Source organism: Caballeronia sp. PC1 (assembly GCF_021353155.1).
Lineage (GTDB): Bacteria > Pseudomonadota > Gammaproteobacteria > Burkholderiales > Burkholderiaceae > Caballeronia > Caballeronia cordobensis.
This window is the reverse complement of the sequence record NZ_JAJUBH010000003.1, coordinates 1143109-1200779: the sequence shown is the minus strand read 5'-3', so window position 1 is coordinate 1200779 and position 57671 is coordinate 1143109. Positions and strand designations below refer to the sequence as shown.

The window sequence follows — 57671 nt, the reverse complement described above, 5'->3', positions numbered from 1 at the left end:
GGCCTTCGTTGATGCGGAAGCTGCCGTCCAGACGCGGATCGTTGATATAGCCCTTCCAGCCGACCGTCGTGCGCGGCTTCTCGAAGTACACGCGCATCACGATGAAAAGATCGTCGCGCAGCCGGTCTGCGACGGCTTTCAGGCGTTGCGCGTATTCCATCGCCTGATCGTGATCGTGAATGGAACACGGACCGACCACGACGACGAGCCTGTCGTCGCGGCCGTGAAGAATATTCGCGATGTGCGCGCGGCTTTCTTCGACGAGCGTCTGCACGCCAGGCGTGACCGGCAGTTCGTCCAGCAAGAGCGCGGGCGAAATCAGCGGGCGCACCGCGCCGATGCGCGTGTCGTCGATGCGGGTCGTGTCTTGCGTGGAGTCGGCCACGCCTGCCTCCTGATCGCGGGAGGGATTGTCGATGCGGGTCAAGATAGGCTCCGTGATGCGTGATTGATGCAAAATACAGGGACTTTATGCGCGTTTTCCGCGCGTCAAGGGCGCTTCGGCGCAAACATCGATTATCGCATTTGCGGCCTCGCACGCGCTCGATCGTGCGTATGATTATGCCCATACGACACACTCGAATGGAGCCTGCCATGCGCATCGAAACGTCATTTCTATTCGACCTCGACGGCACGCTCGTCGATAGCGTCTACCAGCACGTGCTGGCGTGGAAGGAAGCGCTCGACGCCGAAGGCATCGAGCTTTCCGTGTGGCGCATCCATCGCAAGATCGGCATGAGCGGCGGGCTCTTCACGAATCAGTTGCTGCGCGAGACGCACGGTGAAATCAGCGCGGATCGCGTCGAGCATCTGCGTCAGTTGCATGCGGAGGCGTACAAGCGTTTGCGTGCGCAAGTGTGTCCGCTGCCGGGGGCGCGCGAGTTGCTCGAAGCGCTCACAAACGCCGGCACGCGCTGGGCCATCGCGACGAGCGGTCGCATGGAAACCGCGCAGGTGAATCTCGAAGCGCTGGGCGTCGATCCGGCGAAGCAGGTGGTCGTCACGCGCGACATGGTGAAGTACGCGAAGCCCGATCCCGATCTGTTCCTCGCCGCGGCCGCGCGCCTGAACGTGCCGATCGAACATACGGTCGTCGTCGGCGACAGCATCTGGGACATGCTGGCCGCGCGCCGCTGCCGCTCGCTCGGCGTCGGCCTGCTCTCAGGCGGATACGGCAGCGACGAACTCGAACGCTCCGGCGCGCTGCGCGTCTATGAAGATCCCGCCGATCTGCTGCTGCATCTCGATGAAGTCGCCGCGCGGCCATGAGATCATCGCAAGCATGACGACATCTTCCATCGACGTGCGCCCGTGGGGCGACGTGTATCTCTACACGCTGCGCAATGCATCGGGCATGCGCGTGGCGATCAGCGATCTCGGCGCGACGCTCGTGTCATGGCTCGCGCCGGATCGCGAAGGCCGTTTCGCCGATATCCTGCTCGGCCACGACACGCCCGAGCAATATCGCAACGGCAGGGCGTTCCTGGGCGCGATCATCGGGCGCTGGGCCAACCGCATCCGCGATGGGCGCTTCGTGCTCGATGGCGTCGCTCATCAGGTCGAGCGCAACGAAGGCGCGAATCATCTGCATGGCGGTACGGAAGGCTTTCATCGGCAGATGTGGCATGCGGAAATGCATGACGGCGCGCTCGTCATGACGCTGCATTCGCCCGCGGGCACGGCGGGGTTTCCCGGCAATCTGAGCGTGACCGTGCGCTATGCGCTCGCCGATGACGGTACGCTATCCATCGATTACACCGCGCGCACCGATGCGGCGACGCCCGTCAGTCTGACCAACCATGCGTACTTCAATCTGGGTGAAGACACGAGCATACGCGAGCATGAAATTTCGATCGCAGCCGATACGTACTTCGCGATCGATGCATTATCGATTCCTGTCGCGCGCGAAGACGTGACGAACACAGTGTTCGATTTACGCGAGCCCGCATCGATCGGAGCGAGGCTCGAAACGTCGAACGCGCAGTTCGCCATCGCGGGCGGCTTCGATCATTGCTATGCATTGGGCGACGATGCGAGCGAGCCGCGCCACGTAGCCGTGCTGTTCGATCCATCGAGCGGACGCGAGCTGAGCGTCTCGACCGACGCGCGCGGCCTGCAGTTCTACTCGGGAAATTATCTGGAAGGCGTGCCCGCGCGCAATGGAGCGCGCTATCGCAAGCAGGCGGGGCTGTGTCTCGAAGCGGGCGGATTTCCGAACGAGATCAACATGGACGGCGAGCGCGCCGTCCTGCGTCCTGGCGATGTGTATCGTCAGCGCACGCGCTATACGCTGCGCGTGCGCTGACGCGCGATCAGAAGAGGTTGCGCAAGCCGATCGATACGCCGGTCTGATTCGAGCGGCCCGGCAATTCGACATCGCCCGCGCCCGTAACCTTGTTGAAGTCCACGGTGCCGTAGACTTCGGTGCGCTTCGAGAGCGCGTACTCCGCAAGCGCGACGCCCGTGTAGCGATTGCCGCTGCCCGTCGCGCCGCCGCCAATGGCCGCGTTCTTCATGTGATCGTAATAGAACGCGCCCGTGAGCAGGAGCGCGGGCGTGACCTGATACGTGATGCCCGCGAACGGACCGTCGTCGCGGCGGCCCGAGCCCTTCTGGATGTCCGTGCCCGCAACGAGGCCGCGCTGCTGCAGGATGCTGTCGACGAAGCCGGTGTCGTCCGTCGAATGCAGATAGCCCGCATACAGCTTCGCCGGTCCGATCGTATAAACGAGGTTGGCGTTCCAGATCTTCTGCTTGTTCGACGAGTTGTCGCTGTTCTGCTGATAGCCGCCGCCGATCGACAGCGGGCCCATCGCATACGACGCCGTGAAGCCGTACATGTTGCCCGCGCCCAGATGGCCCGGCACTTGTCCCGAGAAACCGCCCGCGCCCGTCGCCGTGTAGTTCGTGCCGAACGAGTACATCGCGCCGATGGTGAGGCCCGCGAACGTGCCGTTGTACTTCACGGCGTTATCCGCATACAGGCCCGCGCCGAGCGCGACCGGCAGCCATGCATTCTCGAAGTAATTGCCGACGGTGAGCGGGTCATACGTATCGCCCAGCATGTCGAAGAGCGGCGTCTTCTGGCGGCCGAGCGTCAGCGTGCCATAGTGGCTCGCGAGGCCCACGTAGGCTGCGCGATTGAAGGCGCGCGAAGGATCGGCGAACTGGCCGTTCTCCAGCTCCACGCCGCTTTCCAGGCGGAAAATCGCCTGCAGCCCGCCGCCGAGATCTTCCGCGCCCTTCAGGCCGAAACGGCTATTGGTGATCGCGCCGTTCGTCATGAACAGCTTGCCGTCGTTATTGGCGTTGGCGTTCGTCAGATAGCGCACGCTCACGTCGGCGACGCCGTAGAGCGTGACCGAGCTTTGCGCGAATGCGGACTGGCAGGCGAGCGCGATGACCGATGCGCCGATGCCAACAACGGCGCGCGATGCGATTGTCTTCATGATGTGTAGGACGCGTTCAATTATGAGCGATTATTTTTATGAGCTTCGATGCGTCGCCTTACGGTTCATCGTTCGTGAGCGAAGAACGCATTCGGCTTACGCATGAATGCACGCGGTTTTAACACATCCAATATCGGAATGCGCGATTCGGTGCAACACCGTGTGGTGTTTTACGCAACAGCGGTGGATGTTCAGCGGCGGCGCACGCGATTCAGCCGATTAAACGCGCGCCTGCACGGGTTCCGACGGCACCGCTTCGAGAAACCCGCGGCCCATCTCCTTCTCGAAGCGCGCCGGACTGCCTTCCCACACGATGCGCGCATGCTCCAGCACATACACGCGGTCCGCATGCGGCAGTGCAAAAGTCACGTTCTGCTCGCCCAGCAGCACGGTGATCGGCGTGGTCTTCTGCATCAGCTCCATCGCCTTCGAGAGTTGTTCGAGAATGACCGGTGCGAGGCCGAGCGTGGGTTCGTCGAGGATGAGAAGTTTCGGCTGCATCATCAGCGCGCGGGCGATGGCGAGCATCTGTTGCTCGCCGCCGGATAGCGTGCGCGCGGTCTGCGCCTGGCGTGATTCGAGAATCGGAAAGAGTTCGAAGAGCCACGCGAGCTGATCGGCGCGCATGGTGTCGGAGAGATGATAGCCGCCGAGATCGAGATTCTCGCGCACGGTCATGTCGCTGAAAAGCTCGCGCGTTTCGGGACATTGCACAATGCCCGCGCGCGCGATCGCCGCGCCCGTCATGCCCTTCAGGTCCCGCGCGCCGTAGCGGATGGCGCCTTCATACGGCACGAGACCCGAGATCGCATTGAAGAGCGTGGTCTTGCCCGCGCCGTTCAGTCCGACGACCGACACGAATTCGCCCTCGCGCACATGCATGTTCACGCCTTCGAGCGCGCGCGCCTTGCCGTAGAGCACCCCGACGTTCTCGACCTGAAGTATCGACGGCCTGTTGTTGATCGCGACTTCCGCGCCGCGCTCGCGCGCCTCGATCTTGCCGCCGAGATACACGCGCCGCACGGTCTCGTTCTTCATCACCTCGTCGGCGGTGCCTTCGGCGACATACTCGCCGAGATACATCGCGAGCACGCGGTCAGCGAGCGCCGCAAGACTCTTCACGTTGTGATCGACGAGCAGCACCGCGCGCCCTTCCGCGCGAAAGCCGCGAATCAGTTCGGAGAACGCCTCCGATTCGGCGGCGGTGAGGCCCGCGAAGGGTTCGTCGACGAGCACGACACGCGGATCGCGCGCAATCGCTTTGGCCATCTCCATGCGGCGCAAGTCGGCGAAAGGCAGCGTCGCCGGATGACGATGCATCACGCGGGCGAGGCCCACGCGCTCGGCGATTTCGCGCGCGCGGCGATTCACGTGCGGATCGGCGGCGAGCTTCACGAGCGAATCCGGCAGCAGCGCGAGCTTGATGTGTTCGAGCACCGTCTGCCGATGCAGCGGCCGCGAATGCTGAAACACGATACCCACGCCCGCGCGCGCGATGCGATGCGGCAGCCAGCCCGCCATCTCGACGCCATCCACCTTGATCGACCCGGCGTTCGGACGCTCGATGCCCATGATGAGCTTCATCACCGTCGATTTGCCCGAGCCGTTCGGGCCGATCAGGCCGAGTATTTCTCCGGGCCGGATATCGAAGCCGATATCCTTCACCGCGACAAGACCGCCGAAGCGCTTCGTCAGCCCGCGCACGGAGAGCAACGGAGATGCGTTCATTCGCGTTCCCTCACGCGCAGGATGTTGCCGAGCAATCCATCGGGAAAGAACAGGATGACCGCGAGCGCGACGGCCGCGACCACGAACGTATTGATCTGCCCGAGCGGACGCAGGAATTCGCCCGCGACGATGAGAAAGATGGAACCGAGCACCGCGCCGAGTATCGTGCGCCTGCCGCCGAGCACCGCCGCGATGATGATCTGCACGCCGATGCCGATATCGACCACCGTGCTCACCGACGCCGTGCCCTGATAGAACACGAGCATCGCGCCCGCGACGCCCGAGAACACCGCGCTGATGCAGAACGCCGCGAGCTTGTGCTTCACGACGTTGAAGCCGAGTGCCTGCGCGCCGACGGTGTCCTGGCCGCTCGCCTGCAGGATGAGGCCGATCGCCGAGCGCGACAGCCCGAAGAGAATGATCGCGCAGACGATCAGGAAGGCGAGCGCGATCCAGTAGTTGTGGTCCGCATCGACGGACAGGACATCGGGCACCATCATGCCGATCTCGCCGCCCGTGATGCCCGCGAAAATCACGATCGCGTTCTGCAGCAGCAGCACGGCAACGAGCGTGACGAGGCCGAAATACGGCCCGCGCAGGCGCAACGCGGGCACCGCGAGCAGCAGGCCGCCGACGAGCGCGACGAGGCCGCCCGCCATCACGCATATCGGTATCGGGGCGGCGGCGTGCGCATTGAGGATCGCCGCGGAATATGCGCCGAGTCCGATCAGGAACGTCGGGCCGAAGTTGACTTCGCCCGCGAAGCCGAAGAGCAAATCCCAGGACATCGCGAAGACGCCGAAGTAATAGGCGACCGTGAGCACGCCGAGAATGTAGCCGGTGAGCCACCACGGCAGCGTCGCGGCGACCACCGCGAGCAGCACCGCGATCCAGATCGCACGCGAGCGAACGATGTCTTTCATGATCAGCGCCGTCCGAGAAAGCCTTGCGGCCGCACGTACACGACGAGCACGAGCAGCAGCAGCGCGGGCAGCGGCCGCAGCGTCGGCGAGATGAGATACGCGGTGACGGTCTCCAGATAACCGACCACATACGCGGCCATCAGCGAACCCGACACGCTGCCGAGACCGCCCAGCACGACGATGGAAAACGCACTCGCCGTAAGCTGTCCCGTGTTGTTCGTGCTCACGCCGAGAAACGATGCGAGCAGCACGCCCGCGATGCCCGCAAGCACGCCGTAGATCGTCCACGCAAGCAGATAGATGCGCGAGAGTTCGAAGCCGAGCAGCGTGAGGCCGCGCGGATTCATCGACGCCGCGAGCAGCGCCTTGCCCGCCTTCGTGCGATTCACGAAGAGCCACAACAAGCCGATGACCACCCAGCACACCACGGCGATCATGATCTCGTTGTACGGCACGCGCACGCCCGCGATGCTCGCGACGCCGGGAATCAGCGGGCGCATCGTGATCGGGTTATCGGAGAACAGATACGCCATGCCCTGCTGGATCATGATGCCCCACAGCAGCGTGCCCGTGAGTACGAAGATTTCCTTCTCTTCGCGCGGAATCGCGGTGGAACGCTGAATCGGCCGCACCACCATGAAATACGTGATGAAGGCGGCCCCCATGCCGCAGAGCACACCGAGCGGTGTGCCGAGATACGTGCCCAGTTCCGCTTCGCCGGCCAGCGCCCAGCCGAGCAGCGCGGCGATCAGCATCACGCCGCCGTGCGCGAGATTGAGCACGCCGGATACGCCGAATATCAGCGTGAAGCCGATCGCGCCGAGTCCGTAGAGCGAACTGATCGCGAAACCGTCGATGAGTATCTGCAATGGCAACATAGGCGGCCCTCGAATGGTCAGCCTGAAACGCACTCACGCGATACGCTTAGTTCGCAGCCGCTTGCACCTTCACGAAAGCGGGGAACTTGACCTTCGCGTTCGCCACCGACTTCGGCCAGATCGCCACCTGCTTGCCGTTCTGCCATTGCAGATTGATGCCGGTGATATACCCTTCGCCGTACTTCAACGCGTGCGTGAACTGATCGCTCTTGCCATAGAACTGCCAGCGTCCGATCGTGCCGACGTAATCGGTCTTTTCGAGCGCATCGACCATCTTGTCGGGATCGGTCGAGCCCAGGTTGCGATGAATCGCATCCGCGATGATGTACACGAGGTCATAGCTCGTAAAGCCGTCGTAAGCGGGCGATACGCCGTTGAAGTGCTTCTGATACGACTCGACGAAAGGCACGGTCTTCGGCGTCATCGCGACGCCGGGCGCCGCGGCCGATGCGGTAATCACGCCTTCGGTCGCGCCGTTCGTGTCCTTCCAGAAGCTCGTCGTCGTGGCTTGCGAACTCTGGCCCGTCATGGGAATCGGCACTTGCTGATCGTGCCATTGCACGGTGGGCTGAACACCGACATGACTGATGCCCGTCGTGATCGTGTCCGGATGCTTCGCTTCGATCTGATTGAAGATCGGCGTGAAGTCGGAGGTGTCCGGATTGAAGCGGATATGATCCAGCACCTTCAAGCCCGCTTTCGGCAGGCATTCGAGGAAGCGTTCGTCGAGCGGCTTCGTCCACGCGGCGTCTTCGCTCATTACCACGGTCGTCTTCATCTTGAACTCGCCGACGAGCACGTCATGCGAGAAATCGCAGATGGATTGCGCGATGAACGCCGATGTCATCCAGCCGTGGAACGTGTACTTGTAGTGATCGTAGTCGTCGTGCACGCGCTTCGAAATTTCGTTGCTGGCCGCTCCCGGCGTGATGAACGGCATCTTCAGTCGCGCGGACCACGGCTCCATGGCAAGCGCGACTTCACTGATATAGCTGCCGATGATTGCGACCACTTTGTCCTGACTCGCCGCGCGCTGAAACGCGCGCACGCCGTCCGACGCCGAGGAATGGTCGTCATACGCGATGATCTGGATGGGCCTGCCGTCGACGCCGCCCTTCGCGTTGATCTCTTCCGCCGCAAGCTGCGCGGCCTTGCTGATGGAAGCGCCCGCGACCGCCGACTCTTCGCTGATGACGCCGATCTTGATCGGCTCTCCTGCCGCGTTTGCCGTGGCCGAGAGGCCAAGTCCAGCCATCGCCATGCCCGTTGCGATGACGGTGCTCACTCCCCGCCACGACTTGCGTTTTGACATCATCAGTCTCCCTTTTTTAATCGATCGTGGAGTGACGCAGCCAAGCACATGCAGCAATTAAGGATTTGCCGACAAACAGTAGCACTCGCTTTTAGCGCACTGAATCGGTAATAACGCGATAAAGACGATCATGCGAAAACATCATGAATTTGGCACTATTCTTTCAAACGGCTTGCGCAATGAATTCACGTAGCCATCGATGCGCGGGGTCGCGATGCACGCGTTCATGCCAGTACATCGACATCTCGTAGCCGGGCACATCGATGGGCGGCGCGACGCCGCGTAGCTCGGGCCAGTGCTTCACGAGCCGCAAGGGCTGCATCGAAACGAGATCGGTCGTGGCGAGCACGGAGCGCACGAAGAGGAAATGCGGCACCGAAAGCGCGACGCGCCGCTTCATGCCGAGCGCGGCGAGCGTCTCATCGGTGGGTCCGAAAAAGCCGCCGCCATCAGGCGAGACGATCACATGCTCCAGCGCGCAGAACTGCGCGAGCGTTGGCCGCCGCTTCAGGCGCGGATGGTCCTTGCGCCCCACGAGCACATAGCTTTCCGTGAAGAGCGGCTGCTGATGAAAGTTATCGGCATCCGGCGACGTGATGTGAAACGCCAAATCGATCTCGCCCTGCTCCGCCTGCTTCGCGAGACGCGGCGGATTGATCTCCAGCACTGCGATGCGCGTATGCGGCGCGGCGGCCCGCAGGCCGCCCAGCGCGGGCAGGAGCACGGTGGATTCGCTGTAGTCCGTGGCGGCGATGCGCCATGTGTCGTCGGCGGTGGCGGGGTCGAATGCCGGCTCGGACGACACCGCGCGTTCGAGCGACGCCAGCGCATCGCGCAGCGGCTCGCGCAGGCTCTCGGCGCGCGCCGTGGGCCGCATGCCGCGCGGTCCCGGCAACAGCAATGGATCGCCGAAGATATCGCGCAGTTTCGCGAGATGCACGCTTACCGAAGGCTGCGAAAAATGAAGCCGCTCGGCAGCGCGCGTGACATTCTGCTCGGCGAGCAATACGTCGAGCGTCACGAGCAGATTGAGATCGAGCCGCCTCAAGCTATTAGTCATGATAATTCCTATAATTTCAGATATTCATTTCCAATATACCCGATGACTCTCTATGCTGGCCTCCATTCCCGAAACGAAGTGGAGAAGCCTCATGAAAGTACTGATCGTCTATGCGCATCCCGAACGCCGCTCGCTGAACGGCGCACTCAACGATTTCACCGTAGAACGCCTGCGCGCGAACGGCCATGACGTGCAAGTCTCCGACCTGTACGCCATGAACTGGAAAGCCCAGATCGATGCGAGCGACGTCCGCGACCGCAGCACCGACGCGCCCTTTCACGCGGCGCTCGACTCGAAGCACGCGTTCGAGAACGGCCTGCAAAGCCGCGATATCGAAATCGAACAGGACAAGCTGCGCTGGGCGGACGCCTTGATCCTGCAATTTCCGATGTGGTGGTTCTCGATGCCCGCGATCATGAAAGGCTGGGTGGAACGCGTGTACGCCTATGGCTTCGGCTATGGCGTGGGCGAGCATTCGGACGCGCACTGGGGCGACCGTTATGGCGAAGGCGTCATGGCGGGCAAGCGCGCGATGATCGTCGTGACCACGGGCGGCTGGGAATCGCATTACGGTTCGCGCGGCATCAACGGGCCGATCGAAGACGTGCTGTTCCCGATCCAGCACGGCGTGCTCTTTTATCCGGGCTTCGACGTGCTGCCGCCCTTCGTCGTCTATCAGACGAACCACGTGGACGACGCGCGGCTCGACACGATCCGCGGCGCGCTCGGCGAGCGTCTCGACCGCCTCTGGGACGACGCGCCGATCGCATTTCGCAAGCAGAATCACGGCGATTACGCGATTCCGCAGCTTACGTTGCGCGATGAACTCGCGTCCGGTCAGACGGGTTTCGGGGCGCACATCGGCTGAAGCGAAACACAAAACGCGGCTAAGATGGACGCCTCGACAAAAACGAAGGGCGACATCGAATGCTGACGATCTGGGGCAGAGCCAACTCGGTCAATGTGCAGAAAGTGCTGTGGTGTTGCGAGGAGCTCGGCCTCGCGTACGACCGCATCGACGCGGGCCTGCAATTCGGGCGCAACACCGAACCCGACTACCTCGCGATGAACCCGACGGGCCGCGTGCCGACGCTGGTCGACGGCGATTTCGTGCTGTGGGAATCGAACGCCATCATCCGTTATCTCGCGATGCAGTACGGGCCGACCAGCAAGCTCTACCCGGCCGAGCCGAAAGTTCGCGCGAGCGCGGACCGCTGGCTCGACTGGTCGCTCTCCACGCTGCAACCCGCCGAGCGTCCCGTCTTCTGGGGTTATATCCGCACGAATCCGGCCGATCGCGACATGGCCCAGCTCGCCGCCGCGGCGAGCGAAGTGGACAAGCTCTGGCGCGTCGTCGATACCCATTTGAAAGGCCGCGACTATCTCGAAGGCGATAGCTTCACGCTCGCCGATCTCGTCATCGCCGCCTATGCGCGCCGCTGGTTCGGCATCGCGGAACTGGCGCGGCCCGCCCTGCCCGAGCTCGAACGCTGGTATATCGGCATCACGCAGCGCGCGGGTTTTCAGCGCTACGTGTCGCCCGCATTGACCTGAACGGGACTGACGCCATGACCATCGAACTGCATACCTGGAATACGCCCAACGGGCGCAAGATCAGCGTCGCGCTGGAAGAGATGCAACTGCCCTACGCCGTGAAGACGGTGAACATCACGAAGGGCGAGCAGCATGCGCCCGGCTTTCTGCGCATCAGCCCGAACAACCGCATTCCGGCGATCGTCGATCCGGACGGCCCCGACGGCCAGCCGATCAGCGTCTTCGAATCCGGCGCGATCCTGCTTTATCTCGGCGAGAAGACCGGCAAGTTTCTTCCCGCGAGCCTGCGCGATCGCGTGCCCGTGCTCGAATGGCTGATGTGGCAGATGGGCGGCTTCGGCCCGATGCCCGGACAGGTGCACCACTTCCGCATGGTCGAGGCGGAATGCGACCGGCGTTATGCGCTCAAGCGCTATTCCGATGAAACGCGCCGCCTGTATGGCGTGCTCGACAAGCGTCTCGCGCAAGTGGAATTCGTCGCGGGCGAATTGTCCGTCGCCGATTTCGCGATCCTCGGCTGGGCGTGGCGGCATGAACGCCATGAGGTCTCGCTCGACGACTATCCCAATGTCAAGCGCTGGTATGAAGCGCTGTTCGCGCGGCCCGGCGTCAGTCGCGGCTTCGACGTGAAGCTGGACGATCTCGCCTGACGCGTCATCGAAATCCCGAATGGCTTCGCGAAGTTCTCGCGAAGCGTGTCTTTGTCTACGGCATCCGGTTGCTCCGATTCCCCCATGGTCACCGCCGTTAGGCGCGCGTAATATAGGCACGAAACCAGAAAAAGGAGACGCCGATGACCGCCGGCATGTACGACGATGGCCTTCCCAAAACGGCCGCCAACTTCGCGGCGCTGACGCCGCTCAATTTCATCGAGCGCGCGGCATCCGTTTATCCGGCGCGGCCCGCCATCGTGCACGGCGAAGTGCGGCGCAACTGGGCCGAAACGTATGCGCGCACGCGGCGGCTTGCATCGGCGCTCGCGGCGCGGGGCATCGGCGTGGGCGACACGGTCGCGGCGATGCTGCCGAACACGCCCGAAATGGTCGAAGCGCACTTCGGCGTGCCGATGACGGGCGCCGTGCTCAACGCGCTCAACACGCGGCTCGACGCCGGCACGCTCGCCTACATGCTGACGCACGGCGAGGCGAAAGCGGTGCTCGTCGATCGCGAGTTCTCGGAGACGATGCGCCGCGCGCTCGCGGACGTTCCGCAGAAAGTGCTCGTCATCGACGTGGATGATCCGCAGTACACCGGCGCGGGCGAGCGCATCGGCGAAATCGACTATGAAGCGCTGCTCGCGAGCGGCGATCCCGCATACGAATGGTCGCCGCCCTCGGACGAATGGAACGCGATCTGCCTGAACTACACGTCGGGCACGACGGGCAATCCGAAGGGCGTCGTGTATCACCATCGCGGCGCGTACACGAATGCCATCAGCAATATCCTCGAATGGGACATGCCGACGCACGCCGTGTATCTATGGACGCTGCCGATGTTCCATTGCAACGGCTGGTGCTTTCCGTGGACGGTGGCGGCGCGCGCGGGCGTGAACGTGTGCCTGCGCAAGATCGATGCGGAAACTGTCTTCGATCTCATACGGGACGAAGGCGTCACGCATTACTGCGGCGCGCCGATCGTGCAGAACCTGCTCATCAACGCACCCGATGAACTGAAAGCCGGCATCACGCAAAAAGTCTATGCGATGGTCGCGGGCGCCCCGCCGCCCGCCACGATGATCGAAGGCATGGAGCGCATGGGCTTTCAGTTGACGCACGTGTACGGCCTGACCGAAGTGTATGGCCCCGCCACCGTCTGCGCGCATCAGGACGAATGGAGCGCGCTCGACGTGCACGAGCGCGCCCGCCTCAACGCGCGGCAAGGCGTGCGCTATCACTTGCAGGATGCCGTGACCGTGCGCGATCCCGCCACGATGGAGCCCGTGCCCTCGGATGGAGAGACCATCGGCGAGATCATGTTCCGCGGCAACATCGCGATGAAAGGTTATCTGAAGAACACGGCCGCCACCGAGGATGCGTTTCGCGGCGGCTGGTTCCATACGGGCGATCTCGCCGTTGCGTATCCGGACGGTTACGTGCGCATCAAGGATCGCAGCAAGGACATCATCATCTCGGGCGGCGAGAACATATCGAGTATCGAAGTGGAGGACGCGCTGTACCGGCATCCCGCCGTGCTCGCGGTGGCCGTCGTCGCGAAGCCCGATGCGCGCTGGGGCGAAACGCCCTGCGCCTTCGTCGAACTGAAGCCCGGCGCGCATGCGACCGCGGAGGAACTGATCGCGCATTGCAAGACGGAACTCGCGGGCTTCAAGGTGCCGCGCGCCATCGAGTTCCGCGAATTGCCGAAGACGTCGACCGGCAAGATCCAGAAGTTCGAGCTGCGCAAGATTGCGGGCTCGGTCGCGGCAATCGACGTTTGAAGGGCGCGTAGCCATGAGCGAACTCGTTCTGATCGAACGCAATGCCTATGACATCGATGGCGCCGTCTTGCTGACGTTGAATCGTCCCGATGCGTTCAATGCGTTATCCGAAGCCATGCTCGATGCTCTCGAGCGCGCGTTCGAGGAGATTGCCGCTTCGGATGCGCGCGTGGTCGTGCTGGCGGGCGCGGGACGCGCGTTCTGTGCAGGCCACGACCTCAAGGAAATGCGCGCCGAACCTGCGCTCGCCTACTATCGCGCGCTGTTCGAACACTGCTCGCGCACGATGCTCGCGATCCAGCGCATGCCGCAGCCTGTGATTGCGCGCGTGCATGGCGTCGCGACGGCGGCGGGCTGTCAGCTCGTCGCCATGTGCGATCTCGCGGTGGCGTCGAGCGATGCGCGCTTCGCCGTATCGGGCGTGAATCTCGGGCTTTTCTGCTCGACGCCGAGCGTCGCGCTGTCGCGCAATGTATCGCGCAAGGCCGCGTTCGAAATGCTCGTGACCGGCGAATTCATCGATGCCGCGACGGCGCATGAACGCGGCCTCGTGAACCGTGTCGCATCGCCGGACGAACTCGACGATGCCGTGCGCACACTGGCCGCGACCATCGCCGCCAAACCGCGCGAGGCGGTCGCGGCGGGCAAGGGCCTGTTCTATCGGCAACTTGAGGGCGGCATCGAGGCGGCATACGCGCTCGCGTCCGAAACGATGGCCTGCAACATGATGGAAGACGCCACGCTCGAAGGCACGCAGGCGTTCGTCGAGAAGCGGCCGCCGCGCTGGAAATAAACCTCAGCTCACGTGCTCGACCGGATGCCTGTCGAGCCACGCGTTCTCTTCGTCGCTATAGAGCCGCGAGCGCGTGAGAAAGCGCAGGCCGGTCGGACGTTCCAGCGAAAACATGCCGCCATTGCCCGGCACGGCATCGATGATCAGTTGCGTGTGCTGCCAGTACGCGTATTGCGATTCGGTCATGTAGAACGGCACACCGCCGATCGCGCCCAGCTTCACGTCCGAACCGCCGACCATGAACTCGTTCACCGGAAAGCACATCGGCGCGCTGCCGTCGCAGCATCCGCCAGACTGATGGAACAGCACGTCGCCGTGCTCGGCCTTGAGCTTTTCGATGAGGTCGATCGCGGCGGGCGTCGCTCTCACGCGCTGCACTTCCTGTTCGCTCATGATGTTCCCGTTGTGGTGACTGGCCGCCGCCGCGCGATGCAGCGGCGGCCGTGGGCTACGAAAGCGTTTTAGAAGAAGCCGAGCGGCTTGTCGCTATAACTGACGAGCATGTTCTTCGTCTGCTGGTAGTGATCGAGCATCATCTTGTGATTCTCGCGGCCGATGCCCGACTGCTTGTAGCCGCCGAACGCCGCGTGCGCCGGATAAGCGTGATAGCAATTAGTCCACACGCGGCCCGCCTGAATCGCGCGGCCGAAGCGGTATGCACGCGTGCCGTCGCGCGTCCACACGCCCGCGCCGAGACCGTAGAGCGTGTCGTTGGCGATTTCGAGCGCTTCTTCCTCGGTCTTGAAGGTCGTCACAGCGAGCACCGGCCCGAAGATTTCCTCCTGGAAAATGCGCATCTTGTTGTGGCCTTTGAAGACGGTCGGCTTGACGTAATAGCCGTTCGCAAGTTCGCCGTCGAAGGCCGCGCGCTCGCCGCCGCTCAAACACTCCGCGCCTTCCTGCTTGCCGAGATCGATATACGACAGGATCTTTTCGAGCTGCTCCCGCGAAGCCTGCGCGCCGATCATCGTCTTCGTATCGAGCGGATGACCCTGTGCGATGGCCGCGACGCGCTTGAGCGCCCGTTCCATGAAGCGCTCGTAGATCGATTCCTGCACCAGCGCGCGCGACGGGCACGTGCACACTTCGCCCTGATTCAACGCGAACATCGTGAAGCCTTCGAGCGCCTTGTCGAAGAAGCTGTCGTCGGCGTTCAGCACGTCCTCGAAAAAGATATTCGGGCTCTTGCCGCCCAGTTCCAGCGTGACCGGAATCAGGTTCTGGCTCGCGTACTGCATGATGAGCCGGCCCGTCGTGGTCTCGCCGGTGAATGCGATCTTCGCGATGCGCTTGTTCGACGCGAGCGGCTTGCCCGCTTCCAGACCGAAGCCGTTCACGACATTGAGCACGCCCGGCGGCAGAATGCCTTCGATCACTTCGAGCAGCACGAGAATCGACGCGGGCGTCTGCTCCGCGGGCTTCAGCACGACGCAGTTGCCCGCCGCGAGCGCGGGCGCGAGCTTCCATACGGCCATCAGAATCGGGAAATTCCACGGAATGATCTGCCCGACGACGCCGAGCGGCTCATGGAAGTGATACGCGACCGTATCGTGATCGATCTCCGAAATGCCGCCTTCCTGCGAACGCGCCGCGCTCGCGAAGTAGCGGAAGTGATCGATGGCGAGCGGAATGTCCGCGGCCATCGTCTCGCGCAGCGGCTTGCCGTTGTCGATGGATTCCGCTACCGCGAGCCGCGCCAGGTTCTGCTCCATGCGATCGGCGAGCTTGAGCAGCAGGTTCGCGCGATCGGTGACGGAGGTCCTGCCCCACGCAGCCTTGGCCGCATGCGCGGCATCCAGCGCGGCTTCGATGTCAGCTTCGCGCGAACGCGGAATCGACGTGAAAGGTTCGCCCGTGATCGGCGAGATGTTGTCGAAATACTCGCCGCCCGCGGGCGGAACCCACTTGCCGCCGATGAAGTTGCCGTACTGCTTTTTATACGGATATTCGGTGCTCAGAAACTGCATCTCTGCGTGATTCATTGTGTGTGCTCCTCGCATGTCGACGTGACTGGGCCGGCACAGCCGATTCCGGCGCCGGTGGCCCTTGTCTGCGAGTTCCATGCCATCGCGCGCACGGCGGGGCTCCGGGCGCGTCGGCCGCATCGGCACGCGGGTGAGCGGCCACGGCTAAGGGTTTTCACGGAGCCGCAAGGCGCTGTTCACATTCAGAACACGTGCGCCGCGCTGTAGCGATGCGATACACGTCCTCAGGTTCCGGGGTGCGTGCCGATTGCCGCGTCGGGCGCGATAAACGCTGCGGGCAAACGCTTATGGCACGAGTGTTCATATTGCAAACCCTTTCACCTTTGACTATGGTCATGCCAGCCGTGGCAAAGCGCCGCACTCATATGTGGTTCCATCGCATGTTTGGGCGGCGCGAAATGGCCTTGCGAGCGCGCGACGCCGACATCGTCGCCGAGCGCATGAACCACGGCGGGCTGCATTCCGGCGAACCCGGGCTGCACCTCAAGTAACGATGTGCGCGCACGTGAGAGACATGACGCGCCACGGAGACCACGATGAACAGCACACTCAATCAAGGGGCCGCGCACGGCCCGACAGGCTTTTTCTCCAAGGAGGCGACCATCGCCCGGCCGGGATTCTCGCGCTGGATGGTGCCGCCCGCCGCGCTGGCTGTTCACCTGTGCATCGGACAGGCGTACGCATTCTCGGTGTTCAATGCGCCGCTGACGAAAGTCATCGGCATCACGAAGTCGGCGCCGGACGACTGGTCGCTGACCACGCTCGGCTGGATCTTCTCGCTCGCGATCGTGTTTCTCGGGCTTTCGGCCGCCTTCGCCGGCAAGTGGCTGGAGAAAGTCGGCCCGCGCCGCACGATGTTCACGGCGGCCTGCTGCTTCGGCGGCGGCTTTCTCGTTTCCGCGCTCGGCGTCTATCTGCACCAGATCTGGCTGCTGTACCTCGGCTATGGCGTGATCGGCGGCATCGGGCTCGGGCTCGGCTATGTCTCGCCGGTATCGACGCTGATCCGCTGGTTCCCGGACCGCCGCGGCATGGCGACCGGCATGGCGATCATGGGCTTCGGCGGCGGCGCGATGATCGCCGCGCCCGGCTCCGTCGCGCTGATGAACCACTTCAAGAGCGCGACGAGCGTCGGCGTGACCGAAACCTTCCTCGTGCTCGGCGTGCTCTATTTCATCTCGATGACGATCGGCGCGCTCGCGATCCGCATTCCCCCGCCGGACTGGAAGCCGGCCGGCTGGACGCCGCCCGCGACCGCGAACAAGATGATCACGAAGAACCACGTGCATATCGATCAGGCGCTGAAGACGCCGCAGTTCTATCTGCTGTGGCTCGTGCTGTTCCTGAACGTGACGGCGGGCATCGGCGTGCTGGGCCAGGCCTCGGTGATGATCCAGGAAAGCTTCAAGACGTCGATCACGGCGGGCGCGGCGGCGGGCTTCGTCGGGCTGCTGTCGCTGTTCAACATGGGCGGACGCTTCGTGTGGGCGTCGGCGTCGGACTGGATCGGCCGTAAGAACACGTATTTCGTGTTCTTCGTGCTGGGCGCGGTGCTGTATTTTCTTGTGCCGCAATTCGCGAGCGCCGGCAACATCGCCCTCTTCGTGCTGGCGTACGGCGTGATTCTGTCGATGTACGGCGGCGGCTTCTCGACCGTGCCCGCGTATCTCGCGGACATGTTCGGCACGGCGTTCGTCGGCGGCATTCACGGCCGGCTCTTGACGGCGTGGGCGGCGGCGGGCGTGGCGGGACCGGTGGTCGTCAACTATGTGCGCGCGTATCAGGTGGCGCACGGCGTCGCGGGCGCGGATGCGTACACGATGACGCTGCACATCATGGCGGCGCTGCTCGTTATCGGCTTTCTGTGCAACCTGCTCATCACGCGGGTGCATGAGAAGCATCACATGAACTTGTCGGCGCAGGCCGCGAACTGAGACAAAGGAGACCGCGATGAATACTCAGTACGAAGGCGCGTCGTCGAATAAGGGATTGCTGCTCGTGTTCTGGGCGTATGTGCTGATTCCGCTCGCTTGGGGCGTCACGAACACGCTCACGCAGGCGATCAAGCTGTTCCAGTAAGCGTCAGGACGTGCCACGCGCGCCGGAGGGCCGATGAGTCGATCGGTTCACGGCGCGCGTTTTTATTGGCGGCTTGTCGAGATGCTATTCGGCGTCGCCGAGATGGGCCGGCAGATCCATCTGCTGATGAAGAATGCGCACGATCTGGATCGTGTCCGAGGCTTCCTTGAAAAACAGGACGTGCATCCCAACCAGCGCCCCGCGATAGCCGGCGCGAATGTGTTCCGCAGAAAGGCTTCGCTGCGTGCCTTTCTCGAGTCCGCCGACCGTATCCTGAATCATGCGGACGTAGCGCTCAGCTTGCGCGGGACCCCACTTGTCGACCGTATAGTCCCAGATGCCATCGAGATCCAGTATGGCCGCCGGTGTGAACAAACACTGCTTCATCGAGCGGACTTGCGCTTGCGAGCGATGAACGCATCGAAATCGAGCGGTTTCGACGGCCCGGAACGCTCGCCCGCTTCGAGGGCGGAGCGCAGCGCACCGAGCTTCGTTTCCTGTTCTTCGAGCAAGCGCAGGCCGGCGCGGACCACGTCACTCGCGGTGCTGTAACGGCCTGTGCGTACTCGATCTTCGACGAAATCGGCGAAGTGATCGCCAAGAGAAACCGACGTGTTCTTGGGCATGAGACGCTCCCGTTTGCCTGAATGTCGATGATACCAAATCTTGGTATCGAACGGATTCGACGGACGGACGAACAGACGTCGGGCCTGTCAACGCCCCCGCTCTTCAACGCGGTTCAGGCTGCGACGCGCGAGCACGCTCATGAAAAGCGTGCCGCACACGAGCGCCGCGAGATACACGCCAGCCATCATCCATTCCATATCAGTCACGGTTGTTCTCCTTCGAATTGAGCCGCGGCCGGGGTGCCGCGGGAGTGATCCACGCGATTCAACTACGTTCTGGCCTGATTTACGGCACGCGCGCGCAAAGGTTTAGCGGCGCGCGGAATGAACGACGTTGGATGCACGTTGAAGGAGGAAGCGAAAACAGCACGCAGAGAAAACGATCGGGCGTTCTCTTTCGCAAACGTATGCCGCAGCGCGCGTGTTGGGCACGCCGCGAAGCGTCGGCGTATCGTTCGACTTGCGCCCTGAGCGCGTCCCCAAACACACAAAAAACGCATCCCGACAATGAATCCGACCCGCCGCAGCTTCATGATTTTCAGCATCGGCATGGGCTCGGCGCTGTGGCTCGCGAGAGCCCGCGCCGACGTCCCGCACCTGAGCGAATCCGATCCGGCCGCGGTCGCGGTCGGCTACAGGGAGGACGCCGCGAAAGTGGACAAGGCGAAGTACCCGAACTACGCCGCCGAACAGACGTGCGCGAACTGCTCGCTGTATCAGGGCAAATCGACGGACGCCTGGGGCGGCTGCACCCTCTTCAACGACAAGCTGGTCGCCGGCAAGGGATGGTGCGCGTCCTACACGAATATGTGATGCGCGCTCAACGCAACGAGTATCCGACGAACCGCCAGACGTTGTCCGCGTCGAGGATGAACGTCACCATCTCGCGCGACGACTGGCGTGCCTGACTGTACTGCGTATCGAACAGCACGTTGATGTACGCGCCGGCGGGCATGTTGCCGGTGCCGTCGTAGCGATAGTGCTTGACGCCCATCGGCATGCGAAGGCCCGGCGTGCCGAGCGGCGCCCGGTCGTGCGCGACCTTCCTGATGAAGTCGTCGCGCGAAATGATCTGTTTCGCGATGGGCGAGGCGTCGTCCCACACCTCGCCCGCCTTGTTCTGATCGATCAGCCCGACGATGGCCGATGCGGCCTGCGCAATGTCCTGGTCTTGCTTGTCGAGCGCGGCCTGTTGTTCCTTCGTGAGCGATCGGGCGGCGGATGGTTGCTGCTGCGGTGCGGGCTGAGTTTGCTGCGCCTGGCACGCGATGCTGGATGAGATCAGCAAGAGTGTGCCGAGCGAGAGGGTAATGCGAGCTTTCATGTGGCGGACAACGGTGAGTTCTACAGCGCAGGATTGTAACGCTGTCTGCGTGCGTGACAGTAAGAAATACTGAGTTTCGGAATGTGTGCTGGACGCCTATGGGCTACGCACCCGCACGCCCCCGCTATCTCGAAATAGCCCACGTCCGCACCGATCAAGCACATTCCTTGCTGCCATGAAAGTAGCCCGACTGCTAGCGCCATTGCCGGGGTGAACATGAGACTCGTCGACTGGAACATCCAATGGGGACGCGGCGTGGACAAGCGCGTCGATCTCGCGCGCATCGTCGCCGAGGCCAAGGCGCTGCACGATTTCGACGTTCTCTGCCTGCAGGAAGTCACACGCGGCTTTCACGAAAGCGAACAGGCGGGCGGGCTCGCGGGACGGCCGTCAGCCGATCAGTTCGCCGAACTCGAAGCGCTCATGCCGGGCGCGACTGTCATGGACGGAATCGGCTCCGATCTGCCGCCCGTCGGCGCCGGTCTCGCGCGCCGCCAGTTCGGCAACGCCATCGTCAGCCGTCTGCCGGTGCGGCACGTGCTGCGCCATTCGCTGCCGTGGCCCGCCGATCCCGCGAAGCCGTCGATGATGCGCGTCGCGCTCGAGGCCGTCATCGATACGGATGTCGGTCCGTTGCGCATCGTCAGCACGCATCTGGAGTTTTATTCGGAGAAGCAACGGGGCGCGCAAGTCGCGCGTCTGCGCGAACTGCATGCGGAAGCCTGCGCGCATGAACGCGCGCCCGCGAAGGCCGAAAGTCAGGCGAGCCCGTTCGCCGATACCGCGCGGCCGCATTCCGCGATCGTCTGCGGCGACTTCAACAGCGCGTTCGACGCATCGGCGTATCGCGCGATGCTCGAACCGATCGCCGATGCGCCATCGTTCGTCGATGCGTGGACCTGCGCGCATCCGGACGATGCGCGCGCGGCCACCGTCGGTCTGTACGATCACGATCAGTGGCCCGACGGCCCGTTCGCCTGCGACTTCATCTTCGTGACGGAAGACTTGCGGCCGCGCATCGTCGGCTGCGAGGTGGATCAGTCGAGCCAGTCATCGGATCATCAGCCGATGTGGCTCGAACTGCGCTAGGCCTGCTCGCGCGACAGGCCGTATAACGCCTGCAACGCGGCCGCGCGCGCCTGACCGGCGATCATGCCGCGCCAGAGATCGTCGTCGATGTAAAACGCCGCGCGTATCTGCCGGCGAATGTCGGCTTTCAACGCCTCCGGCGCGTCCGGATGATGCCGCACCCAGACATCCGCGCGCAGCATGTCGAGCATGTCGGTGAGCGGCACGGTGCCGTATTCGATCGCAATCGACGCATTCGCCGCATGCGGACACGTCTGCCGCAACGTGTCGAGCAAGGGACCGGCGACATCCGCCGCGATCGACGTGCCATCCGACGGGCTCGTCACGTCCGCGCCCCACCAGCGCCGCGCGCGCGTCACGTCGCCGATGCAAATCTTCGCGCCGAAGCCGCTCGGACCGAGTCCCGTATGAAAGTCGATCCACCCGATCGCGTCGCACGGCTCGCCGTATTCCGCGAGCAGCGCGCGCATCGTGCGCGTGCTCCATGCGGGCTCATCGCCGCCATAGAACATGCCGTGCGCATGCGTGTACTGCCCCGTCGTCACCGCTTGCTGATACGCCCATTCGCCACGTCTTTCGATGTAAGCGCGAATCGCCGTGAGGTTCGCTCCGTCGGGCGGCCAGTGCGCGGGAATCAGCAAGTCGTGCAACTCCGCATAGCCCGCGTTCACCGGCAAAGGCCCGCTGAAATCCACGCTGTTGCGATTCAGATCGACATTGCCTTCGGTCGTGCGGCTGAGGTAGGAGAAGCCATAGGGATTGATCGCGTGAACGAGCAACATCGCGACGCCGAGCTTCTGCATCGTTGCGAGCAGCGTGTCGTCGCGCATCAACGCGATCTGCGCGCCCGAGCCGCAAAAGCCTTCCACGCCATGCGTCGCCGACGTGAGCACGAGCAGCCGCTTCGCATCGGCGGGACCGATTCGCACGACATCCGTCGCGAGGGTTTCGCCTTCGAGACCCGCGATGCCTTCGAGCACGCGCGTATCGACGGCGAGCTTGCGCTGCGCGGCCGTATCGAGAAATCGCTGCCGGGCTTCCTTATAAGTCGATGAGAACATATCGGCTCCTCAGGCGCGCGCGAGAAACTTCTCGACGAGCCGCACCCAGTAGGTCGAGCCGAGCGTGAGCACGTCGTCGTTGAAATCGTAGCTGCTGTTGTGCAGCATGCACGGCCCGAGGCCATGACCGTGCTCGCGATGATCGCCCGATCCATTGCCGATGTACGCATAGCATCCCGGCCGCTCGAGCAGCATGAACGAGAAATCTTCCGCGCCCATCGTCGGATCGACGTTCATGTTCACGCGATCCGCGCCGGCGATATCCTGCATCACGCCCAATGCGAAATGCGTTTCCGCTTCGGTGTTCACGGTCGGCGGATAGTTGCGCACGAAACTGACTTCGGCCTTGCATCGATACGCCGCCGCCGTCGCCGCGACGATCTCCTTCATCCGTGTCTCGATCAGATCGAGCACATCGACGGAAAACGTGCGCACGGTGCCGGCGAGCGTCGCGGTGGTCGGGATCGCGTTGACCGCATGCCCCGCCTGCATGCGCGTGATCGACAGCACGGCGGCGTCGATGGGCCGCTTGTTGCGCGTCACGATGCTCTGCAGGCCCGTGCCGATCTGCAACGCCGTGAACACGGGATCGACGCCATCATGAGGTATCGCGGCATGCGCGCCCACGCCTTCGATGCGAATCTCGAACTCGTTGCTCGACGCCTGCGTCGCGCCGACGCGCGCACCGAACTGGCCCGCGGGCATGCCCGGCCAGTTATGCAGCGCGAACACGGCATCGACGGGAAAGCGCTGAAAAAGGCCATCGTCGATCATGGCTTTCGCGCCGCCGCCGCCTTCCTCGGCGGGCTGGAAGATGAAGACGACCGTGCCGTCGAAATCGCGATGCTTCGCGAGATAGCGCGCAGCGCCGAGCAGCATCGCGGTGTGGCCGTCGTGACCGCACGCATGCATCTTGTTCTCATGCCGCGACGCATGCGCGAAGGTGTTCGATTCGGGAATCGGCAATGCGTCCATATCGGCGCGCAGGCCGATTGCGCGCTTGCCCGAGCCTTTTTTCAGCAGGCCGACGACACCGGTCTTGCCCAGTCCGCGCGTCACTTCGATATCCCAGCTTTCCAGCTTTTGCGCGACGAGCTCGGCGGTGCGCGCTTCCTCGTAGCAGAGCTCGGGATGGGCGTGGATATCGCGGCGAATGGCCTGAATCTCGTCGCGCGACTCAGCGATCTCGGGAATGATCGACATGCTGTCCTCGTTGATGAATGATCGAACGAAACATTGTCGATGGCCGCAAAGAACAGCGAAAGCTGATATTTCTTGTCCGTCACTTAAGCAAAGCTTTAGCTTTCCGCGGGCGGCACGACGCCATGCGAACGCATGCGGATACGCTCCTGCACGACGCTCATCACCGCGTGCCGGTCGTGGATCTTGCGCTCCAGCATGCCGACCACGCGGCGCGGCGTGTTCTTCGCGAGCGGCGTCACGCGCAATGCGGGATCGCTCGCCCACGAGCCGTATTCGAGCAGCGGCACGACCGATACGCCCGCGTCCTGCCGCACGAGCTCGACGATCACTTCCAGCGAATTCAGTTCGAGCAACTCGTTCACGGCAAGACGATTGTGCTTCAGCGCGCGTTCGATCAGCGCGCCGGTGCGCTGCGCGCGATCGAAGCGCAGAAACGGACGGCTCGCGAGCATCTCCGCGGCGCCCGACGATCCATTGCGCGGCGAACCGATCACCACGAGCGGCTCGGAATAGAGCGGCGTCCAGTTGAGGCTCGCCGGCGTCTTGCCGGCCATTTCCACGATCACGGCCGCATCGATTTCCCCGGCTTCCACTTGCGGCGCGAGCGCGAGCGCCTTGCCGGTAAAGAGCCGCACATCGAGCCGCGGATACTGGCCTTTCAGTTCGGTGACGACGGATGCCAGCGCGCCCATCGCCGAATCGACCGCGCCGATGGAAACCGAGCCGGCGATTTCATCATTGAGGCCGGTGAGACGCATGCTGTTGTACAGCGCGACGATGCGCTCCGCCTGCGGCAACACCTGCTTGCCGATGCTCGTCAGCCGGTTGGTGCGGCCCACGCGGTCGAAGAGCGGGCGCTTCAGATCGTCTTCGAGCGATTGCATCTGCATGCTCACGGCGGCCTGCGTAAGCGCGACTTTCTCGGCGGCGGCGGCGAAAGAGCCGTAGCGCGCCACCGCGATGAAGGTGCGCAAGAAGCGAATGTTGCTCATGGGGCTAGGGTCAACCCGAATCCTTAGATCAGGTTTCCTTGAGTGTCAGTTCAGAAATTCTATATTTTCTTATTTCACTTCGGCGTAATGTTTGCTGGTTGCAGCGGCTCGCGCGAGCCTCGAAAAAGAGCGGATGTCGTCAACCAGCGAGAAACCTCACGGAGTGCATTCGATGAGCACCGTACTACCTGCAGCCCACGCGGCCCAAGACAACGCCGCATCGAACCTGTCCGGCCGACGAGCCATCGTGGTATCGACCATCGGCAACGCGCTCGAATGGTTCGACTTCATGGTCTACGGCTTTTTCGCCGTCATCATCTCCAAGCTCTACTTTCCCGCCACCAATCCCACGATTTCCCTGCTCGCGACCTGGGCGACCTTCGGCGTCGGCTTTCTCACGCGGCCGCTCGGCGGCATCGTGCTCGGCGCGGTCGCGGATCGCGTCGGCCGCAAATCGGCCCTCACGCTCACGATTTCGCTGATGGCCGTGGGCATCGCGATCATCGCGTTCGCGCCGACGTATGCCGCAATCGGCATCGCCGCGCCCTTGCTGATGTTGCTCGGCCGCCTCATTCAGGGCTTTTCCGCGGGCGGCGAAGTGGGCTGCGCCACGGCGTTTCTCGTCGAATATGCCCCGGCCAACAAGCGCGGCTACTTCGGCAGCTTCCAGATGGTCGCGCAGGCCGCCGCGAGTCTCGCGGGCTCGTTCTTCGGCGCGGTGCTCACGCGCACGCTCAGCCCCGAGCATCTGAATAGCTGGGGCTGGCGCATTCCGTTCGTGATCGGGCTTCTGATCGTGCCGGTCGGCCTGTACCTGCGCTCGAAGCTCGACGAATCGCCCGTGTTCGTCGAGAAGGCGCAGAAGAACGAACTGAGCGCGCGCCCGATCCGCGATACCGCCACGAAGCACGGGATGGCCGTGCTCGCGGGTTTCGGCCTGACGGTGTTCGGCACCATCGGCACATACATCTTCCTGCTGTATCTGCCGACGCACGCGACGCGCGTGCTGCACATGGCGCTCACGGATGGCCTCATCAGCTCGACGATCGGCGCGCTCGTCTATCTCGTCTGCTGCCCGTTCTTCGGCCGCCTGTCCGATCGCGTCGGCCGCAAGAAGCTCATGGCGACGGCGCTCGCGCTCTCTCTCGTTACCGCGTATCCGATCTTCGCGGTGCTCACGGCGCATCCCAGCTTGCCGATGCTGATCGTCTGCCAGGCGCTCTTGATGACCTACCTCGGCATCTTCCAGGGCTGCTATCCGGCATTCATCTCGGAGCTGCTGCCTTCGAGCGTGCGCTCGACGGGCATCTCGGTGAGCTACAACGTCGCGGTGATGATCTTCGGCGGCTTCGCGCCCGCCATCGTGTCATGGCTCACGATGACCACCGGCGACCCGCTTTCGATCTGCTACTACGTGATCTTCGGCAGCGCCGTGGCCTTGCTGACGATCTTGCCGCTGCGGGACCGTTACAGCGAAGCCTTGCGCTGATGCTGCAGCGTGTGCGCAAAGGATGGACAATGGGGCGGCCCGCACGGAAGCCCGGTGCGCTTAAGTCTGATTTAAGAAAGCGCGCTTAGCCTGAAGTCTGACCGACCCACCCTCCTTCCGGCCGCGCAAGCGGCCATTTTTTTTGGACCGACGCGATGCAGCTAAGTCTTCGCCTGATCCTGATCCTCGTGGCGCTCGTCGCCTTCACGACCGTCGGCGTGTTCCTTCTTTCGCTTGTCGCGCGCGCCGTGCTGACACACTGATGTCGTCTCCGCCCGGCACGGGCATGCTTCGTGCGAACGCGGTGTCCTGGTGCCCAAGTGGCCCGCGTGAGCTTTCCTGCCTATACTGGCTGAGTGTCGTCTTTCGCCGCGTCGTCCGCGCCTGAAAGTCCTGCGTCCCGTCGCGCAGACCCTTTTCCGCCGCTCTCCCCCGCGCTTCCCGGCGCGCGACACGCCGCCGCATCTTCGCCTCTCTCACGTTCCGCCGCCTTTGCCGCATCTGTGCAGCAGCTTGCTGCGCAATTCCAGGAGAATGCTCGATGCCACAACGTCCCGTCCCCCAAGCCAAAACAACGCACACCGATACGCCCAACAAGCTCGCGCCCGCGCCGGCCAAGACCGACGGCGCGAACATCGCCTTCACGATGACCGTGAACGGCCAAAGCCATAGCCTTTCGCTCGATCCGCGCACCACGCTGTTAGATGCATTGCGCGAGCATCTTCATTTGACCGGCACGAAAAAGGGCTGCGATCACGGCCAGTGCGGCGCATGCACCGTCCATGTGAACGGGCGCCGCGTGAACTCGTGCCTGTGCTTCGCCGCCGCATGCGATGGCGACACGATCACGACGATCGAAGGCATCGGCGAAATCGAGGCGCTGCATCCGCTGCAGGCCGCGTTCGTCGAATGCGACGGCTATCAATGCGGCTACTGCACGGCCGGCCAGTTGATGTCGGCCGTCGCCTTGCTCGACGAACCCATCGGCCCGAGCGACGCCGACGTACGCGAAGCGATGAGCGGCAACCTGTGCCGCTGCGGCGCGTATCAGAACATCGTCGAGGCGATTCAGTCGGTGCGCGCCAGCAAGCCGTCGGCCAAATAAAGGAGCGCGACATGGACATGTTTCAGCTCTCCCGCGCGCGCGACATGCGCGAGGCGATCAATGCCGGCGCGCTCGCGCATACCGCTCAGCAAGGCGCGGAAGTGCGCTTTCTCGCGGGCGGCACGACCCTGCTCGATCTGATGAAGCTCAACGTCGAGCGTCCGATGCGCGTGGTCGATATCAGCCGCCTGCCGCTCGATGCGATCGAGGCGACGCAGGACGGCGGCGTACGCATCGGCGCGACCTCGCGCAACTCGGATCTCGCGCATCATCCGCTGATTCGCGAGCGTTATGCGGTGCTGTCGCAAGCGGTGCTCGCGGGCGCGTCCGTGCAGTTGCGCAACATGGCGACGACCGGCGGCAACATCTTGCAGCGCACGCGTTGCGTCTATTTCCGCGATACGACATCGCCGTGCAACAAGCGCGAACCGGGCAGCGGCTGCTCCGCCATTCAGGGCGTCAATCGCATGATGGCGATTCTCGGCACGAGCGAATCGTGCATCGCGAGCAATCCATCGGATATGTGCGTCGCGCTGCAGGCGCTCGAAGCGACGGTGCATGTGGAAGGCACCGGCGGCAAGCGCGCAATTCCTATCGATGAGTTTTTCCTGCTGCCGGGCACGACGCCCGATCGCGAGAACGTGCTCGATGCGGGCGATCTCGTCACGCACGTCACGTTGCCGCCGGCGGTCGAGGGCGCGCGCTCGTTCTATCTGAAGCTGCGCGATCGCGCGTCGTATGAGTTCGCGCTGGCGTCGGCGGGCGTGGTGATCAAGGTCGAAGAGGGACGCATCGCGCATGCGCGCGTGGGTCTTGGCGGCGTCGGCACGAAACCGTGGCGAGCGCGCGAGGCGGAGAAGGAACTGCAAGACGCAGCGCCCGATGAAGCGACCTTCAGGCGCGCCGCCGAGGCCGCACTCGCCAATGCGAAGCCGCAAAGCGAGAACGGCTTCAAAGTAGAGCTATCGACGCGCTGCATCGTGCATGCGCTGAAGATGGCGACGCAAACGTCCTGACCACGACCGAGGAACCGAACATGTCCACCGCGCCCGACATCACGCAGTCCTTCATCGGACGGCCCCAGTCGCGCATCGACGGACCGCTGAAGGTCTGCGGCCGCGCGACTTACACATCCGACGTCGACTTGCCCGGCATGCTGACTGCCGTGCCGGTTGGCGCCACCATCGCGAGCGGCAAGATCACGTCGCTCGAATTCGCCGCCGCGCAAGCCATGCCCGGCGTGAAGCTGATTCTGCATCGCGGCAATATCGGCCGCTTCTACCGCATCTCGGGCAATTCCATCGACACGGGTTTCGTCGATGAAAACCGTCCGCCCTTCGAAGACGACGTCATTCGCTATTACGGGCAGTATGTCGCGCTCGTCGTCGCCGATACGTTCGAGCAGGCGAGCGCCGCGGCCGCCGCGATCAAGGTCGGCTACGACAAGACGCCGCACGACGTGAGCGCGACGTTCGATCTCGACAGGAAGCTCGATACGCACAGCGAGCGCGGCGACGCCGACAAGGCGTTCGACGACGCGCCCGTGAAGATCGACGAGACCTATGTGACGCCGGTCGAGACGCATAACCCGATCGAACTGCACGCGACCATCGCGCACTGGAACGGCGAAAGTTATACGTTCTACGAAACGAGCCAAGCCGTCGCGAATCATCAGGGCACGCTCATGCAGATGATGGGCCTGCCGAAAGACAAAGTGCGCGTGATCTCGCGTTATCTCGGCTCGGGCTTCGGCGGCAAGCTATGGATGTGGCCGCATTCGCTGCTCGCCGCCGCTGCCACGCGTCAGCTCGAACGGCCAGTCAAGCTCGTGCTGTCGCGCAAGATGATGTTCCAGAACGTCGGGCACCGGCCGACCACGCAGCAGCGCGTGCGGCTCGCCGCCACGCCGGACGGCAAGCTCGTATCGCTGCGGCACGACTTCGTGAATCACGAGGCCATTGCCGATGTCTACGCGGAAGATTGCGGCGAAGCGACGCCATCCATGTACAGCACGCCCAATCTTCGCGTGACGGGCGGCACGGTCAAGCGCAATGTCGGCTCGCCGACTTCGATGCGCGGTCCCGGCGCCGTGCCCGGCCTGTACGCGCTCGAATCGGCGATGGACGAGCTCGCTATCGCGTTGAAGATCGATCCCGTCGAACTGCGTCTGCGTAACGAGCCGAAAGTCGACGAAAGCAGCGGCCTGCCGTTTTCGTCGCGTCATTTCGTCGAATGCCTGAAGACCGGCGCGGAGAAATTCGGCTGGAGCCAGCGCACGCCGGAAGTCGGCTCGATGAAGCGCGACGGGCTCACGCTCGGCTGGGGCGTCGGCGCGTGCAGCTGGCCGGGCTTGCGCTTCTCGGCGGAGGCGACCGTCGATCTGCGCGCGGACGGCACGGCGCGCGTCGCCTGCGGCACGCAGGACATCGGCACGGGCACGTACACGATCCTCGCGCAGCTCGTCGCGGAGCACACGGGCATTCCGCTCGACAGGATCGAAGTCGGCCTCGGCGACACCGACTTGCCGCTCGGCCCCGTATCGGGCGGATCGGCGGCGACGGCATCGGTGATACCGGCGGTGTCGGATGCGGTGCGCGCGGCCATCAAGACGCTGCTCGCGCGGGCGTCGAAGGTCGAAGACATGCCGTTTGCCGGCGCGAAGGCCGAAGAACTCGCGATGAGCGGCGGATACGTGCATCGCAAGAACGAGCGGCCGGAGAGCGGCGTGCCGTATGCGCGCATTCTCGACGCGGCGAAGCTGCATGCCGCGTCGGGCAGCGGCAGCGCGAAAGGCGGCTTCGACGATCCGCTCAAGAAGAAGTGGTCGATCCATTCGTACGGCGCGCATTTCGCCGAAGTGACGTGGGAACCCGCGACGGCGCGTCTGCGCGTGAGCCGTGTCGTCACGGTGATCGATGCGGGCAAGATCCTGAATCCGCGGGCCGGCCGCAATCAGATCGAAGGCGCGGTGGTGATGGGCGTCGGCATGGCGCTTTTCGAGCACACCGTCTACGACGAGCGAAGCGGCGCGCCGGTCAACAGCAGTCTCGCGGATTACGTCGTCGCGACGAACGCGGATACGCCGAAGATGGACGTCACCTTCCTCGATCATCCCGATACGGTCTTCAACGAACTCGGCGCGCGGGGCATCGCGGAGATCGGGCTGGCGGGAATCGCGGCGGCGATTACCGGCGCGGTGTATCACGCAACGGGCGTGCGGGTGAGAAAGCTGCCGGTGATGATCGAGGATTTGTTGAAGGCGTAGCGTTGGGCGGCTTGTTCGTTTCGTGAGGCCCGGTTGTCGTGCGGTTCATTGGCGCGGCAACCGGGCTGTTTTACGTGACGGTGTGCAGTCCGACGGGTTCGTATAATCAGGCACGGAGCGAATCGGGTGTCGAATCGCGCAATCATCGGGAAATACATTGAAAGACCCCAACGCGGAACCACTGACTGAACGCGAACTCGACCGCGTGGAAGCCTTCCTCCATACCCTCGGTGACGAAGCGATGACCGTCGAGATGGTCGATGGCTTTTTTGCAGCGTTGATCTGCGGCCCTGAGTTGGTGCCGCCGCACGAATGGCTCCTCGGCGTACTCGGGAAAAACTTTTCGCTGGTGAACGAAAAGGAAGCCGGGAAGATCGTGCAACTGCTGATTCGTCACTGGAACACCATTGCGGACACGCTTGAACTCACGCTGACCGAAGAGACGGTTTATCTGCCGGTGCTGTCGCTGGACGAGGAAGATGACGTCGCTTACGCCAGCGAATGGGCAGAGGGATTCATGGCCGGCATCGACATGCGCCGTGAAAGCTGGCAGGAATTGTTCGACGACGAAGATCACGCAGGATCGTTGATCCCGGTTTTGATGCTTTATCACGAGGACGACCCGGACCCGGCGCTGCGCACCGATCCCCAGGCGCTGGAGGATCGCGACAGCGTGATTCAGGACTTGATCGCCTGCCTGAATCGTATTTATCGATACTTCGAAGTACGCCGGCACGAGAACGCACTGCGTGATGTGCCTGAGCCCATGCGGCGTTCAAGTGCCAAGGTGGGTAGAAACGAACCATGCCCGTGCGGCAGCGGGCGCAAGTACAAGCAGTGCTGCGGGGCGAGTTCTGCCGCGCCGCATTGAGCGGCCCGCAGCGGGCTGATCGGTCGAAAACGCTATGCTAGACTGAGTTGGCAATATCTTGGACCCATACGCGCAAAAGCCATGAAGCCATCCGTCGCCCTGCAAGCTCACCGTGAGGAGATTCGTCGCGTGGTCGAGGCGCATCACGCGTCGAATGCGCGCGTCTTCGGTTCCGTCGCTCGCGGAGAAGATACCGACGAAAGCGATCTCGACCTTCTTATCGACCCATCCCCGGATACGACGCTCTTTGATCTCGGCGCCATTCGACACAAACTGCGAGTCCTGCTCGGTGTACCGGTGGACGTGCTGACTTCGGGCGCGATTCCCGCTGGCAAGCGCGACGCCATTCTCGGAGGCGCGCAGCCCGTATGATATCCGGCGTTCGCAGCGGCGCATCCGGATGTCGATTTCTCATCCGCCTATGAAATGCGGAACGTACTTGCGCACGGCTATCACCAGGTAGAACCGGAAATCGTCTGGAAGACCATCGTCAAGAGCTTGCCGCCATTCAAACGGCAGATTCAGGCGCTCACGGCGGCGATAGCGGACGATAACTCGGCCGCGTCTACCTAACGGCGAGATCCCCCCTCAGGCACACCGCTTGCACCTCCCCCGCGCTTCGATCCTCCCCCAAGACGCGCTAACATAGGGATCAGCCCATCCCCAAAACCCCTGTGTAGCAGCAACTCAGCAAACTCAGCCGGAGTGCCCATGAACGACATGATCCAACAACACGGCCTGCAGGTCGACGCGAGCCTCGCGAAGTTCGTCGATGAAGAAGCCATCCCCGGCACGGGCGTCGACAGCGCGTCCTTCTGGAAGGGTTTCGATGCAATCGTGCACGACCTCGCGCCGAAAAACCGCGCCCTGCTCGCCGAGCGCGACCGCCTTCAGACCGCGCTCGACGACTGGCATCGCAGCAATCCCGGTCCCGTGCGCGATCCGCGCGCATATCGCACGTTTCTGGAGGAAATCGGCTATATCGTGTCCGCGCCCGCGCATGTGCAGGCGAGCACCGCCAATGTCGATCGCGAAATCGCCGAGCAGGCCGGCCCGCAACTCGTCGTGCCGCTCTCCAATCTCCGCTATGCGCTCAACGCCGCCAACGCGCGCTGGGGCAGCCTCTACGACGCGCTCTACGGCACCGACGCCATCGACGAATCCGGCGGCGCGGAGCGCACCGCGCAATTCAATCCGAAGCGCGGCGCGAAAGTGATCGCCTACGCGCGCGCCTTCCTCGACGACAACGCGCCCCTCGCCCACGGTTCGCACGCCGATGCGACGAAATACAGCGTCGAGCAGGGCAAGCTCGCCGTCACGCTGAAGGACGGCGCGAAAGGCGGTCTCGCGAACGCCGAACAGTTCGCGGGCTATCAGGGCGATGCGAAGGAACCGTCCGCCATTCTGCTCAAGCACAACGACCTGCACTTCGAGATCCAGATCGACGCGAGCCATTCCATCGGCAAAACGGACGCCGCGCACGTGAAAGACGTGCTGATGGAAGCGGCCGTGAGCACGATCATCGATTGCGAAGACTCGGTCGCGGCCGTCGATGCCGCCGATAAAACGCAGCTCTATCGCAACTGGCTCGGCCTGATGCAAGGCCATCTCTCCGAACAGGTGACGAAGAACGGCAAGAGCTTCACGCGCAGCATGAACCCGGATCGCGAATACGCCGCGCCCAATGGCGGCACGATCAAGCTGCACGGACGTTCGCTCTTGTTTATCCGCAACGTCGGCCATCTGATGACGAATCCCGCCGTGCTCGACCGCGACGGCAACGAAATTCCGGAGGGCATTCTCGACGGCGTGATGACCACGCTCGGCGCGATGCACGATCTCAAGAACAAGATGAACTCGCGCACGGGTTCCATCTACATAGTGAAGCCGAAGATGCACGGCCCGGCGGAAGTCGCGTTCGCGGACGAACTCTTCTCGCGCGTCGAAGACCTGCTCGGCCTGCCGCGTCACACGATCAAGATGGGCATCATGGACGAGGAACGCCGCACGAGCGTCAACCTCAAGGCGTGCATCGCGGCGGCGGGCGCGCGCGTCGCGTTCATCAACACGGGCTTCCTGGATCGCACCGGCGATGAAATGCATTCGTCGATGGAAGCCGGCCCGATGATGCGCAAGGGCGACATGAAGTCGTCGAAGTGGATCGGTTCGTACGAGCGCAGCAACGTGCTGGTCGGCCTGAACACGGGCTTGCGCGGACGCGCGCAGATCGGCAAGGGCATGTGGGCCATGCCCGATCTCATGCACGCGATGCTCGAACAGAAGATCGCGCATCCGCGGGCGGGCGCGAACACCGCGTGGGTGCCCTCGCCCACGGCGGCCACGCTGCACGCGCTGCACTATCACATGGTCGATGTGCAGCAGGTCCAGCAGGAACTCGAAAGCATCGACTACGACAGCCAGAAAAACGAGCTGCTGGATGGCTTGCTGACGATTCCCGTCGTCGATAAACCGTCGTGGTCGGAAGACGACATCCGGAATGAAATCGAGAACAACGCGCAGGGCATTCTCGGTTACGTGGTGCGCTGGGTCGATCAGGGCGTCGGCTGCTCGAAGGTGCCGGACATTCACGATGTCGGCCTGATGGAAGACCGCGCGACGCTGCGCATTTCCAGCCAGCACATCGCCAACTGGCTGCGGCATGGCATCGTCACGGAAGAGCAGGTTCGCGCAACGCTCGAACGCATGGCCGCCGTGGTCGACAAGCAGAACGAAGCCGATCCGACCTATACGCCGATGGCGCCTTCGTTCGACAGCTCATTCGCCTTCAAGGCCGCGTGCGCGCTCGTGTTCGAAGGACGCACGCAGCCGAGCGGCTATACGGAACCGCTGCTGCACAAGTTCCGTCAGGCCGTGAAGCAATCGATGTAAAACGCCGCGCGGCGGCGGGTTATTGCTCCGACCAGAGCTTGCCCGCCGTCGCCCAGTTCTCGCGTTTCACGTCGGTCAGAATGATGTCCACGGAGCCCGGCTCGCAGCCGAGCGTCTCGCATGTCGTGCGCGTGATCGCTTCGACGAACTTGCGCTTTTCTTCCTGCGTGCGGCCTTCGAACAGCTGAATGTTGAATGTCGGCATGGCGTCGATCTCCGTTGAGTTGAATTCAGTTGCGATACGACGCATCGATGCGATCAAGCTTGCGCAATAGCGCCGGCCATTCGAGCGCGCCTTCGATAGCGTCATCGTCGTGCAATTGCGCCGCGGTGCGCGTGACGACTTCGGGCGTCGGCACGATCATCTTGCCCACACCCGCGAGCGCGCGAAGCTGAATATCGCATGCCTTGACGAGCATATCCATCAGCACATAAGCCTCGGCGATCGTGCGTCCGAGCGTGAGCGGCCCGTGATTGCGCAAGAGCATCGCGCGATGCGTGCCGAGACTTTGCACGAGACGTTCGCCTTCCGCCGGCGAAAACGCGAGCCCTTCGTAATCGTGATACGCGAGATGGCCATGAAAGCGCATCGCGTGCTGCGATGCGGGCAGCAGGCCATGCGGCTGCGTCGACACGGCGATCGCCTCACGCACATGCAGATGCATCACGCACACCGCATCCGCGCGCGCGGCATGCACCGCGCCGTGTAGCGCGAAGCCCGTCGCGTTCACCGGATGCGCGCTTTCGCCGATCACGTTGCCTTCGATATCGATCTTGACGAGATTGCCCGCCGTGATTTCATCGAACGAAAGCCCGAACGGGTTGATGAGAAAGCGCCCCGGCTCGCCCGGCACGCTCGCGGAAATGTGCGTGTAGACGACATCGTCCCAGCCGTTGAGCGCGACGAGCCGGTACGCGGCGGCGAGATCCACGCGCGCGGCTTGCTCGGCTGCCGAGCGCGGCCCGCTTTCCGCGATCCTGCGCTCAGGCGTGTGGGTGAACGACATGCGAGTCTCCTGTTTCCGGTCCTTGTTTCGATGTGCCCGACGAACGGCGCGCGAGCACGATCGTCGCCCACGACGCCAGCACGAACGGCGCGGTGAGCGCGGCGATGCCGGCGCAATCGATCGCGCGTTCGATCAGCACCGCCGCCACGATCGCGGCGAGCGCGTAGCGTTTGCCGAGCGGCGCGGCCGCGAGCGCCGCCAGCGCCGCGTTGAACCCGCACGCGCCCGACAGCACGACGGCGTCGTTCGCGCCGCCCAGCGCGTGCAGCGTCGCGCCGAGCGCACTGCCCGCGATCGCCCAGCCCGCCTGCGAAGGCCGCGAGGCAAACAGCCCCGCCGCGATCAGCGCGCCCGCAAGCGCGCCGGTCGCGAACGTGATCGGCGCGAGACCCGCGAATGCGGCCTGCAGCATCGGGATGAAACCGGCGGCCACCTGCGGAATCGCGCCGGTGTCGCCGCGATCGGCGAAAAGCGGCAGCCAGCACCAGGTCACGATGATCGCCGGGCTGGAGAAGATCGGCAACCGGTAGCGCGAAAGCGCGCGGGTGAGTTTAGCGGCGAGAAAGGTGGCGAACATCGCCGCGACGATCGCGACGGCGGCGGCCTGCGATGCGTCGCCGATGAACGTGAAGGCGGCGAGCGCGGCGAGCGCGCCGTTGAAGCCGTGGAGATCGTCGCGGAAAGCGGGCGTGTCGCGATCTTCGACGATCACGCTGATGACATTGCCCGTCAGCGTGCCGATCAGAAGCCCGCAGGCGAGGCGCGGGCTCGCGCACAGGACGGCGAGAAACAGCAGCGCGCCGGTCGCGGCATTGCGCTGAAGCACGATTTGCCCGATCGCGCGGGCAAAGCTGCGGAGCTGGTCGCCGAAGGCGGCGGAGGAATCGAGAGCGGAAGACATGCTGGGCGGCGACGGCATGCAAAGCCGCCAGCATAAAGCAGCCGGCGCGCGCCGTGCGGCGGCGGGCCGAATAACCTGTATGTGGCTTGAAGCGAAAGGCGCGGCGAACGTCGCGCCGGAAGTGCGGAAGGCTTAGTTGAACGCCAGGGGAACCAGCGGCGTCGGCTCGCCGACTCCCGGATTCGCCAGCGACAGTTCCGAACTCAATCGGACCATTTCCGTGACGTTTTCGCGGAAGTTGGGGTGTTTTTCCCAGGTGATATAGCTCGCATCCATGACGGCGGACAGCGTGAGCAAGGCAAAAGCGACTTTTTCGAGCACTTCGTAGCGGCGGCGCATGATCTTTTCCTCAAACTTTGCAACATTGTAACACCCTTAAGGGTTTTCCCCTAAGGGTCTGTTGCATCGCCGCAAATCGCCCGCTGGCAAAGCGCGTGCGCTCCGGCCCCTCTTCGGACCGGAGCGACTTGATTCGTTTACATCGACGCTTCGAGCATCGCTTCGTAATCCGCGCTCGACGCCTCGCGCGGATTCGTCTTATGACTGTGATCCTTCAGCGCACCCGCGATGATGCGTGGAAACAGTTCGCGCGTGACGCCGAGTTCGCCGAGGCCGCGCGGCAGGCCGAGCGTCGCGGTCATCGCGCGCACCGCGTCGCCGACTTCGTCGCCCGCTTTCAGGCCCATTGCCTGTGCGATGCGGTCGAGCTTGCTCTCCTCGTGCATCGTCGGCGCGCTGCTGTTGAACGCGATGACCGCCGGCAGAAAGATCGCGTTGAGCGTGCCGTGATGCAGTGTCGGATCGATGCCGCCGAGCGAGTGGCTCAGGCTGTGCACGCAGCCGAGGCCTTTCTGAAAGGCGAGCGCGCCCTGCATCGATGCGCTCATCATGTTCCAGCGCGCGGCGCGATCCGAGCCGTCGCGCGTCGCACGTTCGATGTGACGCCACGCGCGCCACAGGCCGTCTAGTGCGATGCCGTCGGCGGGCGCGTTGAACGCGGGGGCCATGAAAGTTTCGAGGCAATGCGCGATCGCGTCCATGCCGGTCGCGGCGGTGAGCTTCGGCGGCAGGCCGAGCGTCAGTTCCGGATCGCAGATCGCAACTTTGGGCACGACATGCGGCGAGATGACGCCGACCTTGCGGCCATCGTCGAGAATGAGGATCGCGCCGCGGCCCACTTCGCTGCCGGTGCCCGCGGTGGTCGGAATGGCGATGACGGGCGCGGTCTTCGCCGTGATGCGCGCGAGGCCGCCTTCGATCACCGCGAAGCTTTGCAGCGGGCCGTCGTGCGTCGCGCAGACCGCCACGCCTTTCGCGAGATCGATGGACGAGCCGCCGCCCGCCGCGATCACGCCATCGCAGTGATTCTCCTTGAACATCGCGACAGCTTCGCGCACGGCCGCTTCGTTGGGATTCGGCGGCGTGCCGTCGAACACGGCCACGGGCGCCGACGAGCCCAACGCATCGAGCACCTTGTCGAGCAGGCCGGCTGCGCGAATGCCGGCATCGGTCACGACGAGCGGACGGCGAATGCCGATGCGCTCGCACTCGCTCGCGAGCAGGCGCACCGCGCCGAAATCGAACTGAATCTGCGTGATGTAATTGATGAGGGGCATGGTGACTGACGGGAAGTTATAGCCGTCAGTATAAAAGCCGCTGCCCCCGCGCGATATTGATTAGTTTCGATAGCGTGATAACTTTTACTCAACTCAGGCTCGCTCTTGGCATCGCCGCGTCAGAAGCGGAAGTCGTCGAAGAACTTCTTGCGTTCTATCACGGTGAGCGCGGCGCGTTTGTGCGGAAAGTCGAATTCCTTGAGCGTGTAGAAGCCCATGCGATGCATGTACGCGATATGCCGCACGTGATCCACGCGCGGTTCGCCGACGAGTCGTTCCGTGCGCGGATCGTCGATGAACATGTAGTGCAGCACGCCGCTCCACCATGCCTTGAGCTTGCCCGCGCTTTGAAACTGCGCATCACCGATGAGCAGATGCAGGCCGCGGTCGAAGTCGCCGGCATCGTAGAACGGTCCGAGACGGTCTTCCTTCGCCCAATAGAATTCGAAGTAGCCGAAGGGATGGTCATCGAAATAACCGATCATCGGATGCATGTGCGGATCGTTGCGACGTTCCGCGAGATACGCGGCGTGTTCGGCGCGCGTGCCGCGCTGGTCCCAGAAGTATGCGACGCGGTCGAGGTTCATCCATGCGCTGAAGACTTCCGAATCGGCGTCGGGGTCGGCGGTGCGCAGGCTGAAGGTCATGTCGATCTGCGGGAAGTGGCGTTCGTAGATGGTGCCTTCGGGGTTGGCTGGCCTCACGGGGTGACGTGTGCCGTTGCTTTCCATGTATTGCAGCGGGGTCTCGCTCGATGCCGGTGCTTTTAGCCACGGTTGGGCGCTTTGCCAGAAGGTCTGGCGCGATGTGGTCAGGAGGATTTCATCGTCGCGATGTTCTGCGTTGTCGATGATGTTTTCCGCTTTTGCTTGCTGGATGACGAGTTCGGATTCTTTTGTGTTTGGCAATGTGAGGGTTGCCGTGCGGCGCTCAGGGGCGTTGCAGTAGATGTCGCAAAGGGCCTTGCGTAACGCTTCCGGGTTTAGCGTTGCAGGCAACGCGGCTAGGGTTGGGTCGAAACGGATGTTCATTGGTTGGTTCCTTTTTTTGCGCATTCTTGCGCGGCGAAGGTTTGGTTGGATTCCGTTTTTGTTTTTGTGGAATCCTGAATTCGTGTCGGTCTATTTGCACTGCCCCTCCCCGGGGCGGGGGTAACTTTCTTTGCTGCTGCAAAGAAAGTCACCAAAGAAAGCAGCTTCTCACCGCCCGCGGTCACACGCACGTTGGCCACTTTTCTCCTCCATGGCGGCACTCGCCTAAAGAGTGCCCTCACAAAACCCATCGGGCTTGGATCGCGCACGATCCGTCACGTCGCACCACTTAATTCATTGGTACAGCCATTTCAAGCTCCAGCCCGCTTCGCGGCCGATGGGTTTTTCCCTCGCATACCCGGCGGCAGCGCGGAGCGCTGTGCCGGAGCTATTTCGTGCTGAACCAGCGCGCTTCGCGCACTAGCTTGTCAGACCGTGCGCGATCCAAGCCTAGTTAGTCCTTCGAGGGCGACACTTAGGCGAGTGCCGATCCCTGAGGAGAAACGTGGCCAAACTGCGTGTGACCGCGGGCGGTGACAAAGCTGCTTTCTTTGCCTACTTTCTTTGCAGCAGCAAAGAAAGTAGGTGCCGCCCCGCACAGGGGCAGAGCTAATAGACCACCCCCAATACGGGATCCGGCGAAAAAACAATCAAACCAAACTCTCAGCCATAGCCAAAAGCCCCCCTTCAAGCGCAGGAAACAAACTCCGCTGAAAGTTATTCCACCGCAACTCCAGAATGGAATCCGCCGGATCAATACTCGTCCCGAGCACATCGAAAATCACTTCCCCCGAATCGATCCCGTTATCCACGAAATGAAACGAAGCCCCTGTCCGATCGATCACCGGCGCGGGTTGAACCCGCATCGTGTTCCAGTCGACCACGCGCTCGCCCCGCGCGCCATACAGCGCATCGAGCGTCGCATACGCTCCGCGCCGCTCGAACGGCGAGCCCAGCCGCGTCACCCCCGGATGAATATTCGCAATGCGTCGGCAGAACTCCGCCTCCGGCCGAACGAGTTCATCGAGGATCACGAGCAGCCCATCGAGCACGACGAAATCCGCATCGAGCGCACGAAGCTTGTCGAGCAAACGGCGCTCGAACGCATGCTTTTGCACCGCGCGCTCGGCGACCGCATCCATCGGCAAGCGCCGGTAACTGGACGGGATCGCATGAAAGAGACTCGTCACCGGCACGCCCTGCACCGCGAGTTCCGGAGGATGAATCCACTGCCCGCCCGGCGCGTAGCGAAAGCCATAAGCGCCGAGCTTTTCACGGTCCCGCGGCGAACCCTCGTCATCGTCATAGATCACGCCTTCCAGCGAATACAGATCGCCCAAAGGAGAAGCGTTCAGTTGCTCGACGAGATACTCCAGCGGCGACTTCATGTAGCGCGTTCCGCCCTTGTACTCGATATGCTGTCCCGCGCGATCCGCAGCCGCGTTGCGCAAGGACATGATGTAGGCCAGCTTTATCTTCGTCATCGAATCCTGCTCGAAAGAATCACCAGTTATAACGGGCGGTCGCGATCACCGTGCGCGGATTGCCATAGAAACAGGCCGAATCCGACTGGCATCCGCTCACGAACGTGCGATTGAAAATGTTCGACGCATTCACCGCGAAACGCCAATGCGGCATGTCGTAATGAATCGCCGCGTCGTAGACCGTATAGCTCGGGATATACAGCGAGTTATCCGCCGCGCCCGCCAGGCCGCTCTGATAGCGAATGCCCGCGCCAAAGCCCAGGCCGTCGAGCGGTCCCGAATGCCACGTCCAGTCCGCCCACAGCGAGGCCATCTGACGCGGCAGCGGAATCGATACCGGCCACTTGCCGAGCGTCACGTCGTTCGCCTGGATGTTCTTCACATCCTGATAGACATACGCCGCGATCACCGACAGATTGCGCGTCACGTTGCCCACCGCCGACAGCTCGATGCCGCGCGAGCGCACCTCGCCCGTCTGCACGGAAAACGTGCCGGTGGGGTCGGTCGGATCGGGCGTGAGCACGTTGGTCTGATTGATCTGATAGACCGCCGCGCCGAGCATCAAATTCTTGCCGGGCGGCTGCCAGCGCAAGCCCGCTTCGATCTGCCGGCCTCGGGTGGGCGAAGGCAGTCCGCCATCGGCCATCTTCACGCCGATGATCGGATTGAACGATGTCGAATAGCTGATGTAAGGCGACAAGCCATAGTCGCCGAGATACGTAAGGCCGACGCGGCCCGTGAACGCGCTATCGTTCTGCTTCTGCTGCGTGCCGCCGACGATATCGTCCTGCCTCGTATTGCTCCAGTCTTCGCGGCCGCCGATGGTCAGCATCCAGCGATTCCACTTCACCTGATCCTGCGCATAAAGACCGAAGCTATCCAGGGTCGTGCGCGTGTTCGTCTGGCCGAACGAATCGGGACCGCTGAAAATCGCGGTCGATACCGGCGTATAAACCGGGTTGTACATGTTCAGGCTCGGACCGAGCGCGAGCCATTCGCTATCGGTCGAATTCTGACGGTTGTACTCGAAGCCGAGCAGCACGGTATGTTCGAGCGGCCCCGTGCCGAAGCGCGCCTGCGCCTGATTATCGATATCGAAGCGGCTGTAGTTCGGCTGGAACAATCCGGCAAATCGCGCGAGCGTCTGCTCGCTCGGATCGCTCGTATCGAGGCCCGCGCCCCACACCGCGCCGTTATCGAGCGACAAATGCATCCAGCGCGTGTTCTGCCGGAATGTCCAGATGTCGTTGAACTTGTGCTCGAACTGATAACCGACCGACCATTCCTTCTTGCGATAGTACGAGTACGTCGGATCGCCCGTATAAAGGTTCTCCGATATCTTTCCGTTCGGATTGGGCAGCACCGTGCCTTGCGCGGGCAGAAAGTTATTCGACGCGTCGCCCCAGTCCTGCAGATAACTCGCCGCAATCGTCAGCGAGGTATTCGCGCTCGGCTGCCAGCGCACCGAAGGCGAGATCGCGAAACGCTGCTCGTCATGCGGGCCGGTCAGCGAATTGCCGTCGCGCCCCACGGCCAGCACGCGATACGACAGCGTCCCGTCCTTATCGATCTTGTCGCCGATATCGAACATCACCTGCTTGCGCGCATAGTTGCCGATCTGCACGCCTGCTTCGCGATAGCGCCCGCCATCGGCAAGCTTGCTCTGCACATCCACGATCGCGCCAGGATCGCCCTGCCCGTAAAGCACCGAGGTCGGCCCGCGCAGAATCGTGATGCTGTCGATCATGTACGGGTCCACGCGCCAGCTCGACAGATTCAGCGTGTTAGGCACCTGAAGCCCGTCGACGAAGACCGTGGGCGTGAAGCCGCGCAACGCCGAATACCAGTCCGAACGCACGTCCGCGCCATACGACGAAAAACCCGGCACGTAGCGCAATGCTTCGTTGATGCTCGTCGCGCCCGTTTCCTCGATCTGCGCCGCCGTCACCACGTTGATGGTCTGCGGAATCTCGTCGATGGGCGTATCGGTCTTCGTGCCCGTGCGGCTCTTGCGAGCGACGAGCCCGACCGTATCGTCGTTATCCGCCGATGCATTCACGCGAACAGCAGGCAGCGTGCTCGCCTGCGATGCGTCCTGCGATTGTGCTTCTTGTTGCTGCGCCAGCGCGTGATCGGCCGCCGCCAGATAAAACGTTGCGCCCACCGCCGCGGCAATCGCGCGGCGCGGCCCTCTTCCCCACGTCATTCTTCTTATCTCCAATCGCAATGCGGCTTATTCGTTCGCCGCGGACTTGTCAAAGAGCCACGGCCACGCGGCCGTTGCTCACCCCGGTTCTTTTTTCATCCGCCGCGTGTTGTGCGGCGTGGTTCTTTCCCGCATCCGCGAGCGATGCGGCGATCTCGTCGGAGCGCACGGCGAGCACGGAAAGCAGCGTGTCCGAGAGGCCATGACTGTCTTCGCAGCAGCCTTGCAGATAGATGCGCGCCTTGAAATTCGAGGGCGTCCCGAGCCGGTAATCGCGGCCCACGCTCTGCTCGGCGAGCGCATCGCCGAGATGCGGCGCGAGGCCGTCGAGCAGCGCGAGATGCGTGTCGCGCCGATAACCCGTCGCGAGCACGAGCGCGTCGAAACGCTCGGCATGCGCATGGCCGCTGAGGATGTCGCGCATCGTCAGCTCGATCTCGCCATTCGCGCGCCGCGCCGCGTTCTCGATCACCGTATTCGCCATCAGGCGATGCCGCGTGTCATCCGCCACCTTTTGCAGATAAAGCATCTCGTAGATCTGCTCGATCAGCGGACGATCCACGACCGCATAGTTGGTGTCGCGAAAACGCTCGATCAGCGAGCGGCGTCCGTCTTCCGATTGCGCGAACACGACATCCGTGAACTCGGGACTGAAGATCTCGTTGACGAAAGGCGTGTCGTCGGCGGGCTTGAGCGCGCTTGCACGCATCACGAGCGTCGCATCGACGTGCGGAAAACGGCGCGTGATGTCGGTGAAGACTTCCGCCGCGCTTTGTCCCGCGCCGATCACGGCAATGCGCTTCTTGCCGTTGCGGTCATCGCCCGCGACGCGCTCGATCGAACTCAGATACGCCGACGAATGGATCACGTTATGCGGGCCGAGCGACGCGAACGGCTCCGGCACGCGCGCCGTGCCGCCGACGCCGATCGACAGCGCGGTCGTCACGCGCCGCCATTCGCTGCCGTCCTCATCGCGCGAGACGACGCGCAGCGCGTTGACATCGCCGTTGCTATCGATCACCGGCTCGATCGCCGCGACGCTCTGCCCGTAATGGACGCGATCGTCGAATGCCTGCGCAACCCAGCTCAGATAATCGTGAAACTCGACGCGCGTCGGATAGAAGTTCTTCAGGTTCACGAATTCGTTCAGCCGGCCGCGCTCGAACAGATAGTTGATGAACGTGAAGCGGCTCGTCGGATCACGTTGCGTGACGAGATCCTTCAAGAACGAAATCTGCATGCGGCAATCGTCGAGCAGCATGTCGCGATGCCAGCCGAACGCCGCCTGCCGTTCGATATAGCATTGCTTCAAATGCGATGACCCGCCCGCCTCGGCAAGCCGCACGGCCAGCGACAGATTCGACGGCCCGAAGCCGACGCCGATCAGATCGAATACGGTTTCTTTCTTCATTTCCCTGTGTCTCACGAATGTCATTGGTCGATGCTGAGCGACACGCGGCGCGCGAGCGTCGCGGCAAGGCCCGCGCAATGCGGCGTGGCGAAAACGTCCTGAATGGCGATGTCGAAGCCCGCTCGGCGCGCCGCATCGACAAAGCGCACGACGGCGAACGAGGTCGCGCCCGCTGCGAACAGATCGTCGTGCGGCGCGACGGTCTGGCCGTCGAACAGTTCGCGCCAGATGCCGGCGAGTGCGCGGGCTTCGCTCGTGTCCTCATCGTGTGCCGCCGCTACAACGGCGTGTCCGGCATGCGCGAATGCGACTTCGATTGCGCCGAATGCATCGTGCGGCGCGTGCGCGAATCGTTCGACGGTCGCGAGATAACGCTTCGCGAGGGCATCGACGAATGCGCCATCGACACGTTCGTTCGCGTATGAAAACGCGCAACTCACGCGGCCGTCCGGATACTCGGTGACGTCCAGTTCGAGATCGAACACCACGCGATGACGCACGTCGTCGAAGCCTTCGATGGCAAGGCCCGCCCAATCGCGCGCGGCCATCGCGGCGGGGCGAAGGTAGTTGAACATCACCTGAAAGAGCGGATTGCCCGCGCCGGGCCGCTGCGCATTCGCCGCGGCGACGACCTCGGCGAATGGCACGTCGGCGTGCGCATAAGCGGCGAGCGCGGCGTCGCGCACGCTGGCAAGCAAGCTCGCGGGCGTGTCGCCGCCGGCGATGCGCGTGCGCACGACGACCGCGTTGATGAAGAGCCCGAGCGCGTCGCGTGCGGCGTCGCCGGTCGATTCACGGGTCGATGCGAGCACGCCCACAGGCTGATCGGCCGCGCCCGTCAAACCGTGCAGCGCGGCGTTCAATGCCGCGTGCAGCAGCATCGGCAGCGTGGCGTGGCATTCCATCGCGAGCGCGCGGGCGCGGGTGACGAGCGCATCGTCGAGATCGAACGCGATACGGCTCGCGAACCATTGCGGATCGTCCACACGCCCCGAGGCGGGCGCGGGCAAGGCGATCGCGGGCAATTCGCGCAGCGCATCGCGCCAGAACGCGAGCCGCGCGCCCGTTGCGGACGACGGCAGCACGAGTGCATGCGAGGCCCGCTCCGACACCGACGCGCCCTTTTGCAAGGCAACGTAAGTCGCGCGGATATCGTCGAGCCACAGATCGATCGATGTCCCGTCCGACACGATGTGATGCACGACGAGCGACAACACGTGATCGTCGTCGGCAATGCGCAGCAAACGCGCGCGCCACAGTTGTTTCGCGGCGGCGAGATCGAACGGCGTGAGCGCGTCTTCATCCGTCATGCGCTTCGCTTCGTCGATACGGCCCGCCAGATCGATCGCCGGCAATTCGAGGCGCGACATCGGCGCGATGCGCTGGCCGGGCAATGCGCCCTCGCGTTCCACCAGTTGCGTGCGCAACGCCGGATGACGCGCGGCGGCTTGGGCAAGCGCCTCGCGCAGCGCATCGGCATCGAGCGGGCCGCGCATGCGCACCGCGACCGGAATGTTGTAGGCGGCGCTTTGCGGCTGCGCGCGCCACAGGAACCACAGGCCGAGTTGCGCCGCGGAGAGCGGCCATACGCCGTTTTCATCGGGCGCGAATGCGGTTTGCACGGCGTCCGCCGCGCCTTCGCACACGCTCGCCTGCAACACGCGCTTCGCATACTGCGACAACACCGGCGTCTCGAACAACGCGCGCACCGGCACATCGCGGGCGAGCGTCTCCGCAATCCGCGTCACGACGCGCACCGCCGCGAGCGAATGCCCGCCCAGTTCGAAGAAATGATCCGCGCGCCCGACGCGTTCGGCATTCAGCACCTCGCGCCATATCTTCGCGAGTGCGGCTTCCACGCCCGCCGCTGGCGCTTCGTAGATGCGTTCCTTTTTCGGCGGCTCGGGCAGCACTGCGCGATCGACCTTGCTGTTCGCGTTGCGCGGCAACGCATCGAGCACGACGATATGCGCCGGCACCATGTAATCGGGCAGCGTGCGGCGCAAGTGCGCGTCGAGTTCGGCGGCATCCGCGGCGCGGCCCAGCGCGGCGCGTTCGCGCGCATCCGCTTTCAGTTCGACATAGGCGACGAGCGCCGCCTGCGCGCCCTTGCCGCGGACCACGGCGCAGGCCTCGCGCACGTCGTCGTGCGCGGCGAGTTGCGCCTCGATCTCGCCGAGTTCGATCCGCAAGCCGCGCAGCTTCACCTGATGATCGACGCGGCCGATGAAATCGAACACGCCATCCGCGCGGCGGCGCACGAGATCGCCCGTGCGATAGAGCCGCGCGCCCGGCGCGCCGTAGGGATCGGGCACGAAGCGTTCGGCGGTCAGCGCGGGCCGGTCCAGATAGCCGCGCGCCACACCCACGCCCTCACCGCCGAGATACAGCTCGCCGATCACGCCGACCGGCAGCCGATGCAAACGCTCATCGAGCACATGCGCCGTGCGCGCGCCGACGAGCGTGCCGATCGGCAGATACGCGCAATCCGCGAGCTTCGCGGGATCGTCGCCGGGATTGAACATCCACAGCATCGGCGTGATGACGGTTTCCGTCGGACCATAACCATTGACGATGCGTGCATTCGGAAACGCGCGGCGCATCAGCGCGAAGGCTTCGCGAGAGGTCGCTTCGCCGCCGACCGTAATCGACTTCAACGTGGGCGGCGCACCGTGCACGAGCGCCCATTCCGCGAGCTGCGTCGCGCAGCCGGGCGGCACGTAGGTCATCGTCACGCCTTCCTTGTTCATCAGCTTGCAGGTGAGCGCGGGCGGCCACAGCGTATCGGCCGTGATCGCGACGGCTGCGCCGCAGATGTACTGCGAAAACCAGCCCTCGTGCGCGCCATCGAAGTTGACGGACTGGAACAGCATGAAGGTGTCGTTCTGCGTCGCGCCGTAGCGTTCGGCGATGGCCACGCAGTGCCGCGCGAACGAACCGTGATCGACGATCACGCCCTTCGGCTTGCCCGTCGAACCCGATGTATAGATCGCGTAGGCCGCCTGTTCGGGTGCCACTTCGGGCAACACGATGCGCGACGTTTCATCGTCGGCGTAGAGGGATTCGTCGTCGAGCAGCAGAATGCGCGCGTTCGCGGGAACGGGCAGCGCCTTCAGGCTCGCGCGTTCGGTCACGATGTGCTCGATGTGCGCGTCGTCGAGAATCTGCGCGAGACGTTCGCGCGGATGGCTCGGATCGAGCGGCACGAACGCGCCGCCCGACTTCAGCGCGCCGATCAGGCCGACGAGCAGATCGACCGAGCGCCCGAGCGCGACGCCCACGCGCGTCTCCGCGCGCACGCCCGCATCCACGAGCCGTTGCGCGATACGTGCCGCGCGCGCATCGACTTCGCCGCGCGTGAAGGCGCGCGCCATGTCCGCGACGCCGCGCGCATCGGGCTTTGCACGCGCATGGCGCGCGATGCGTTCCTGCACGGAGACGAACGCTTGCACGTTTGCGGGCGCGTTGCGATTCCACGCGTCGAGTTGCGCGCGTTCGTCGTGCGGCAGCCATTGCAGATCGCCGACGCGCGTGTCCGGCGCATCCAGCGCAGTGCGCAACAGTTCGACGAAGCGCCGCGCGAGCCGCTCGATGGCGTCGGCATCGAAGAGATCGAGCGCATAGATGAACGCCGCGGCCAGCGTGCCGTCCGCGCGCTCTTCGAAGTTTGCGGTGAGATCGAACTTGGCGAACGGCGCGCCCGAGGGCAGTTCGGTCGCGCGTACATCGGCGAAGGCGGGCAGCGCGCGCCGCGCACCGTAGGCAGCCATCACCTGAAAGAGCGGATGATGACTCGCGCTGCGCGCGACGCCGAGCGCTTCCACGACCTGCTCGAAGGGCACGTCCTGATGCGATTGCGCATCGACGAGCGCGCCTTGCGCCGCGTCGACGAGGGCCGCGAACGGCTGCGACGGCTCGACGCGCGCCGCAAGTGTCAGCGTGTTGACGAAAAAGCCGATGAGCCCCGCCGTCTCCGCGCGCTCGCGATTCGCGGCGGGCACGCCGATCTGAATATGCGCTTCGCCCGAGGCCCGCGCGAAAAGCGCATCGAGCGCCGCGAGCAGCACCGCGAACGGCGTTGCGCGGCGCGCGTTGGCGAACGAACGCAAGCGCGCGGCGAGCGCGGCATCGAGCGCGAAGACGTGACGCGCGCCGCGTGCGCTGCGCTCGCCGGGACGCGCCGCGGCACCGGGCAGCATCAACACGTCGCGCGACGGATCGAGCCGCGCGCGCCAGAAATCGAGCTGACGGTCGCGCTCGCCCGCGTCGAGCCAGCGGCGCTGCCAGAGCGCGTAATCGGCGTACTGGATCGGCAACGGTGCGACCGAGACCGCCTCGCCCCGCGCATAGGCGCGATAGAACGAGGCCAGCTCGGCCAGCGCGATATCGGCGGACCAGCCATCGGACACGATGTGATGCGTCGTCAGCGAGAGCCAGTGCGTGTTCGCGTCGAGCTTCACGAGATGCGCGCGCACGAGCGGCGCATGCGCGAGATCGAAGGGACGCGATTCGTCGGCAAGCGCAAGGGCTGCGGCGCGCGTCTCACGTTGTTCAACAGGAGTGTGCGTGAGATCCACCGCTTGCCACGGACAGCGCATCGGCGCATGCACCGTTTGCAGCACGCCGTCCGCGCTTTCGGCGAAGGTCGTGCGCAGCGCTTCGTGGCGCGCGATCAATGCATCGCATGAAAGACGCAGCGCGTTCGCATCGAGCGCGCCGTCGAGCCGCAGCCGTTCGGTGATGTGATACGCAGCGGGCTCGTCGATCATGCGCGCGTGCAGCCACAGACGCGTCTGCGCGAACGATGCGGCCACGCTCGATTCGCATGCGTCACCTCGCGCGCGCGGCGGAATCGGCAGCATGCGAAAGTCGATGCCCGCGTCGGCGAGCCGCGCGACGAACACCTTGCGCTGCGCATCGGGCAACTGCGCGAAGCGCGTCGCGAGCGAAAGCAGATCGGGTTGGGTGATGCTCATTGGGTCTCCAGTTCACCGAGCAGGGCGTCGATGGCGCTCGCCGCGTCATGCGCGCCGCCTGCGGCGTTGCGTTGAGTCAGCGCCGCATCGATCGCGGCGGCGCAGCGTGCGAGCGTGCGTTCGTCGAAGAGCGTGCGCAGCGGCAGCGTGAGCGACCAGTGCAGATTGGCTTGCGCGTTTGCCTGCGTCGCGAGCAGCGAATGGCCGCCGAGCGCGAAGAAATCGTCGTCGCGTCCGATGCTTTCCGTGCCTTCGATAGGCAGCACGCGCTGCCAGATCGCGGCCAGATCGCGTTCGGTCTGCGTACGCAGCGGCTCGACGGTGCGCTGCGTGCGTGCCGGCGCGGGCAAAGCGTTGCGGTCGCACTTGCCGTTCGGCGTGACGGGCAGCGCATCGAGCGCGATCACATGGGCGGGCGTCATATACGCGGGCAGTTGCGCACGCAGCGAATCGAGCACGGCGGTTTCATCGAACGATGCGGGCGTGGCGCACGCGATGTAGCCGATCAATTGCTCGTCGCGCACGATAACGACGGCATCGCGCACGTTCGGCTCGGCGCGCAGGAGCGCTTCGATTTCGCCCGGCTCGATGCGCTGTCCGCGCAGCTTCACTTGCGTATCGATGCGCCCGAGATAGTCGAGCGCTCCGTCATCGCGCCGGCGAGCAAGATCGCCCGTGCGATAAAGACGCGCGCCCGCGACGAACGGATCGGGCACGAAGCGCTCGGCCGTCAGCGCCGCGCGTTCGAGATAGCCGCGCGCAAGACCCGCGCCGCCGAGATACAGCTCGCCGATTGCGCCTTCAGGAACCGGATGCATGGCCGCATCGAGCACATGCAGTTGCAGGTTCGCGATCGGATGACCGATGGGCACCGAAGGCGCATCGATATCGCTTGCGCCGCACGTCCAGTGCGACACGTCGATCGCCGCTTCGGTCGGACCATAGAGGTTGTACAGGCGCGCATTCGGCAAGAGCCTTGCGACGCGCGCGACGAGTTCGGGCGCCAGCGCCTCGCCGCTCGCGACGATGCGTTCGATGCTCGTGCAACGCGCCGCCTCACCGAACTCGTCGAGATGCGCGACGAACGCCGCGAGCATCGACGGCACGAAATGCAGTGTGCTCACGCGATGCGCTTCGATAGCCGCGACAAGGCGCGCCGGATCGCGATGATCGCCGGGCGCGGCGATGGCGAGCGTAGCGCCCGTCGCGAGCGGCCACACGAACTCCCACACGGACACATCGAAGCCGAACGGCGTTTTGTGAAGCACGACATCGTCATGCTTCAACCGATACGCGTCCTGCATCCACGCGATGCGGTTCGCGAGCGCGCCATGCGTATTGCCCGCGCCTTTCGGCTTGCCTGTCGAGCCCGACGTATAGATGAGATACGCGAGATGCGCGCCGGTGACGTCGATGGGCGCTTCGAGCGACGCATCGTTCTGCATGAGCGCGCCGATATCGACAACGCGCGCGTGCGCCGCCGCCGCTTCGACCCGCTCGCGCAAGTGCGCTTGCGTCAGCACGACGGCGGGCTTCGCATCGTCGAGCAGGTAGGCGATGCGATCCGCCGGATAGTCCGGATCGATCGGCAGATACGCCGCGCCTGCCTTCAACACGCCGAAGAGCGCTACGACCATGTCGAACGAACGCTCGACGCACAACGCGACCGCCGTGTCCGGCGCGACGCCCGACGCGACGAGCGCCGCCGCGACGCGATCCGCGTGCGCGTTCAGTTCGGCATACGTCATGCGATGCAAGGCGCCATCGTGAGCGGCCATTTCGAGCGCGATCGCATCCGGCGCGCGCTGTGCCATGCGTTCGAATTGCCGGTGCAGCGGCGCGTTTTGCACATCGCTCCATGTGTGCGCCGTCGCATTGAACCGCGCATGTTCGGCGGCGAGGGAGATCGCGCCGAGCGGTGCGTCCGCGTCGGCGGCGAACGCATCGAGACAGGCCGACAACGCGTGATGCAAGGCGATCACACGCGATTCGTCGAGACGCGCGGCGTCGTAGCCGTAATCGATAACGATCGACTCGCCCGCCTCGATGACGAGCGTCAGCGCGAAATCGGTCGCTTCGATGTTGCGCAGATCGCGCATCTTCAGCGCGCGCGCATCGCCCCCCGCCCAGGCTTCGTCGACGGGATAGTTCTCGAACACGACGAGCGTATCGAACAACGCGCCGCCGCCCTGTCCCGCCCAGCGCTGAATCTCCGCCAGCGGCGTATGCGCGTGTTCGTGGGCCGCGGCGTTATCCGCCTGCAATTCGCGCAGCCACGCACTCGCCGCACGGTGCGGCAGCGGCGCGGTGATGACCGGCACGGTGTTGATGAAGAGACCGAGCACGCTGTCGATATCGGTCAGCGCATCGGGACGGCCCGCGACCGTCGCGCCGAACGCGACGCTCGTGCGATGCGTCATGCGCTGCAATGCGAGCGCCCACGCCCCTTGCACGAGCGTGTTGAGCGTCACGCGCAGACGGCGCGCGGTGTCGGCGTAGCGCGCGGCCGTCGCGGCATCGAACGTGCCGCGCCATGCGCGATGATCGTCGAGCGAGGGTGTAGCGCTGGCCTCGCGTTGCGCGATGCGTGTCGGTTCGTCCAGACGTGCGAGCCGTTCGAGCCAGAACGCTTCATCCGCCTGCACGTCGCGCGCGGAGAGCCACGCGATGAAGTCGCGATAACGCGCCTTGACCGCATGCGTGGCGAACGGCTGCGCGCGCGGCGGTTCGATGTAATCGCGCAGCACGTCCGCGAACATGCGCGCGGTGCTCCAGCCGTCGAGCAGCAGATGATGCCGCGTCCACACGATGCGCCATTCGTCGCCGCTCAGGCGAATCAGCGTGACGCGCATCAGTGGCGGCGATGCGAGATCGAAGCCGCGTGCGCGGTCCTGCGCGAGCCATGTTTCGAACGACGACGCCGCGTCGGCGCGCTCACGCCAGTCCAATACGTCGAACGGCATGCGCGCCTGGCGGTGCACGATCTGCATCGGCGCGGCTTCGTCGTGCGTGAAGCCGGTGCGCAGAATGTCGTGACGCGGCTCCGCTGCCTCGAACGCCGCGCGCAGGCGTTCCACGTCGGGCGAAACGAGCGTCGCGACGAGCTGGTTCACGTAGGTCGATTGCTCGGGCGCGAGCAGCGAATGAAACAGGATGCCGTGCTGCATCGGCGACAGCGGATAGATATCGGTGACGCGGCGCAGATCGGCCGGCAGGCGATCGAGCGCCGCTTGCGTCAGGCCGCCGTCACGCGCGAGCGGGAAGTCGCCCGGCGTCGCGCCCGCGCCCCTTTGCGCGACGCGTTCAGCGCAAGCGGCGACGATATCGGCGAGCGCTTTTTCGAAGCGTTGCGCGAGGCCGTCGATCGTCGCACGCTCGAATTGCGTCGAGCCATACACCCAATGCAGCCTGAGCGTGCGCTCGCCGCGGTCGTCGATATACGCGTGAATCGCGAGCGCGTTGCCAAGCGGCCCCGCCGGATCGCGCTCGCAGCCCGCACCGCCGAAACGCGGCGTGAAGGCCGCATCGCGCGCGTCGTGCGACTCGAACTGGCCGAGATAATTGAACGTCACGCGCGGGCGCGGCAACGCTTCGAGCGCGGCGCGTGTCGCATCGTCGCCGTAATGACGCAGCACGCCGAAGCCGAGGCCTTTATGCGGCACCGCGCGCAAGGTGTCCTTCGTCGCGGCGAGCGTGGCCACGGGCGATGCCTCGGCGCGCACGCATACCGGATAGTGGCTCGTCAGCCAGCCGAGCGTGCGGCTCGCGTCGATATCGTCGAGTAGCGCTTCGCGGCCATGTCCTTCCAACTCGATCCGGCACGTCTCGCCGATCGCATGCGCGAGCGCCGCGATCAGCACCTCGACCGTCTGCGTGCGATACGCGATGTTCGCATCGGCGAGCGCGGCGCGGGTGAGCGTGGCATCGATCGTCTGTTCGATCACAACGGCGTCGGCATTCGTCGCCTTCGCGTGCGGATGATCGACACGCAAACCGTCGAGCAACGACGCCGTCGAAGCCCAGTACTTCGCTTCGCCGGCAAACGCCGAGTGCGGATCGCGCGCCGCTTTCACAAGACGCGCGGCCCATTGTGCGGCTGTCGCGCCGGTGCGCGTGAGGCTCGCGATGCCGCGCGTTTGCGCCGCGCGATAGGCGCTTTGCAGATCGTCGAGCAGGATGCGCCACGACACGCCATCCACGATCAGATGATGAATCGCGAGGTAGAGCTTCGTGCGCCCGTCCGGCAGCGATGCCGCGAGCGCGCAGGCAAGCGGCCCACGCGAAAGGTCGAGCGTGCGCTGGATCGCGTCGAACTGCGCGAGCGCATCGGCATCGTCGTTCGCGGTGACGGCGGCGAGCGGCAACGCATCGAATGCCTTCGACGCAAGCACCATGCGCCCGTTCTCGAAGCGCTGCCTGAAGATCTCGTGATGCGTGAGCAACGCATCGAACGCACGCGCGAACGCGTCGAGATCGAACGAGGCATGCGCATCGAACTCGATCGACTGGTTCCAGTGGCCGCGCTGCGGAATGTCGAGCGCGAAGAAGCGCAGTTGCGCGGGCGTCAGCGTGTCTGCGGCTTCGTTCACTGTCGGCGCGGGTGCCTTTGCATCGATCGGTTTGACCACCTGTGCGAGTTGCGCGACGGTCGCGTTATCGAAGATCTGCTTGGGCGTCGCACGCAAGCCGCGTTTGCGCAGACGCGCGATGACCTGCAGCACGAGAATGGAATCGCCGCCGAGTTCGAAGAAGTTATCGTCGCGGCCAATCTTCTTCGCCTTCAGGACGTCCATCCACACCGAAGCGATCGCTGCTTCGGTCTCGCCTTGAGGCGCATCGCCCGATGCAGTGGCTTCGGCTGGCTTCATCGCGATCTCGCGCAGCGCGGCGCGGTCGATCTTGCCGTTGGCCGTCACGGGGAGCGCGTCGAGCACGAGGATCGATGCGGGCATCATGTAGTCGGGCAAGCGCGCGGCGAGCGCATCGCGCAACACGGCTTCGTCCTTGACGGAGCCTGTCGCGAACGTCGCGAGTTGCAATCTGCCGTCACGCTCGACGGGCAATGTTTCCGCTTGCGTCACGCCTTCGATCGCACGCAGCGCCGCGCTCACTTCGCCCGGCTCGACGCGATAGCCGCGAATCTTCACCTGATCGTCGAGACGGCCGAGAAACGCGATGTGGCCATCCGCGAGAAGACGCACGCGGTCGCCGGTGCGATACAGCCGCTCGCCATGCGCGAACGGATGCGGCACGAAGCGTTCCGCCGTGGCGGCCGCGCGTCCGAGATAGCCGCGCGCCACGCCCGGCCCGCCCAGATACAGTTCGCCGATGCCGCCCGGCGGCACGCGTGCGCCAAGCGCATCGAGTACGTAAGCGCATGCGTTCGGCAATGGACGTCCGATCGGCACGCCCTGCGCATCGCGTTCGATGCCCGCGAATGCGCTCGCCTCGCAGGCGATCGCGCCGACCGTCGCTTCCGTCGGCCCATAGTGGTTGATCACGCGGCACGCGGGCTTCAACGCCTTCACGCGATCGACGAGCGCCCACGGCAGCGTTTCGCCGCCCGTGACGAGCGCATGCGAAGGCAGCACGTCGGCGCTCTGCTGCGCTTCGAGCAAGGCATGCAGATGGCTCGGCACGATCTTCAGGACGCCCACTTCGCGCGCGCGCATTTCGGCGGCGAAAAGATCCGGATCGAATGCGCAGCGGGCGGGCAGCAAATGCAGCGTGCGGCCCGAGCACAATGCGCCGAAGAGCGTCGTGTGACCGAGATCGGCGGCGACGGTCGAGACCATCGCCATCGATGCGCCGGGCGCGAAAGCGAGTTCATCGAGCATGCCCTGCACGTAGTCGGCCAGCGCGCGATGCGGCACGGCCACGCCCTTGGGCGCACCCGTCGAGCCCGATGTGAAGATGACGTAAGCGGTTTGCTCCGGCGCGGGCTGCACGCGTGGCATCGCCGCGTTGGCGAGCGATGTATCGTGCGCGAGCGTATCGGTATCGAGCAACATCGCGTTGCCGAGCGATCGCGGCGCGTTGCCGTCCGCCATCGCGACGAGCGCGAGACGCGCGCCGCATGCTTCGATGGCCGCATCGAGCCGCGCTTGCGGCATCGACGGATCGAGCGGCGCGGCATATGCGCCCGCTTTCATCGCACCGATCAACGCGACGACGAAGCGCGCGGAACGCTCGATGCATACCGCGACCGCATGTTCCGCCCGCGCGCCGCGGTGACGCAACGCAAGCGCGATGCGGTTCGATGCATCGTCGAGTTCGGCGAAGGTCATCTGCGTGGAGGCGTCCGCGAGTGCGATGCGGTGCGGCGTCGCGCTCGCATGCTGCGCGATCAGCGCGAGGATATCGCTGGCCTCGACGCTCAGCGCGCGGCCTTGCCGCTCCGCATCCGGCGTCGTGCAATCGAGCGATGCGATGGCACGCGACGGATCGCGCACCGCATCCGCGACGAGCGCCGCGAAGCTCGCGAGCCAGGCCTGCGCGGTCGTTTCATCGATGCAGTCGAGCGCGTGCGCCGCGACGAGTTCGATGCCGTGCGCATCGTCGGTGAAATCGAGCGCGAAATCGAAGCGCGCGGCGAGATCGGGGCCGGGCGTCGCGATCGCGGTCGCATTCGGCAGCGTCGCCTTCAGTTGCGCATCGAACTGCTGCGCGAACTTCACGCGCAGCCATGCGTCGCCTCGTGCGACAGGCGGTTTCACCGCGTCGAGCACGCGCTCGAAGGGCACGTCCTGATGCGCGAATGCGTCGAGCGCATGACTGCGCACGTCATCGATCAATGCGGAGAATGTGCGGCGCGAATCCACGCGCGCACGCAACGCCAGCGTATTCAGGCACAAGCCGATGAGGCCCGCCGTCTCCGGCCGCTGCCGATGCGCCACGGGCGCCGCGACGACGAAATCGTTTGCTCCGGTGAGCCGGTGAAGCCACGCGTCGAACGCGGCGAGCAGCACGACGAACGCCGACGTGTGCGTCTCCCGCGCGAGTTCGCGCAACGCGTTCGATGTATCCGCGGACAAGCGCAACGACACGCGTGCGCCGCGATGATCGCGCGTGGCGGGACGGGCGCGGTCGCAAGGCAGCGCGAGCGGTTCGGGCGCGGCATCGAGCGCTTTACGCCAGTACGAAAGCTGGCGCTCGCCCTCTTCGCTGGCGACCACATCGCGCTGCCATTGCGCGTAATCCGCGTACTGAACCGGCAGCGCGGGCAACGCGGGTTCATCGCCTTGTACATACGCGCTATACGCTTTCGCAAGCTCGTCGAAGACGATGCGCGAACTGTAGCCATCCGTAATCGCGTGATGAGCCGTGAGCATCAGGCGATGCGAGTCCTCGTCGAACGTGACGAGCGTCGCGCGCAACAAGGGGCCGCCGGACAGATCGAACGCTTCGCTCGCGTGCGCGTCAGCGGATAGTTCGGGGCTTGCTTGTTCGATCGTCACCGGCAGCGACGCATGAATGCGCTGCATGACAATGCCGTCGTCATTCTCGACGAGCGTCGTGCGCCATGCCTCGTGACGATCGATCAGATGATCGAGCGCGCGTTGCAATGCACGGACATCGAGCTTGCCGCTGATAGTCCAGTGGCCCGCGATGTGATACGCCGAGCCCGCGTCTCTCGTCTGCGCAAGCGCCCAGAAGCGTTGCTGCGCGAACGAAGCGGGCCTGTCGATGAAACGCGCGTTCGCCGTGCGAACGCTTCGCACGATCGCCACGCCGTCTGCTTCCCGCTCGCTCGCATCGATCGATGCGGCAAGCTTCTCCAGCGTGGGATCGTCGAAGATCGCATCGAGCCGCAGATTCACGCGCCATTCGATACGGATGGCGGCCTGCAATTGCATCGCCGCAAGCGAATCGCCGCCGCGCGCGAAAAAGCGATCGGCCCGGCCGACAGGCGCGGCATCGTCGAGAATGCGCTGCCAGATCTGCGCGAGACGGCGTTCGGTATCGGCCTCCGGCGCAACGATGTCGCGTGCGGTCGATGCTGACGCGGCCTGTGCCTTCAACGCATCGCGGTCGAGCTTACCGTTGAGCGTATAAGGCAAGCGCGCGAGCCGCACGAAACGATGCGGCTGCCACGCCGCGGGCAAGTGTTCCGCGAGATAGCTTTTCAGCGCGGCATCGGTCGCGCTTTCGTGGGCGAGCACGAAACAGGCGATGAGTTGCGTGCGGCCATTCGTCGATTCGGCGAGCACGGCGGCATCGCGAATCGATGGATGCGCGCGCAGGCAGGCCGCGATTTCCGCGGGCTCCACGCGCACGCCGCGAACCTGCACCTGATCGTCGATGCGGCCAAGATAATCGTAGGCGCCGTCGGGACGTTGGCGCGCGAGATCGCCCGTGCGATAGATGCGCGCGCCCGGCGCGCCCGATGCGTCCGGCACGAAGCGCTCGGCGGTCAGCGCGGCGCGTCCGTGATAGCCGCGCGCGATGCACGCGCCGCCGAGCAGCAACTCGCCTTCGTCGATGCGCGCGACACGCTCACCGATCACGCCTCCGATAGGCAGCGCCGCGTAAGCATCGGCATCGCCGAGATCGGGTGTGACATGCGGCTCGACCGGCCACAGCATCGGCGAAATCACGGCTTCGGTCGGACCATAGCCGTTGATGAGACGCTGCGCGGCAAAGACGCGCCGCACACGCGCGAACGCTTCGCGCGACAGCGCCTCGCCGCCGAACGCGAGCACGCGCAGCGATGCCGGCACGCCTTTGCGCTCGGCGACGGCCGCGAATTCGCGCAGATAGGCAGGCGGAAACGCGGCCACGTTCACGCGCTCGCGTTCGATCAGCGCGTGCGCCGCATCGGGCGCGAACGGCGGCGGCGCGGTGATGACGATGCGCGCGCCCACCGCGAGCGGCGCGAGCCAGCATTCGTGCGCGGCATCGAAATTGACCGATGCGAAGTGCAGCAG

General features: G+C 64.4%; 46 protein-coding genes and 1 pseudogene (2 of these 47 only partly in view). 20 read left to right on the top strand and 27 right to left on the bottom strand.

Features of this window, described 5'->3' with window-relative positions:
- Positions 1–427 carry the start of a 3-deoxy-7-phosphoheptulonate synthase gene (locus LY284_RS30035; RefSeq protein ID WP_255724899.1) on the bottom strand. It extends 692 nt beyond the left edge of the window, so only the first 427 of its 1119 coding nucleotides appear in the window; it begins with the start codon at positions 425–427; its stop codon lies off the left edge, out of view.
- 167 nt (positions 428–594) lie between these two features.
- Here LY284_RS30035 and LY284_RS30030 point away from each other — a divergent pair, with 167 nt between their 5' ends.
- Entirely contained in the window at positions 595–1269 is a 675-nt protein-coding gene (locus LY284_RS30030; RefSeq protein ID WP_045462375.1) for an HAD family hydrolase, read from the top strand.
- Complete coding sequence (locus LY284_RS30025; RefSeq protein ID WP_375294317.1) at positions 1247–2305, top strand: aldose epimerase family protein; 1059 nt, start codon at positions 1247–1249, stop codon at positions 2303–2305. The genes LY284_RS30030 and LY284_RS30025 overlap by 23 nt, the downstream gene beginning before the upstream one ends.
- A gap of 7 nt (positions 2306–2312) precedes the next feature.
- Here LY284_RS30025 and LY284_RS30020 read toward each other — a convergent pair whose 3' ends face one another.
- The 6 genes from LY284_RS30020 to LY284_RS29995 all read right to left on the bottom strand — a co-directional run bounded on the left by LY284_RS30020 (position 2313) and on the right by LY284_RS29995 (position 9350).
- Positions 2313–3449 carry a porin gene (locus LY284_RS30020; RefSeq protein ID WP_014252668.1) on the bottom strand — a complete coding sequence of 379 codons (1137 nt, stop codon included), beginning with the start codon at positions 3447–3449 and terminating at the stop codon, positions 2313–2315.
- Positions 3450–3668: 219 nt separating this feature from the next.
- Positions 3669–5177 carry an ATP-binding cassette domain-containing protein gene (locus LY284_RS30015; protein ID WP_233389756.1) on the bottom strand — a complete coding sequence of 503 codons (1509 nt, stop codon included), beginning with the start codon at positions 5175–5177 and terminating at the stop codon, positions 3669–3671.
- Entirely contained in the window at positions 5174–6100 is a 927-nt protein-coding gene (locus tag LY284_RS30010; RefSeq protein ID WP_233389754.1) for a branched-chain amino acid ABC transporter permease, read from the bottom strand. Before LY284_RS30010 ends, LY284_RS30015 begins: the two co-directional genes overlap by 4 nt.
- A gap of 2 nt (positions 6101–6102) precedes the next feature.
- On the bottom strand, positions 6103–6978 hold the full coding sequence (locus LY284_RS30005) for a branched-chain amino acid ABC transporter permease (protein ID WP_053571586.1): 876 nt from the start codon (positions 6976–6978) through the stop codon (positions 6103–6105).
- Between the two features lie 46 nt (positions 6979–7024).
- Positions 7025–8290 (bottom strand): ABC transporter substrate-binding protein, encoded by a 1266-nt coding sequence (locus LY284_RS30000; RefSeq protein WP_233391068.1) that lies wholly within the window; start codon positions 8288–8290, stop codon positions 7025–7027.
- 163 nt (positions 8291–8453) lie between these two features.
- Entirely contained in the window at positions 8454–9350 is an 897-nt protein-coding gene (locus LY284_RS29995; RefSeq protein WP_233389751.1) for a LysR family transcriptional regulator, read from the bottom strand.
- A gap of 91 nt (positions 9351–9441) precedes the next feature.
- Between LY284_RS29995 and LY284_RS29990 the strand changes: the two genes are divergently transcribed.
- From LY284_RS29990 to LY284_RS29970, 5 genes are all read left to right on the top strand, one after another.
- Positions 9442–10218 (top strand): NAD(P)H-dependent oxidoreductase, encoded by a 777-nt coding sequence (locus LY284_RS29990; RefSeq protein ID WP_233389750.1) that lies wholly within the window; start codon positions 9442–9444, stop codon positions 10216–10218.
- Positions 10219–10277: 59 nt separating this feature from the next.
- Positions 10278–10904, top strand: coding sequence for a glutathione S-transferase family protein (locus LY284_RS29985; protein ID WP_233389748.1), 627 nt, complete (start codon positions 10278–10280; stop codon positions 10902–10904).
- A 14-nt stretch (positions 10905–10918) separates the two neighbouring features.
- Positions 10919–11554 (top strand): glutathione S-transferase family protein, encoded by a 636-nt coding sequence (locus tag LY284_RS29980; RefSeq protein ID WP_233389745.1) that lies wholly within the window; start codon positions 10919–10921, stop codon positions 11552–11554.
- Between the two features lie 143 nt (positions 11555–11697).
- Positions 11698–13341: an acyl-CoA synthetase gene (locus LY284_RS29975; RefSeq protein ID WP_233389743.1), complete on the top strand. Its 1644-nt coding sequence runs from the start codon at positions 11698–11700 to the stop codon at positions 13339–13341.
- 13 nt (positions 13342–13354) lie between these two features.
- A complete protein-coding gene (locus LY284_RS29970; RefSeq protein ID WP_233389741.1) occupies positions 13355–14134 on the top strand; it encodes an enoyl-CoA hydratase in 780 nt (259 codons plus the stop codon).
- A 3-nt stretch (positions 14135–14137) separates the two neighbouring features.
- On the opposite strand, the gene LY284_RS29965 is transcribed toward LY284_RS29970, so the two are convergent.
- Positions 14138–14527 (bottom strand): DUF779 domain-containing protein, encoded by a 390-nt coding sequence (locus LY284_RS29965; RefSeq protein ID WP_014252679.1) that lies wholly within the window; start codon positions 14525–14527, stop codon positions 14138–14140.
- A 68-nt stretch (positions 14528–14595) separates the two neighbouring features.
- Positions 14596–16116: an aldehyde dehydrogenase gene (adh, locus tag LY284_RS29960; RefSeq protein ID WP_233389739.1), complete on the bottom strand. Its 1521-nt coding sequence runs from the start codon at positions 16114–16116 to the stop codon at positions 14596–14598.
- A 338-nt stretch (positions 16117–16454) separates the two neighbouring features.
- On the opposite strand from adh, the gene LY284_RS29955 reads away from it, so the two are divergent.
- From LY284_RS29955 to LY284_RS29945, 3 genes are read left to right on the top strand one after another with little or no spacing between them, the layout of a single operon-like run.
- Positions 16455–16610, top strand: a complete 156-nt coding sequence (locus tag LY284_RS29955) for a hypothetical protein (RefSeq protein ID WP_160321521.1) — start codon at positions 16455–16457, stop codon at positions 16608–16610.
- Positions 16611–16655: 45 nt separating this feature from the next.
- A complete protein-coding gene (locus LY284_RS29950; RefSeq protein ID WP_014252681.1) occupies positions 16656–18053 on the top strand; it encodes an OFA family MFS transporter in 1398 nt (465 codons plus the stop codon).
- A 16-nt stretch (positions 18054–18069) separates the two neighbouring features.
- A complete protein-coding gene (locus LY284_RS29945) occupies positions 18070–18198 on the top strand; it encodes a hypothetical protein (RefSeq protein WP_014252682.1) in 129 nt (42 codons plus the stop codon).
- 84 nt (positions 18199–18282) lie between these two features.
- Here LY284_RS29945 and LY284_RS29940 read toward each other — a convergent pair whose 3' ends face one another.
- The gene (locus tag LY284_RS29940; RefSeq protein ID WP_233389737.1) at positions 18283–18573 is read right to left on the bottom strand and encodes a type II toxin-antitoxin system RelE/ParE family toxin; all 291 of its coding nucleotides are present in this window, start codon (positions 18571–18573) and stop codon (positions 18283–18285) included.
- Positions 18574–18581: 8 nt separating this feature from the next.
- Positions 18582–18824 carry a type II toxin-antitoxin system ParD family antitoxin gene (locus LY284_RS29935; RefSeq protein ID WP_233389734.1) on the bottom strand — a complete coding sequence of 81 codons (243 nt, stop codon included), beginning with the start codon at positions 18822–18824 and terminating at the stop codon, positions 18582–18584.
- A gap of 507 nt (positions 18825–19331) precedes the next feature.
- On the opposite strand from LY284_RS29935, the gene LY284_RS29930 reads away from it, so the two are divergent.
- Positions 19332–19637, top strand: coding sequence for a high-potential iron-sulfur protein (locus LY284_RS29930; RefSeq protein ID WP_077161119.1), 306 nt, complete (start codon positions 19332–19334; stop codon positions 19635–19637).
- Between the two features lie 7 nt (positions 19638–19644).
- Here LY284_RS29930 and LY284_RS29925 read toward each other — a convergent pair whose 3' ends face one another.
- Positions 19645–20148 carry a DUF4019 domain-containing protein gene (locus tag LY284_RS29925; protein WP_077161120.1) on the bottom strand — a complete coding sequence of 168 codons (504 nt, stop codon included), beginning with the start codon at positions 20146–20148 and terminating at the stop codon, positions 19645–19647.
- 216 nt (positions 20149–20364) lie between these two features.
- On the opposite strand from LY284_RS29925, the gene LY284_RS29920 reads away from it, so the two are divergent.
- Positions 20365–21237 carry an endonuclease/exonuclease/phosphatase family protein gene (locus LY284_RS29920; RefSeq protein ID WP_233389731.1) on the top strand — a complete coding sequence of 291 codons (873 nt, stop codon included), beginning with the start codon at positions 20365–20367 and terminating at the stop codon, positions 21235–21237.
- Here the strand turns inward: LY284_RS29920 and LY284_RS29915 are convergent.
- The 3 genes from LY284_RS29915 to LY284_RS29905 all read right to left on the bottom strand — a co-directional run bounded on the left by LY284_RS29915 (position 21234) and on the right by LY284_RS29905 (position 24493).
- Positions 21234–22298, bottom strand: a complete 1065-nt coding sequence (locus LY284_RS29915) for a M14 family metallopeptidase (RefSeq protein WP_233389729.1) — start codon at positions 22296–22298, stop codon at positions 21234–21236. The genes LY284_RS29920 and LY284_RS29915 overlap by 4 nt on opposite strands.
- Positions 22299–22307: 9 nt before the next feature.
- Entirely contained in the window at positions 22308–23501 is a 1194-nt protein-coding gene (locus tag LY284_RS29910; protein ID WP_233389727.1) for a M20 aminoacylase family protein, read from the bottom strand.
- Positions 23502–23596: 95 nt separating this feature from the next.
- Positions 23597–24493, bottom strand: coding sequence for a LysR substrate-binding domain-containing protein (locus tag LY284_RS29905; protein WP_233389725.1), 897 nt, complete (start codon positions 24491–24493; stop codon positions 23597–23599).
- A gap of 172 nt (positions 24494–24665) precedes the next feature.
- On the opposite strand from LY284_RS29905, the gene LY284_RS29900 reads away from it, so the two are divergent.
- The 8 genes and pseudogenes from LY284_RS29900 (at position 24666) to LY284_RS29865 (ending at position 34112) form a co-directional block, all read left to right on the top strand.
- On the top strand, positions 24666–25982 hold the full coding sequence (locus LY284_RS29900) for an MFS transporter (protein WP_045461411.1): 1317 nt from the start codon (positions 24666–24668) through the stop codon (positions 25980–25982).
- 541 nt (positions 25983–26523) lie between these two features.
- A complete protein-coding gene (locus LY284_RS29895; protein WP_014252692.1) occupies positions 26524–27087 on the top strand; it encodes a (2Fe-2S)-binding protein in 564 nt (187 codons plus the stop codon).
- Positions 27088–27098: 11 nt separating this feature from the next.
- The gene (locus LY284_RS29890) at positions 27099–28103 is read left to right on the top strand and encodes a xanthine dehydrogenase family protein subunit M (protein ID WP_304503018.1); all 1005 of its coding nucleotides are present in this window, start codon (positions 27099–27101) and stop codon (positions 28101–28103) included.
- A gap of 20 nt (positions 28104–28123) precedes the next feature.
- On the top strand, positions 28124–30352 hold the full coding sequence (locus LY284_RS29885) for a xanthine dehydrogenase family protein molybdopterin-binding subunit (RefSeq protein WP_014252694.1): 2229 nt from the start codon (positions 28124–28126) through the stop codon (positions 30350–30352).
- Between the two features lie 157 nt (positions 30353–30509).
- Positions 30510–31223: a UPF0149 family protein gene (locus LY284_RS29880; protein WP_233389724.1), complete on the top strand. Its 714-nt coding sequence runs from the start codon at positions 30510–30512 to the stop codon at positions 31221–31223.
- Positions 31224–31304: 81 nt separating this feature from the next.
- On the top strand, positions 31305–31595 hold the full coding sequence (locus LY284_RS29875) for a nucleotidyltransferase family protein (protein ID WP_041733468.1): 291 nt from the start codon (positions 31305–31307) through the stop codon (positions 31593–31595).
- A gap of 24 nt (positions 31596–31619) precedes the next feature.
- Positions 31620–31796, top strand: a pseudogene (locus LY284_RS29870) (DUF86 domain-containing protein); the annotation flags it as partial.
- Between the two features lie 138 nt (positions 31797–31934).
- The gene (locus LY284_RS29865) at positions 31935–34112 is read left to right on the top strand and encodes a malate synthase G (protein ID WP_233389720.1); all 2178 of its coding nucleotides are present in this window, start codon (positions 31935–31937) and stop codon (positions 34110–34112) included.
- Positions 34113–34131: 19 nt separating this feature from the next.
- Here LY284_RS29865 and LY284_RS29860 read toward each other — a convergent pair whose 3' ends face one another.
- From LY284_RS29860 to LY284_RS29805, 12 genes are all read right to left on the bottom strand, one after another.
- On the bottom strand, positions 34132–34317 hold the full coding sequence (locus tag LY284_RS29860; protein WP_041733945.1) for a 4-oxalocrotonate tautomerase: 186 nt from the start codon (positions 34315–34317) through the stop codon (positions 34132–34134).
- 25 nt (positions 34318–34342) lie between these two features.
- Entirely contained in the window at positions 34343–35119 is a 777-nt protein-coding gene (locus LY284_RS29855; RefSeq protein ID WP_233389717.1) for a class II aldolase/adducin family protein, read from the bottom strand.
- Positions 35097–36020 (bottom strand): urea transporter, encoded by a 924-nt coding sequence (locus LY284_RS29850; protein ID WP_233389715.1) that lies wholly within the window; start codon positions 36018–36020, stop codon positions 35097–35099. Before LY284_RS29850 ends, LY284_RS29855 begins: the two co-directional genes overlap by 23 nt.
- 132 nt (positions 36021–36152) lie before the next feature.
- On the bottom strand, positions 36153–36359 hold the full coding sequence (locus LY284_RS29845) for a hypothetical protein (RefSeq protein ID WP_041733470.1): 207 nt from the start codon (positions 36357–36359) through the stop codon (positions 36153–36155).
- 137 nt (positions 36360–36496) lie between these two features.
- Positions 36497–37636 carry an iron-containing alcohol dehydrogenase gene (locus LY284_RS29840; protein WP_077161131.1) on the bottom strand — a complete coding sequence of 380 codons (1140 nt, stop codon included), beginning with the start codon at positions 37634–37636 and terminating at the stop codon, positions 36497–36499.
- 119 nt (positions 37637–37755) lie between these two features.
- A complete protein-coding gene (locus LY284_RS29835; protein ID WP_233389713.1) occupies positions 37756–38667 on the bottom strand; it encodes a GNAT family N-acetyltransferase in 912 nt (303 codons plus the stop codon).
- Positions 38664–38867, bottom strand: coding sequence for a hypothetical protein (locus LY284_RS29830; RefSeq protein ID WP_144404136.1), 204 nt, complete (start codon positions 38865–38867; stop codon positions 38664–38666). The genes LY284_RS29835 and LY284_RS29830 overlap by 4 nt, the downstream gene beginning before the upstream one ends.
- 450 nt (positions 38868–39317) lie before the next feature.
- Positions 39318–40151 (bottom strand): N(5)-hydroxyornithine transformylase PvdF, encoded by an 834-nt coding sequence (locus LY284_RS29825; RefSeq protein WP_233389712.1) that lies wholly within the window; start codon positions 40149–40151, stop codon positions 39318–39320.
- 19 nt (positions 40152–40170) lie between these two features.
- The gene (locus tag LY284_RS29820; protein ID WP_233389710.1) at positions 40171–42357 is read right to left on the bottom strand and encodes a TonB-dependent siderophore receptor; all 2187 of its coding nucleotides are present in this window, start codon (positions 42355–42357) and stop codon (positions 40171–40173) included.
- Between the two features lie 49 nt (positions 42358–42406).
- Positions 42407–43768 carry a lysine N(6)-hydroxylase/L-ornithine N(5)-oxygenase family protein gene (locus tag LY284_RS29815; RefSeq protein WP_233389709.1) on the bottom strand — a complete coding sequence of 454 codons (1362 nt, stop codon included), beginning with the start codon at positions 43766–43768 and terminating at the stop codon, positions 42407–42409.
- 20 nt (positions 43769–43788) lie between these two features.
- Positions 43789–48744 (bottom strand): non-ribosomal peptide synthetase, encoded by a 4956-nt coding sequence (locus LY284_RS29810; protein ID WP_233389708.1) that lies wholly within the window; start codon positions 48742–48744, stop codon positions 43789–43791.
- Positions 48741–57671, bottom strand: the 3' portion of a protein-coding gene (locus LY284_RS29805) for a non-ribosomal peptide synthetase (protein ID WP_233389707.1). 576 nt of this gene lie beyond the right edge of the window; the window shows 8931 of its 9507 coding nt (coding positions 577–9507); its start codon lies off the right edge, out of view — the gene reads right to left on this strand; it ends in the stop codon at positions 48741–48743. The genes LY284_RS29810 and LY284_RS29805 overlap by 4 nt, the downstream gene beginning before the upstream one ends.

Bases quoted from the DNA above. Each gene is read 5' to 3' on its own strand.
- LY284_RS30030 (WP_045462375.1), top strand. From the start codon at position 595: ATGCGCATCGAAACGTCATTTCTATTCGACCTCGACGGCACGCTCGTC.
- LY284_RS30025 (WP_375294317.1), top strand. From the start codon at position 1,247: ATGAAGTCGCCGCGCGGCCATGAGATCATCGCAAGCATGACGACATCT.
- LY284_RS30020 (WP_014252668.1), bottom strand. From the start codon at position 3,449: ATGAAGACAATCGCATCGCGCGCCGTTGTTGGCATCGGCGCATCGGTC.
- LY284_RS30015 (WP_233389756.1), bottom strand. From the start codon at position 5,177: ATGAACGCATCTCCGTTGCTCTCCGTGCGCGGGCTGACGAAGCGCTTC.
- LY284_RS30010 (WP_233389754.1), bottom strand. From the start codon at position 6,100: ATGAAAGACATCGTTCGCTCGCGTGCGATCTGGATCGCGGTGCTGCTC.
- LY284_RS30005 (WP_053571586.1), bottom strand. From the start codon at position 6,978: ATGTTGCCATTGCAGATACTCATCGACGGTTTCGCGATCAGTTCGCTC.
- LY284_RS30000 (WP_233391068.1), bottom strand. From the start codon at position 8,290: ATGTCAAAACGCAAGTCGTGGCGGGGAGTGAGCACCGTCATCGCAACG.
- LY284_RS29995 (WP_233389751.1), bottom strand. From the start codon at position 9,350: ATGACTAATAGCTTGAGGCGGCTCGATCTCAATCTGCTCGTGACGCTC.
- LY284_RS29990 (WP_233389750.1), top strand. From the start codon at position 9,442: ATGAAAGTACTGATCGTCTATGCGCATCCCGAACGCCGCTCGCTGAAC.
- LY284_RS29985 (WP_233389748.1), top strand. From the start codon at position 10,278: ATGCTGACGATCTGGGGCAGAGCCAACTCGGTCAATGTGCAGAAAGTG.
- LY284_RS29980 (WP_233389745.1), top strand. From the start codon at position 10,919: ATGACCATCGAACTGCATACCTGGAATACGCCCAACGGGCGCAAGATC.
- LY284_RS29975 (WP_233389743.1), top strand. From the start codon at position 11,698: ATGACCGCCGGCATGTACGACGATGGCCTTCCCAAAACGGCCGCCAAC.
- LY284_RS29970 (WP_233389741.1), top strand. From the start codon at position 13,355: ATGAGCGAACTCGTTCTGATCGAACGCAATGCCTATGACATCGATGGC.
- LY284_RS29965 (WP_014252679.1), bottom strand. From the start codon at position 14,527: ATGAGCGAACAGGAAGTGCAGCGCGTGAGAGCGACGCCCGCCGCGATC.
- adh (WP_233389739.1), bottom strand. From the start codon at position 16,116: ATGAATCACGCAGAGATGCAGTTTCTGAGCACCGAATATCCGTATAAA.
- LY284_RS29955 (WP_160321521.1), top strand. From the start codon at position 16,455: ATGCCAGCCGTGGCAAAGCGCCGCACTCATATGTGGTTCCATCGCATG.
- LY284_RS29950 (WP_014252681.1), top strand. From the start codon at position 16,656: ATGAACAGCACACTCAATCAAGGGGCCGCGCACGGCCCGACAGGCTTT.
- LY284_RS29945 (WP_014252682.1), top strand. From the start codon at position 18,070: ATGAATACTCAGTACGAAGGCGCGTCGTCGAATAAGGGATTGCTGCTC.
- LY284_RS29935 (WP_233389734.1), bottom strand. From the start codon at position 18,824: ATGCCCAAGAACACGTCGGTTTCTCTTGGCGATCACTTCGCCGATTTC.
- LY284_RS29930 (WP_077161119.1), top strand. From the start codon at position 19,332: ATGAATCCGACCCGCCGCAGCTTCATGATTTTCAGCATCGGCATGGGC.
- LY284_RS29925 (WP_077161120.1), bottom strand. From the start codon at position 20,148: ATGAAAGCTCGCATTACCCTCTCGCTCGGCACACTCTTGCTGATCTCA.
- LY284_RS29920 (WP_233389731.1), top strand. From the start codon at position 20,365: ATGAGACTCGTCGACTGGAACATCCAATGGGGACGCGGCGTGGACAAG.
- LY284_RS29915 (WP_233389729.1), bottom strand. From the start codon at position 22,298: ATGTTCTCATCGACTTATAAGGAAGCCCGGCAGCGATTTCTCGATACG.
- LY284_RS29910 (WP_233389727.1), bottom strand. From the start codon at position 23,501: ATGTCGATCATTCCCGAGATCGCTGAGTCGCGCGACGAGATTCAGGCC.
- LY284_RS29905 (WP_233389725.1), bottom strand. From the start codon at position 24,493: ATGAGCAACATTCGCTTCTTGCGCACCTTCATCGCGGTGGCGCGCTAC.
- LY284_RS29900 (WP_045461411.1), top strand. From the start codon at position 24,666: ATGAGCACCGTACTACCTGCAGCCCACGCGGCCCAAGACAACGCCGCA.
- LY284_RS29895 (WP_014252692.1), top strand. From the start codon at position 26,524: ATGCCACAACGTCCCGTCCCCCAAGCCAAAACAACGCACACCGATACG.
- LY284_RS29890 (WP_304503018.1), top strand. From the start codon at position 27,099: ATGGACATGTTTCAGCTCTCCCGCGCGCGCGACATGCGCGAGGCGATC.
- LY284_RS29885 (WP_014252694.1), top strand. From the start codon at position 28,124: ATGTCCACCGCGCCCGACATCACGCAGTCCTTCATCGGACGGCCCCAG.
- LY284_RS29875 (WP_041733468.1), top strand. From the start codon at position 31,305: ATGAAGCCATCCGTCGCCCTGCAAGCTCACCGTGAGGAGATTCGTCGC.
- LY284_RS29865 (WP_233389720.1), top strand. From the start codon at position 31,935: ATGAACGACATGATCCAACAACACGGCCTGCAGGTCGACGCGAGCCTC.
- LY284_RS29860 (WP_041733945.1), bottom strand. From the start codon at position 34,317: ATGCCGACATTCAACATTCAGCTGTTCGAAGGCCGCACGCAGGAAGAA.
- LY284_RS29855 (WP_233389717.1), bottom strand. From the start codon at position 35,119: ATGTCGTTCACCCACACGCCTGAGCGCAGGATCGCGGAAAGCGGGCCG.
- LY284_RS29850 (WP_233389715.1), bottom strand. From the start codon at position 36,020: ATGTCTTCCGCTCTCGATTCCTCCGCCGCCTTCGGCGACCAGCTCCGC.
- LY284_RS29845 (WP_041733470.1), bottom strand. From the start codon at position 36,359: ATGCGCCGCCGCTACGAAGTGCTCGAAAAAGTCGCTTTTGCCTTGCTC.
- LY284_RS29840 (WP_077161131.1), bottom strand. From the start codon at position 37,636: ATGCCCCTCATCAATTACATCACGCAGATTCAGTTCGATTTCGGCGCG.
- LY284_RS29835 (WP_233389713.1), bottom strand. From the start codon at position 38,667: ATGAACATCCGTTTCGACCCAACCCTAGCCGCGTTGCCTGCAACGCTA.
- LY284_RS29825 (WP_233389712.1), bottom strand. From the start codon at position 40,151: ATGACGAAGATAAAGCTGGCCTACATCATGTCCTTGCGCAACGCGGCT.
- LY284_RS29820 (WP_233389710.1), bottom strand. From the start codon at position 42,357: ATGACGTGGGGAAGAGGGCCGCGCCGCGCGATTGCCGCGGCGGTGGGC.
- LY284_RS29815 (WP_233389709.1), bottom strand. From the start codon at position 43,768: ATGAAGAAAGAAACCGTATTCGATCTGATCGGCGTCGGCTTCGGGCCG.
- LY284_RS29810 (WP_233389708.1), bottom strand. From the start codon at position 48,744: ATGAGCATCACCCAACCCGATCTGCTTTCGCTCGCGACGCGCTTCGCG.